A 57,671-nucleotide genomic window follows, 5' to 3' on the forward strand; every position below is an offset into this window, starting at 1 on the left:
ACAAGTGGACTTTTAATCTTGCCTACTTCCCTTTATCTGAACCAAGGGGCACCAATGACCCAAAATTTGGTGCATATTCAAGCGCAAGGTATTCCTATGATGTGGTGCCCATAGAGGGCAATAATAACATCGAAAGGAACCAAATCAACCTTAGAACCACCTATCAACTTCACGGTACCGAGTTAGGTATTTCGGTACAACAAATGGAAATTTATAACCAATCTTCCAAAAACAAAGGACATCAGTGGGCTACTGCCTTGCATGCAGAATGGGCCAAATCCAAATGGAACCTAAAATCTGAAATCATATACTATCATTATACCAACGTTGAAAATGATGCAGGTGCTGACCTGAGTAGCGTCCAAATGGGTGCCTATGGATTCGGGACATATGACGTGGCATCAGAAGCCTTACTTTATGTCATAGGAATAGCTTATGATATCCCAGTAAAATGGGGCCCCATATCAAACATACAAGTATATAATGATTACAGCTATGTTCAAAAAGCAGGAAAAACCCTAATAAACGGAATGCAACAGCAATTTCAGGACACCCAACAAAATGTACTTGGGGCCTTAATCTCGGCTGGTAAGATTTACACTTACTTTGACTTTGCATCAGGCTATAACCACCCTTGGATCAGTGACTCTTTTGGGGGAAATGCTTTGGGTGCAGGACGTGGTGTAAGTTACCAAGAGCCAATTTCAGATAATAACCCGATAGACCGTTCCCCATACTGGAACACACGAATCAATATTAATCTAGGCTATTACTTCTAAAAGCATAATTATGAACAATAAATATTTTGATGTACATGCACCTGTATTCTGGCCTGCCACTGTTCTGATCATTGCCTTTATCGCCATAACGATCATTGTGGGGGAACCAATGGAAAATATTTTCGACCAAATTCAGGTTTTCATTACAGACAAAACCGGCTGGCTCTTTATCATTTCAGTAAATGCTTTTATCGTATTTTGCTTCTATCTTGGATTCAGCAAATTTGGCAACATTAAACTTGGAGGTAAAAATGCAGAAACGGAATTCTCGACCTCCGCTTGGTTTGCTATGTTATTCAGCGCAGGGATGGGAATTGGCCTACTTTTTTGGGGCGTGGCCGAACCAGTTTCCCATTACTCAAAGCCTCCATATGGAGAGCCATTTTCAGTAGCTTCTGCAGAAAGGGCCATGAACCTTACTTTCCTTCATTGGGGTTTCCATGCTTGGGCGATTTATGCTATCGTAGCTTTGGCATTGGCCTTTTTTACTTACAACAGAAAATTACCCTTGACCATACGTTCGATATTCTATCCAATCTTGGGAGATAGAATTCATGGATGGATAGGTGACGTCATCGATGTCATGGCAGTCTTGGCAACTCTATTTGGCTTAGCCACGTCCTTGGGCTTTGGTGTTCAACAAGTCAATGGGGGATTATCCTATCTATTTGGAATCCCTGTATCTACTACAATCCAAGTTTTACTCATTACGGGCATTACCATTGTGGCTACATTCTCTGTCTTTTCTGGAATTGATAAAGGGGTGAAATTTTTAAGTGAATGGAATGTTAGGATTGCTGCCATCATGCTGATTTTTGTTTTGATTGTTGGACCTACCCTTTTTATTTTCAGAAGCCTGATACAAAACTTAGGAAACTACATCAACCAAATCATACAAGTCTCCACATGGACAGAAGCATATCGCGACAATGGATGGCAAGGTTCCTGGACTATCTTTTACTGGGCCTGGTGGGTTTCATGGTCACCTTTTGTTGGGATGTTCATCGCCCGGGTTTCAAGAGGAAGAACCATTAGGGAATTTATCTTTGGCGTTCTATTAGTACCTGCCTTGCTCACTTTTGTATGGTTAACTGCTATGGGAGGAAGCGCTATTTTCATGGACATGCAAAATGAAGGACATCAACTTGCCAAAGACATTGTAGCTGACGAATCTACTGCCCTATTTGTATTTCTGCATGAATTTCCATTGAGAACTATTGGATCAGCCGTGGGAGTGCTGTTGGTGATCAGTTTTTTCGTCACCTCCTCAGACTCGGGCTCATTGGTTATTGATAGCATTACGGCCGGTGGAAAGTTAGACGCCCCAGTTGGTCAAAGGATATTTTGGGCCATTTCAGAAGGGGCTGTAGCCGCGGTCCTACTAATAGGAGGTGGGCTTTCAGCCTTGCAAACAGCAGCCATAACCACAGGCCTTCCATTTCTAGTGGTTTTACTCATCATGATGTATAGCCTGTACAAAGGCCTGCAAAATGAATACGCTAGAAATGAAGCACTTAAAAAAGACCTAGATAAAAAATCCTACGAAAAAAATCTAGCACAAATAGTGCAAAAGAACATTCAAAAAAATAAGTCGAAATGAAAAAAATAAGACATATCGCCTTGTGTCTGGACCTCACGGAGATGGACAACTTGCTGCTTTCTTATGTAAAGCGATTAGATGATTATTTTGAATTTGATTCACTCACCTTGCTTCACTTAATAGAAATCGAAGAGCTACCTTCTGAAATCAATTCTATAGTTCCTGAATTAGGAAAATCGATAGAAGAAGTTATCCAAAACGAGCTATCCGAAAAAGCCGAAACTTATTTTGGCAAAGACAATGAAAACATCAGGTTCCATATTCATCAAGGAGGAGACGTAGAAACATTTGCTTCATATATGGACAAAGAAGATTTTGGACTTGTGATCTTAGGAAAAAAAAGCGCCTATTTAGGCTCTGGAATATTGAGTGGAAAAATCGTCAGACTGATTAACTGTAATACGTTATTTGTTCCGGAAATCACGAATCCAAACTTTGAAAACGTAGTGATTACCTTGGACTTCAGCTCATATTCGGACAAAGTCATTAATATTGGACTTAATTTGAAAAATATAATCAATAGTTCTCTTCACCCAGTACACGTCATCAAATCAGGTGTTCAATATTTCCCCTACATCAAAAACTTCAACAAATATGCTCAAGAATTGGAAAACGAAGCTAAAAAGCAATACAAGCGTTTTCAAAAAAAGCATCATCTTTCAGAAGAAATCACCTTATTAAAAGATAGCGACTTACACATCAGCAAATTAATTTATAATTATGCTGTTCGAGAATCTGCTAACTTAATCATTGCAGGCAACAAAGGGAAAAAGGATGAAGGTGACCTATTGATTGGAAGTATAGCCGAACAATTGATTGCTCATGACAAAAACCTCCCTGTGCTTATTGTGAAATAATTCCAACAAAAATCCCCAGCTAAAAAGCCGGGGATGCCATCAAAATTTATTCTTCTAAAGTATTATAGCTATCGACTTGCTCCATTACCCAATCTTTGTATTTTTGGAGACGGTAATCTAGCCACTTTTGCCTGTATTTTTTTGATTCCTCAATTAAAAAAGTGAATCTCTCCATGGCCTTACTTTTGGTCAGGGCGTCGTATAAATCTTCCTGAAAAGATTTATTTTCCACAAACTGCTCTGTAAACTGATCCATGACCAACGATTCTTGAGCAGGCTCCATTTTCACGAATTCCGCAAAATTCATTGGATCAGAATCTATCTCATCCAACAAATCTTCCTCCTCAGGTGTAAGATCTTCATTAAAATTATCCTCTTCATCTGGAAGATGATGAATAATTTTTTTGTCTTCTTGGTAATAACAAACCTTGCCTTTAAGTAAATAACCGGCTATTGTAACAATTTCTTTTTCAGATAGGGTAAGCATTGCTTTGTTTATATAATCAAAATCTATTGAAAAATAAGGAACCCTTTATAAAAATCAAATAACCTCCTTTTAAATAAAAAAAATAATGTGAAAATCAGTCAAAAAAACCTTCATTACCCCTTCACTTTTTCGGCTTTCTTTACGATTCGCCGAATCACCTCATCCAGCTCAACACAAGAACTGCTGATCAACTCAACGGCTTCATCTTCTTTCATCAGTTGAAGCCCATGTTCCTGGAGTAAATTACATACAGCCATTAATCTAGCCAAAGGAGCCCTTACTTCATGAGACTGCATCCAGGTAATTTCACACAACTCTGTGTTTTGCCTTTCTATTTTATCTATGTAAGACCTGATGTGTGTAATATCCTGCATCGCTCCTACCATCCGGTAAGGCTTGCCATTCACATCTTTAATTAAGTACCCTTTATCCAAAACATAAGCATACTCTCCACATCTCTTCTGGAAACGGTACTCTTGCTCCCATCGTACATCCGACTGTCTTTCAACAAAATCTTTTATAAAAGAAACAATTTTTTCCCTATCATCTGGGTGCAACCTCTTTTCCCAATGATCGATTGAGCTTACCCCTCCACTCAGTTTGTGGCCAAATAAATGCGAATAACTATCTCCCCAATAAACCACTCCACCTTCTATATCCCATTCCCAAATTGCCTCATTGGAAGCTTTGGAAACATATTTGAATCTTTTGTTAATAATATCAATAGTTTCATTGGCATGGATCAACTCAGTAATATCATTTAAATGAATGATTAGACCATGATTCTTACTTCCTTCTTGAATGATATGGGCTGTGACCATTACATACTTTATTTGTCCCCTCATTGCCTTAAATGAAAACTTAAAATTATTCACCCGTTCGCCTAGTCGTGCTTTCTCCACCACCTCTATATAGAACTTTTGATAATCACTTTCTGAGTAAAATACCTCTCTCATATTTGGAAAATTATCCAATCTCCCAAAAGGGAACATCTGATGTGAAGCAGGATTGGCATAAATTACTTCATCCTCAATGGACAAGACCATAACCCCATGATTTAAGCTTTTGAGTATCTTCTTTGAGTCCAAAGACCTTGTAACATCAAACAACTTATACTTCCCCAAAGCCAGTATGGAACTGAAAGTAAAAATCGATAGTAAAAAAGAAGTCATAGGAATTTCTTTTAAGCCCAAAGAAGGCAGCATTACTTGTGTTACCCCACCAATGATTAATGGTGCCAATCCTCCTAATGCTAAAACCTTATATTGCTTTCGCTTATTAGCAGAACCTTCCTTATTGAATGAAGAAACCACTAGTATACTTAAACCTAGAAAAGATTGGAAAAAAATCCATATCCGCTGAACCAAATCCGTGGTATTTGGCCTGACATTGACAACATAACCCCAAAAGCCTTGGTAACTTACTTCAAATGTCGTAGGGTCAGCCTGATGAAAAACATAGAATACTATACTAGGTCCATATACAATAAGATAACTGACTCGATGGTTAAATAATTTTTTTTCTGTGAGGATACAAACAAAATGAAACAATAAAGAACTGATCATCATCCATCCAATACTGAAAAGTTCAAACACAAATCTGGCCGAACTTTCACTTATTCCTACTCTAAGTAAAAAATCTTGAGACTGCCAAAAAATCAAAGCAAGGATAAACATGGAAAACACATTGGTCTCGCGGCGCTTGGGCATCCAAAACAGGATGTAAGCCAAAATCCCCACATTGAAAAACACTGGTAAAGCCCCAATAGTTACATACATCCAATTTATACCCTGAAACATAATCGCTATATGAAAATTAAAAAACTGTAATAGCCAAACATATATCAACTCCAATTTAGCTATACAATACAATTAACTTAGTTCAAAAAGCAAATCTCACACAATTCAAGCTGACAATCTGAATAAGTCAGATTTATGTCATCAACCAACATTCTTTTGCCACCTACAATCTCTTAATTGATTTGGTTTCCATAAAATTCAGTCTAATCGATGAAACCAAAAAATCACAAATAAAAAAAGGATACCATTTGGTACCCTTCGTAGTAGCGGGAACTGGACTATTCAAAAACACTGGTAAACAGAATATTATAAAAAAAGGGGGACAAATAGGAGGACAGGTTCATTTTGGTTTTATAGCGCTAAATTTATTTGAATCATATTATTCTATAGTGGCTCTAATTGCCAAATAAGCTCATTTCTCGATTCGAATTTTTGAATGGTCTTTTTTCTTTTTGATGTAAAAAGCATAAAATCGACCTACTTGAAGATGGACAAATTTTTGAAAACGAACCTTTGATTTAGAATTGAATTCATTTGCATGTTTTTGAATATTATCTCCACCTCGTAAAATTCGTACGGTACGAGGGGTACGAGCCGTACGAAGTGTACGAATTCTGAACTATCTTTTCCATGCAATTTAAACACTCATTTTTTCTTGCTTGCCATCCAGTTCGTAGGGCTGGACCAGTACCTCAACAGGTAAGTTGGAGTAGCTGGAAAGAATTCTGACATTTTCGACGGTAAACGGTCTTTTCCTGTTCAACACCAAGCTGACAATAGTTTTACTGCCTATCGCCGGAATCAGATGCTTGTCTTTTAAGCCTTTTCACTCCATTGTTTCTTTTATGGCCTAAATAGGTTGAGGTAAGGCAATAAGGTGCTTTTCCTTCTATTATTTTCGATGAGGGTAACCAAAAATTCTGCCTCCATCCCTTCTGCACTGTCTGGATCTGACTCAAAGATTTGGGAAAGTCTAGCAAGGGATTCTTTATATTCCTGTTCAATCGTAATGATCTTTTCCCACTTCATGATTTTAAGTTAATTTTCGATTTTAAAACTGATCTACTGTATTCGCATCCACCTTATCGTACTCGGAGTGTGTGCCTTCCTGCTTATTAATTTTCCAGTATGTTCATCAATTTCTGGTTCAAGTATAATTTTTCCTTTCCTACTCTGACAGATTTCAGGAAGCCTTCTTCTTCCAATGCGCTGAGATAATTTCCAACTGTTTTTGGTGTTCCTAAATCAATGTCAATTAGGTTTTGCCTTTTGGTATATGGCAGCTTAAAAATGACCTCAACCAAATCCTTAGAATATACTTTCGGAAGCTTTTCTATAATTACACCATCAAATGACATAAGATCAACCAAATGATTTTATGTCACTAATAACTCCGGTTCTACTTTACTATTAATACAGGTATCTAGCTTCAGAATTCCGAAGACTTTAGCCATGGATCTAAGATCACTAGCATCTTTAAGAAGAATCAGTTTTTTCATAAACGACAATCCCCCATATATTAAAAACATTTACTTTCAGGGCTAACGATTGAAAGCCTATTGTAGCTTAGAAATAGTTTTATGGAATTGTAATTTTGAAAGGTAATTAATTGTATTTTTCGATACGTTAGTCAGAATTAACAAACAACCTAGAAGTCTAATTAAAATTGATCCTTGCTAAGATTCAAATAATCTTTCAATGCTTAAATAACGGGTTCTCCTTTTGACTCTTTGATCATCAATCTTAATCCATCCACTTCCATATCTTCCAACACTATGATATGCTTATGTCCAATAGAGCTTCCAGTATAGATTTCTTTCCATTTCCCATTGACTTTCCCTTCCAATACAAAAGCCCGGATGCGTTCGCCAAAACGAATATCTTCCTGCAGTACAACATGATTGATCACTTCACCCGTTTCCAGTTTTAGCATAAGTTTTTTTCCGGTACCGGATGTTTCGGCAATTGGTGAAGCATATATTCTTTTTACCTCATCACCAAATTCCTTCATTCGATTGGCATCTTTTACAGGAACCAGTCCATTATCATCAGGAGTAATTCCCAAAATCAAAGTACTGTTGTGACCAACACTGTTTTCATACATATTCATCAAATTCTCCAAAGGGAAAATATGGTCCTCATCTCCAGGTTCCCAATACCTTCCATTTCTTCCATCTTATCCCCTTAATACCATTTTATTTCTAACTTTAACTATTTTCTCCAAAAAAAGTCAATAAATGCTTAAGGTACTTCCTTGAATTAGCATTCCCAGTTTAGAATTATAGATTCCTTTTGGTTAAAACAGTAATTTCACATTCGGATCAACTCTTCTAATTGGACTTGAAACGCTTTAATTTTCTCAGGGTATTGGTCGGCCAAATTATTCTTTTCATTGGGGTCATTTGACAAGTCAAAAAGAGAAAAACTCCATGAACCATCTTTTGATGATCGATGCGGAATAAATTTCCAGTTTCCGTCTCTCAAAGCGTATTGTCCAGAGTAGGTATGGTGCACCATTCGTTTTCTCGAGGACTTAATGTTGTTGTTTTTCAATAAGGGCAAAAAGCTTATTCCATCTCCTGTTGCTATAGGCACTTGAAAAATATCTGCTACTGTCGCATAAATATCCATTATGCTAACCAATCCATCATTGGTAGAGTTTTCTGGCACAACATTAGGCCATCTCACAATAAAGGGTACTCTATGTCCTCCTTCCAAAAGTGAGGCTTTGAACCCATTTAGATTGCCACAGGATTGATGTCCATAATCATTACCATCATCACTGGTAGGAGTTCCTCCGTTGTCACTAGAAACAATCAACAATGTATTATCCGTTATGCCCAATGCATCCAATTTTTCCATAATTTGTCCAAGGGCCCAGTCAAATTCATAAACCATATCTCCTCTTTCCCCTGCCTGGCTTTTTCCTTTGGCAAAATCAGCAGGAGTACAAGGTCGATGGGGTGCCACTGTAGGAAGATATAAGAAAAAAGGCTTTCCTAGCGCTGTATTTTCTTCAATAAATTGAAGTGATTTTTTTGTAAGTGTAGGTCCTATCTCCGTATCATCCCATCCTTCAATCATCCAGCCCTCATGTACTTCACTAGCCGAAATCTCTTCTTTGGACGGCTGACCCTTTTCTCTCCATATTGTTGGCAAACCATATGTATATCTGTTTTCTATGAAAACATGGGGCTCCATATTATGTCCTCCTCCTGAACCAAAAAAATAATCAAAACCTAAATCATTTGGGCCACCGTATGAAGGATTCATAAAATTCACATCACGTGTACCTTTCAATCCTTTCTCATGCCAATCTTTAGCTTCAACATATTCAAATCCCTGATTTTTAAAGAAATTTATTCCTAGATGCCATTTACCTACTACCGCTGTAGCATAGCCCTGATCTTTGAGCATATCAGCAATGGTCACTTCAGATTTATCAATCAAGGGATCATTAAAAGTAGACCAAAGGACCTCCCGTTTCAAATCAGATCTCCAAGCATACTTCCCTGTGATAAAACTGTATCGAGATGGAGTACAAACTGAAGATGCAGCATGGGCATCTGTAAATACCATTCCTTCTTTAGCCAAACGATTCATATTGGGAGTTGGAATCTTTGAATCTGGATTATAACATTGTGGATCACCATAACCCATATCATCAGCCATAATGAAAATTACATTAGGCCTAGTCGAATGTTGAGCCATAACCTGAAAGCCAAGTAAGAACAGGACAATTTGTATCTTCAGTATTTTGGATTTTATCCTCATGTTTACATTCGTTTTGATTTAATAATCCGACAACCCTACTACTACAGAAGTATTGTTTGTTGTAACTGATTCTCCTTAATGATATATCCAAAACTGATTATCAGAATAATACCGGTAATCTTTGACCAAGCCACTGTAAGATTAAAACACTAATAATGAATCAGTTGACACCTATACCAAAAAGATCATATGAATACGCTTTTAACCTTTACGGGAAAAATAGCGAATATACATATTCCAAAATATCAGTAAGCTAATTTAATTTCTTCAACATGCTAATATAATTCTTACTTCAATTTTCTAATTTGTTTCCCAAGTTAAAAAATTGAGGCAATAAACTGTATATAGGCCGATCTTCGAGGTATTCTTTTGCATGAACTTATGCAAACAAAGTGCTTGGGAAAATATATAATAATGATGTGAAAATATTTTCATATACAATTTTCTATATCAAACTGCCTTCATTCTATCCAACAAAACGTAAATCATTATCCGATTTCCCCATTGATTGTCTGGATTGGACAGCTCCACTTCAAGTTCCAATTCCAACGTACCAGTCTCGGACTTGGAGAATTCCCCTAAATCCAAAACCGAATTATCCCCAGTTTTGATAAAAGATATAATGGGATTACCACTTTCTCTAAGCTTCCCATAGTCTCGTTCTGTTCTCAATTCAATGGATAAACTATCAAGATTTCTCAATACCTCTCCACTTTTTGAAATTTTGACATGCTTGATTTTAACATCTGCATAGGTCAACCCCGAATTTGAAGACTCATATGCCCTGGCTACCCTCAATTGATAGACTTGGTCAGTACTTGAAATGAACTTACTTAAATCAATCCTTATGGTTTTTGTCTGAGGTGTAAATTCGAGATTGTCATAAATATACCCACCTAACATTACCTTGTCTCTAATTCTTTTATAATCCCCGTACTTGGCCATCAGCTTCTGTTTGGTAGGATACTTTGAAAGCTCGCTGTTTTCAAAAACATTATCAAATTCACCTTCCAAGATCGTTCTGGTAACAGCTGTAATTTCCGAATCATTTTGTTTATAAAAAGGATGTAATTCCCTTGGGTCCTCCTTTAGATTATATAATCTCCCATCGTAATACAGTTTATACTCCTTGTCCCTTATATAAGTGGACAGAGGATGAAAGAAAGTCGAAAAAATATAAGGTTTGCCTACTCTTTCTTCTTGATCAAGAACAGGCAGTAGGGATACGCCATCCAATTTTTTATTTACCTCTGATAAGTCATATCCGGCCAAATCTGCCAACGTCGGATAAAAATCAGTAAAATCCACAAGCTCATCAGATGTTTGCCTTTTACCATCATATTTCACTAGCAACGGGACATGTACACCGTCATGACTTGCGGTACCTTTTCCACCATAGATCACCTCACCATTACTCATGTGATGTTCTAATGTTTTACTTCCATTATCGGTGGTATAGATGATTATCGTGTTTTCATAAAGTCCATTTTCTTTGAGTTTTTGGACCACGTTTCCAATCATCTTGTCAGCATATGTCACCATATCCTCAAAGTTTTGCTGCCAGTCAGTGGAACTGGGATCTTCGCTATCCGGAGTTGGCTCAAAAGGATTGTGTGCCAAGGACATAGGATAATATATAAAAAAAGGCTGGTCTTGGTTTTTCTCAATAAAATCCAATGTCCTTTCATTAAATCGATCAGGTGCATAATCGGCAACAAATGGCCCACCATTTTCTTCCAAAGGGCAATTGTAAAAATACCTTTTAAAAAACTCAGCATACGAAAGCTCCCCGGGGCTGCCATTGAACAAGCAGAATTCGTCAAAGCCAAGCTGATCAGGAGTCTTGCTGAGGTGCCATTTTCCAAATGCCGCGGTTGCATAACCTGCAGCTTTCATCATCTTTCCCAATGGAGGCAGCTCAAGTTCAAAACTGCCCCACCCAGTATAGTTACGATAATTATACTGTCCAGTAATTAATTTAACCCTTGTGGGCACGCAAAGTGGTTGGGAATCGCAATTAACAAAATCGGTGCTTTCATGCGCCAATGCATCCAAATTGGGAGTATGAAAGTTCAAAACCTCCTTATATCCCAAGGTCTCATAACCCATATCATCTCCTAGGATAAAAATAATATTTGGTTTTGATGATCTGGCATTTCCCTGATCTTCAGCTGCCGAGTCCCAACAACTCAATATAAAAATTCCAGCAAATATGAAGTACTTGATCATCTTTATGCTTTTTGAATGGATCTTTCACGAATCATCACACAACAATTCCTCTTAAAACAGGCTTCCAGTTTCATCTTAATATACTGAAAGTGCTTGAATAATGGGTTCTCCTTTTGACTCTTTGATCATCAATCTTAATCCATCCACTTCCATCTCTTCCAATACTATGATATGCTTATGTCCAATAGAGCTTCCAGTATAGATTTCCTTCCATTTCCCATTGACTTTCCCTTCCAATACAAAAGCCCGGATGCGTTCGCCAAAACGAATATCTTCCTGCAGTACAACATGATTGATCACTTCACCCGTTTCCAGTTTTAGCATAAGCTTTTTTCCGGTACCGGATGTTTCGGCAATTGGTGAAGCATATATTCTTTTTACCTCATCACCAAATTCCTTCATTCGATTGGCATCTTTTACAGGAACCAGTCCATTATCATCAGGAGTAATTCCCAAAATCAAAGTACTGTTGTGACCAACACTGTTTTCATACATATTCATCAAATTCTCCAAAGGGAAAATATGGTCCTCATCTCCAGGTTCCCAAAACCATTCATGTCTTCCTTCATATCCCCTTAGGGGAGCGTCACTCATAGCTGGCATATAATAATCCCCATCGGGATCTCCATATTTTATAGGTCTAAAACCTATGGAATCCCCTCTGTTGGCAAACCATGAAGGTGCATGATATGTTCCCCAACAAGGATATGGAACGGTCCCCGATTCACTTCCTCCCCATCGGATATCAGCCCTTTCCAGATTATGATAGAAAATGGCATTGGGTTGGTTCCTTTCCACTATCCCCTGGACATCAGGCCCACCCTGCTTGGGACCATGGGCACCACCATCAAACCAAATAATTGCCAAATCCCCATACTTGGAAGTAAGCTCTTCTACCATACCCTCGCACATCCTATTATAATGTTCTTGCCTGTTTTTAGAAAATCCACCTTCTCCCTGAACTTTAAAATCATGGATTCCATAAAAGGAATTCCAGCGTATACCTATATAAATCCCTGGTTCAATCCCATATTTACGACAGGATTCAACAAAGTCCCCAACTATGTCCCCTTTACCATCACGCCACTTTAGTGCCTTTAGACTATACGGGTTGACATCACTTTGATAGATAGCAAATCCTGTCTCATGGGTCGCCGTTAGAATGGCTATTTTAGCCCCCATGTCCTTGGCAGATTTCACCCATTGATCTGTATCCAATTGTTCCGGGTTGAAAATATTGTAATCAGCAACAGGGGTAATCCTGTTTTCTCGTTGCACATATTTTTTCCCATCAAACACATGTAGGTCATAATGAAAGACAGCAACCAACTCGGCATTCTGCCATGCCAATTGAGCCGGTGTGGGAAGGGGCACTGTACTCTCAGAAACTTCTTGAGCAGAAACTGAGAAAATAATACAATACATCAATCCTAATAACAACCTAATTTTCATTTTGTTAAGCTTGTTCATTTAAAAACCAATTTCTATATAAAATATTCAATATCTAAAAAAGGGGAAAAGTTAAACTTCCCCCTTTTCTTATAAGACTTCTATTAAATCAATTACCAATCAGTATTTTGACTGAAATTTGGATTAAGCTCCAACTCTCTCAGAGGAAGAGGGAATAAGTATTGTCTTGGGGCTTCAAAAGAACGAGCTTCTGAACTTTCGGCTATTATCACACCATTTTCATCCAAATTGATATCAGAACCTGGATCTAAATCAGGGTAATTATCCTGCTGAAATACTGCTCCTAACACACCCATTGGCAGGTCGATCTCAGCTGTTTTCCACCTCATGATGTCGTCATAACGAAATCCCTCGCCAGCCAACTCTACCCTACGTTCTCTTCGTAATTCCTCTAGCATTTCAAGACCATTGGCAGTTACAAATTGATTGCTCAAGGGAGGCATATCAACTCCTGATCTATTTCTCAAAATATTGATGGAATTATCTAATTCTGCATCACTAATACTTCCACTAAGTTCATAAACTGCTTCAGCATAGTTCAGTAAAATTTCAGCATAACGCATCAAAATCACATCAGTATAAACAAAAGTTACTGTCTGTGCCAGTGGGTCTCCAGGCTTTTTAGGCCAATAACCTGTAGCTGTCCTAGTCAAATCCGGCACCAAAGGTTGGCCGTCAAACATGGTACCTGGTTCCCAAATAGTGGCCTTCATTCTCGGATCCCTATTTTCAAATTCGGATGCTAGTGATTCGTACCCCATGAATAAGGAGGATTTTTCAATTGGAAGCCCATCCGAACACAAAAAAGCGTCAGCCAAATATTTAGTCGGTTCCTGGGAAGCATCTATCACATGTCCTCTGCCCCTTGGACTTACACCTGTTTGCTCTTCATCATATCTTATTGAGAACATCACCTCAGAATTATCCTGATTTTCAAAGTAAAAAACCTCTTCCAAAGGACCTTGAAACAAACTATACTCTCCTTCATCAATTACCTCTTTTGCAGCATCTCGAGCAATGGTCAATAAGCTATTTGCATCTCCGTAGCCATGATATTTGGCTCTTGTACCCTCATAAAGGGCTATCCTACTTAAATACCCTAAAACCACTCCCCTAGTTATTCTTCCTACTTCATTTGACATCAGTTCACTTTTTCTAGGCAATTGATCAGCTGCGAAATTGAAATCAGCAATAATTGCTTCTACAACCAAAGACCGATCATCTCTTTCTGGAGTAACATCCGAAAAATCCAAGGTCTTATCTGTATAAGGTATGTCCCCATACCTCTTCATTAGCAATGCATGGTAAAACCCTCTAAAGAACCTCGCTTCTGCAACATACCTATTCGTAACCGATTCACTTAAAACGGAAGTAGCAGCATTTTCAATGAGATCATTTGCCCGACGAATTCTTGTATATGCGCTGGACCAAAATCCTCCATCTGTATTCGAGGCCTGGAACGTTCCGTTACTTACTGAGTTCCTTGCAAAATAATCTATGGACTGTACATCCTCAATAGTACTTAATCCAATTCCTGCATATAGATCATTGGCGGCCAATTTGAAGTCATTCTCGGAGATCCAAAAGGTTTCTGCAGAGATATCATCCAAAGGTGATTTTTCCAATATGCCTTCACAAGCTGTGAATAAAAGGCCTCCAATGACAAATAATATATATATCCTTTTCATCTTATCAGCAGTTTTGATTTAAAATGTGAAATTAAGACCCAGTGAGAAATTACGGTTCAGTGGATAAGATTGACCATTCTGTGATGTCACTTCAGGGTCAAACAAAATCAAATTGGTTTTTTCCCAAAGGTTCTCCCCACTAAAATAAACACGGGCGTTGGACACCCCTATCTTACTCAACAACCCATCAGGAAGAGAGTAGCCCAATTGCAGATTCTTCAACCTTATATAAGAAGCATTCTGCACCCAATAATCAGAAAACTGATAATTCAGACCTCCTTGAAAAGGTCTAGGATATTTAGCGTCGGTATTTTCAGCTGTCCAATAATCTGTAAGCTCTGCAAATGCCCAGTTATCCCAAGGGTTTCTAAATGGGCCAACGGCATCTGCATTAATGTAGTAGTTCCTTTTACCGACCCCTTGGAAGAATACGGAAAAGTCGAAGCCCTTCCATTCTGCCCCAAGGTTAATCCCATAAAGCTTCCGAGGAGTTGTTGTTCCTATAAATTCTACGTCATTTGGCTGGGTAATTTTACCATCGCCATCTATATCTATATATTTGAGATCTCCGGGAGCAACATTATTGTTCAAAGTAGCACTATTGTCTACTTCTTCTTGAGTCTGAAATAATCCGTCCGTCCTGTAGGCAAAGATAGAATTCACTGGAAACCCTTGAATATTTCTTATGCCACTGCCTACATTAACAAACTCTTGATTTAGGTCAACAATTTTGTCCTTTTGATCTGAAAAATTAAAACCTATATGATACCTAAGTCCAATAGATTGAATTTGATCCCTCCATCTTAGATCAATTTCATATCCCTTTGTTTCCAATTCACCATTATTGCTTGTCGGAACAGAAATACCAATAATAGACGGTATCTCAACTCCAATCAACATATCTTCATTTCGCTTGATATAATAGTTAAATTCAGTAGTCAATCTATTATCCCAAAATCCCATATCCAAACCGATATTGGTGGACTTGACAGTTTCCCAAGTCCTCTGTTGAGAAGGCAGTCTTGGGTTCCATGCCTGCTGACCTAAGCCTCCAGGAAAAGGAATCCCTCCATTCGAAATAGTGTATACCGGAATATGATCATATAATCCAATCCCAGACTGATTTCCTGTTTCACCATACGACGCCCGAAGTTTCAAATTCGAAAAGATCCGTTGAGACCCCATAAACGACTCATTATCAATACGCCAAGCCATCATAACAGAAGGGAAAGTCCCCCATTTGTTCAAATCGGAAAACCTACTGGATCCATCTCTTCTAAAAGTTCCCTCGAGGATATAACGGTCGTCATAATTATAGTTAACACGACCAAAATAGGACAACAAACCCCATTCTCCAGCACTCCATGAATTGGTAGAACTTTCCTGATCACCCAAATTCAAAGCAGGCAGCTCGTTTCCTAAAATATTCAAACGTTGTGTAGAAGTTTCCTCAGAATAATTTTCCTCTGCTGAAATCCCCACCATACCGCTGAAAGTATGTTTATCAACAGTTTTGCTATACCGTGCTATTAGCTGGCTTGTGTAATATCTAAAATAGGAATTACTCAATACTACCCTGTTTGGCTGATTTATCCACCTTGGGATTCCATCAGGGTCAACTACTTCTCCAGCAGTGTTATGTTTATAATATCCTCTTCCAAACATGGTACCTTTGTTCCAACCAACGTTGTAACCCAAGAGACCTTCTAAAGAAAGTCCACTGATGATGTTGTAATTTAAACCAATACGTCCTTCAAACCGATTGTTTTTATTTTCATCAAAACCTGCCTCACGCAACAATTGTAATGTGTTTTGTTGGAAGCGGTACCTTGAGTAATTACCATTTGGATCATAAAGCTCTTGATTTCTTCCTGCCTGAAAAACACTTTGTATAAGACCTCCTTGATTAGATGCCTGTAAACGGTCTCCATTAACAAAACTTATATTAGTATTCAATACCAGTTTATTTGGAATCAAGTCATTACTTAAATTGGTTCTTAGGGTATATCGATCAAAATTATCTGGCCCAAACTCTGAGAAATAGCCATTTTGATCCAACCAACTTAGTGAAACATTATAAGCATTACGCTCTCCTCCACCTTTCACTGACAGGGTATGAGACTGTTGAAAGGATTTATCATAAAAGTATTCAACCCAATCAAAATCCCCTGTAAAGAAAAAGTCTCTGGTATTACTTGCGTTTGGTACCGCAGTGACATTCGGGTCAGCCAAAGCGTCCAATACATATTGAGGATAAAATGCACCTTGCCCAGCATTTGCAGCGGCTAAATTACCATACTCAGCTGAGGCCAATGGTGACATTTGCTCAGGAACAATCGTTGGTGTATTGATGCTGACGTTACCATTATAGCTTACTGATAGGCCTTGATTTTTCTTACCTTTCTTGGTAGTCACCAAGATCACACCTTCAGAAGCCCTAGCTCCATAAATAGACGCTGATGCTCCATCCTTCAGTACTGATATACTCTCAATATCATTTGGGTTAATATTATCCAAAACTCCCGGAATACCGTCAACAATTACAAGGGCTCCTCCTCCGTTTAGTGAAGACTCTCCCCTGATAGTAATATTATAACCTGCCCCTGGCTGTCCTGAAGTGGGCTGGATACTTACACCGGCAATTTGGCCTTGAAGAGCTTGAGAGACATTTGTAACGGGCCTATCCTGTAATGCCTCTCCATCAACTTGAGCTACAGCCCCTGCTACGTTTATCTTTTTCTGCTCACCATATCCAATTACAACCACTTCTTCAAGTCCCTTATAGTCTTCCTCCAAACTAACTTCTATGGCGGATTGATTATTTATGGTTACTTCTTGAGGCTTATAACCAACAAAAGAAATTACCAAAACCGCACCTTCATCAGGTACCTCAATTGAGAAATTACCATCTATATCGGTAACAGTTCCCCTGGTAGAGTTCTTTACCAATACCGTTGCACCAGGAATGGGCTGCCCATCGGAACTTGAAATGACTGTTCCATTTACAGTAAATTCCCTAATAGCATATTCAATTATTTTCTTCTTTGATGAAGCCTTGGTTACACTGATATTATTGTTAACCTGTTTAAACCTGAGTTTTTTCTCCTTGGCTATTTCGATCAAAACATCTTCAACACTTTGCTCCTTCTTCACAAGACTAATTCTTTCTGATAAGAACGGATCATTCTTATCATACACGAACACAAAAGGGGTCTTCAATTCCAGCTCCCCAAATAGATCAACAAGCTTCTTGTTATCAAAGCCAACATTGACACTTACTTCTTTCATGCTTTTGACACTTTGGGCATTGGAATCCGTGGCCCATAGCATATTTACAAATAACACCTGCATGAACAGCCCAATTATAGAATAGGTAAATCCCATGAGCAATAGTTTTAGTACTCTTTTTTTCATATTTTTGAATGGTTTTATTGTTTTAAGAAAGGCAATTGAACTTCTTATTTACCGTATTGATTGGCAGATCAATACGGTATTTTTTTCATAGGCTAGGTCGTTTTTTCAATTAAACATCAATATCAATTTCTTGTCATCCAGTTCATATTTAAAATCCTTATTATAGGAAACCGCATCCAGGATATTCGATAAATATTCATTTTTGAAAGTTCCCTTTAGGTTCCAGTTTTGATCAGGAACTCCCTTGATTTCTACGCTTACACCATACCACCTGCTAATTTCATTTACAAAACCTGAAAGGTCCGTTCCATCGAAAATCAATTCCCCATTTCTCCATAAAGTAGCCTTATCAAATGTATTTGCATCATTTTCTTTGCTGAACTCATGAAATGCATTTAGAGATTTAAGATAGGTCAGGCCTTTCCCGGGTGTTAGGGAAAGCTCTTTCTCATAACCCTTCTTATGATTTTTTACTTTGACAGCCCCTTCCAATAGTGCCACGCTTGATCTATCATTTCCTTTAAAAGCATGAACATTGAACTCTGTGCCCAATACTTCCACCTCCAGGTCTTCAACTTTTACTACAAAAGGTCTACTTGTGTCAGTTACTATATCAAAAAATGCTTCACCCTCAAGTGTCACAAACCTACCAGAGTCCGAAAAATGCTCCGGGTAAGAAAGTTTGCTTTCTGCATTGAGCCAAACTTTGGAACCATCCGGTAACTGAAATTGAGACTTTTGTCCTCTTGGGTTTGATTTGTGGACCTTAGTAAGTGAAATAGGTTGAATTGCTTCCTCATGCTTATTGAAAAATACGATGGACAAGACCAAAATTGCTACCAAAGAAGCGGCTACACCATAACTTGTCCTCCTAATATCCCAGCTTCCTTTTCTTCTCTTGGCCCCTTCGCTTAAATATTGTTCCCAAATTTTGATTTTTTGATCCTCATGATTGATCAGCTTATTGTCCTCGAGGTCAGTACGCCAAAAAGCCTGAAGTTTTTCAAACTCATATTGGTTTCTATGATCCTTTTTCACCCAGTCGTACACAGCCTTCTTTTCAGAAGAAGAGGCACTTCCTTGAAAAAATCTGATTAATAAAATTTCTATATCTTGGTTCTTGTCCATGAAGTCATAATATCTCGATCAATATTAAAGACAACAGTTCGCAATAAAACCCGTAATGAAAATTTAATTATTTTTACTTTTTCAGAAAAAAAATTAAGAATAGAACAACAAGCACAAAAAAATATCCTTTTCTATATGTCCCTATACTAAAGAAACAATGACAGAAACCGTTGGTTTGAAACTAAAATCCTTCCTTGATATTCATCATAAAATTGTTGGAGGGTACCCCTCAAATCCGTAATGGCCAGTTTCAAGTGCACTTCAACCGTCCTCTCTGATATTTCTAATATCTCTGCCACCTCTTTGTAGGACAAATTCTCATCTTTTACCATTTTGAAAACCAACCTTCTTTTGGGTGGTAAGTTTGCAATCACCCGGTTGAGTTCCCTTTTTAAATCCCCATTGATCATCTTCTTTTCAGGGTCTGAAACATCGGGGATAAGATAATCCTGTATATCATCAATACTTATTTTTCCTTTTTCCCTCGAGGAAGCCTTAATCGAATTCAAGGCCCGATTTTTTACCATTTTGAAAAGATACCCTTCAAAGTTCTGAATTTGGAGCAAGCCTTCCCTTTTCTGAAGTAATTTTAAAATCACCTCGGAAACTAACTCTTCTGCCTGTTGGTAATTGGGTAAAAACAATAAAGCTAAATTGAGAAGTCTTGTGTGATAGTGGTCAAAGAAAACCGAAAAAGCCTTCTCATCATTTTTTTCTACTATCTTTTTTAAAATATGGTTAAGCTTTATTGGGTTCATTGTATTTCAGGAATAAGCTTTGAGAGGAAAAGGTTGAATAATTCTATAGTAAGGTAATTCAATCCAAAACTAAATATAGACCATTTGACCTAAAAAACAAATTTATTCTAGAATACTTTCATAAATCCAAACATGTGATGCCACGCCTATTTCTTGGACACAGTACCGAAGAGAATCTTGCTTTCAATTTTTATTCGGACATTTTCGGAAAACTTCGCTATATCAATCATTTAGTCCAACACTTGGTTTACTATTTTCAATTAAAATTATATCAACTATTTCATAACATAACCGTGGGCTTATAGTGAACGGCCGTCTACCCGACTACCAGCTGGCAATCCTATCAATTCGTAATTGGTACTTCTTCCTCCTGCTGCTTCCTTTTGCAGGATTCCTTTCCCAATAAGGTCGTTAATATCCCTAACTGCTGAATCTTTAGAGCACTTTGCAATCTTTGCCCATTTGGACGAGGTTAATTTCCCGTCAAATCCATCCACTAGCCTATTCAACAATTTTCTTTGTCGGTCATTTATTGCAGTATCTATGTGCTTCCGCCAAAAATCTGCTTTGAACAGAACTTTTGAAAGTATTAAATCCGTGGACCTTAAAGCGTTGATCAAACAGTTTAAAAACCAAACAATCCAATCAGTTATATCCAAATTCCCCTTTTGCGTTTTTTCCAATATCTCATAATACTGTTTTCTTTCCAAACGGATCTGGGCAGACATACTGTAAAAACGTTGGTTACTTTTGTCGGCTTGCGCTAGTAGCATATCGGTCAATGCCCTTGTTATTCTTCCATTTCCATCTTCAAAAGGGTGGATTGTTACAAACCATAAATGGGCGATTGCTGCTTTAATTACCAAGTCAATTTTACTATTGTTGAACCAATTTAGAAATCGGGTCATTTCTTTTTCAACCAGATTGAAATCAGGTGCTTGAAAATGAACCTTTTCTTTCCCCATTGCCCCGGAAACTACCTGCATAGGCCCAGTAGTATCTTTTCTCCAATCTGCTAAGTTAATTTTGTACATCCCACTTCTTCCTGTTGGAAACAATGCAGCATGCCAGTCAAAAAGCCTGTCAACTGTTAATGGGTCAAAGCATCTTTGGGTAGCGTCAAGCATCATTTCAACTACTCCTTCTACACTTCTGTCAGCATCCACTGCTCTTGCTACTTCCATTCCCAATCTACGTGCAATTGATGAACGCACTTGGTCAGGGTTAAGGAATTCGCCTTCTATCTCCGATGATTTTATTACATCAAGGGTCAATGTATCAAGTAGGGCCTCATTTCTCAAATCGAAACCTAATGTTTCCATTTTTCCAATAAGCCTACCCTGTAAATTTCTTGCCTCACTTAACAGATCCAAGAAGTCATTACCGTTCCAGGTAAATTCTGGCCAATTATCTTTTTGATGTATAAAAGCTTTCATTCAATGTATTATTTGCAACGAAAACAACCTTTATTCGACGCAAATCAAAATTAATCGTTGCTTATTTTGCTTCAAATAGTACCCTTATTCGTTGCACGGTTGTCTGTTTTGCTTTTGACTAACGCTTTTCTCAAGTAGTTTTAAATATATTGATTGGTACATTGTAGCGCAGTATTTTGAAATATCATTTCCACCTCGTAAAATTCGTACGGTACGAGAGATACGAGCCATACGAGGCGTACGAATTTAGGAGTACTTCTATTTAGGGCATCGTCATCAATCCGCTTCTTCTCTCCAAGGTTTCGGTTTAAAAATACTGATTTCTAATTTCTTTACAGGATCCACTTTATCCGGTTATCTAGAGTCAAAAAGCAAAGTTAAGCTGGAAAAAGCATCATTGCTGATTATCGCATCCCTACTTTGATTTTGGAGAAGCTCATTGGACTGCAAAAAGAAAAACAGCACCGAGCGAAACCCGATGCTGTCAAATTTATCCTTATCAACTATAACGTTTTCTAGGATCAATGACCACTTTTAGCGGACATATCATTCATAATCTTATCCATCATACCACTGAAATCCAAACTCTTTGCCCGCTGTACAGGAGGGTATTCCTCCATTGAGGTTTTGAATTCATTCAAATTCATCATGATAAAATCGTTGACAAACTGCTTTGACTGAATTGCCCAGGTTTGCTGATCCGTATTGTCATAAGATTCAAACGGATCCATCCGCAAGTTGAACATCAAAGGGAATTTGTATTTGGTATATGCTCCATAATAGTTTTCAGTAGCTTGGAAATTCACCTTCCAATTGCCCATTCGGATCGCCATTAAATCCGACTCGTAAAAATAAAGCATGTTGTTACGGTTACTTTTGTTGGAATCCCCCAGCCAATATGCCAAGTTATCAACCCCGTCGATGTATTGCTTTTTCTCCTGAGCTACTTTTTCTGCCACATTGTTAACTCCTGCAGCCGAAGCCAAGGTGGTAAACAAATCCATGTGACTTTGTATACCATTCAGGTATTGTCCAGCAGGGATATGGTTCTTCCACATAACCATGGTCGGCACACGTAGCCCACCTTCAAAAGTGGTCATTTTATCCCCTCTAAATGGTGTCACTCCACCATGAAAAGTAGCCTCATGCTCCGGACCATTATCAGTGGTATAAACTACGATCGTATTTTCCAGCAAGCCGTTCTTCTCCATATAATCCAACAATTCGCCCACCATCGCATCGTGCTCGATGACTCCGCTGCCATACATATCATCACCTGTAGTAAACTCCTTTGCCAAGTAGCGAGACTCGTCGCTCAAATGGGTGTGCATGTGCATCCGAACCGGATTTAACCATACGAAAAAAGGTTTTCCATCTTCCTTCGCTTCACTCATAAATTCCTCCGTTCTACCGAAAAATTCCTGATCAATGGTTTTCATCCATTCGATAGTGAATTTTTCATCACTCAGGATTTTTTGTTTTCCGATCACACCAAACCTTTCGTCTGTCGTATTGTCAAAGGCGTCAGTCGCAACCGAATGAATGATTCCTCTTGGCCCCCATTTTTTATGGTATTCCGGATCTGTTGGATAGTCGGAATCAGCATACTCTTCAGATACGTTTTGGTGATATAAGTTTCCGTAAAACACATCGAATCCATGTACTGTTGGGAGATTTTCGTTTTGATCACCCAGATGGTTTTTACCGAATTGTGCGGTGGCGTATCCTTGCCCTTTTAGAACCTCTGCAAGAGTTGGCGACTCGGCTTTCAGGCCAAGCGCATCACCAGGCCGTCCCACAGTAGTCATTCCACTGCGAATAGGATATTGTCCTGTAATAAATGCTACCCTACCTGCCGTACAAGATGGTTGCGCATAATGATCAGTAAAAATGATACCTTCTCTACCGATCCTGTCCAGATTGGGCGTTGTGTATCCCATGGTGCCCAATCCATAGGCACTTACATTTTGCCAGCCCATATCATCGGACATAATGACTAGAATGTTTGGCTTATCCTGGGCATAAGACATAGTCCCAAAGACTACCAATAAAACCGTTGAAATAATTGATCACACCATATTTTTTTATGTTTTGTTTAATATGTTACACCTCTAAAAATATTCATTTATAGCAGATCCCCTCCATTTTTTAATCAGGTTTTCAATCCGCTAGATTTATCTCCCTTGGACGCTACGATTGAATTACAATGGTCTTAACAGGCCAAAGTTTAATGTTTTACTTTTCTCTTTGACTGAATAGGTATTCTATCAAAACGCATCGTACCAATTGATGATCATCTGTAAGATAAAAAGTATTTAGTTATTTTACATCAAAATAAGGCACGCAATGCTTGCTCAGCTCAATTTCAATAAATAACTTGTCCAATAGGAGGGTGTAAGGAAGCCTTTTTCAGATGTTTCAGCAGAAAATAGATACGAAAAACCTTCCTTAATTGGAAGGCAGAAAAGGGAAAACGATTTTGGGACTTCTACAAATTCCACTTGCGATTTTGTTCATTTTTAAACAAGCCCATCTACTGGATTTTGAATCGTAAATCAGTGAATATAAAAGTAAGGTTAAAAGGAATTTTTACCAAAGCACAACAATATGAAACGATTAATTTCAGGAATTGCTATAGCACTGAGCATTAGCAGCCTCTATGCCCAAGAAAAGATCAGTGTTTTTGATATGACTGTGGTAGAGCGAGAAAATTTTGAACCGATCACACCGTATCCAGAACAGGAAAAGATCGCTGATCAGAAGTTGGAAGACCTGGAAAAACGAATTGGCAAAAAGCCGAATGTCCTGATTTTCCTCGTCGATGATCTAGGCTGGGGAGATATCGGTGTGAATGGAGGAGGCGTCGCAGTAGGAGCTCCCACCCCTCATACCGACCGACTGGCGATGGAAGGGAAGCGGTTTACCTCTTTCTATTCCACTCCTACCTGCACCTCATCCAGAGCTGCCCTGATGACCGGCCGCATTCCTCAACGGAGTGGTCTCATTCGGCCGCTTTTGAGCGGAGACAAGGTAAAAACCAATCCTTGGGAAATCGAAATGTCACAAGCCAAACTCCTGAGTCAGGTAGGCTACAAAACAGCACTCATGGGCAAATGGCATATCGGTGAAGCAGAAGGAATGCTACCCCACGAAGTAGGATTTGACTATTATTTTGGCCTCCCTTCCGTACAATCCGACTACACGCAGTTTCTGATGGACAGGCGCTATAGTGACATGATCAATAATAAAGAAATCCACGATCTTGCTTTTCAATTGCAACCCGAGGGCTTGATCAAAGGCAAAAAAGGCGGCACACGCGAGGTAGGCTTTCCAATCAAAACCATCAGCGACGTTCGTAAAATAGACGAAGTACTCAAAAACGAATCTATCAAATTCATTCAGGAAAATACAGGTGGCGATCATCCCTTCTTTTTGATCCACTCTTTCACCGCAATCCACAACGATACCTATAGTGGGGAAGCCTACATAGGAAAGAGCCCTGCGGCAATGCCGGTGAAAGACGCCATCGTGGAAATGGATGATATTGTAGGTGAAATCATGGCTGTACTGGAAGAATCTGGTGAGCTTGAGAACACACTCGTAATTTTCACATCTGACAATGGAGCAAACGAAGACGCATTGCCGGACGGTGGCTATCATCCATGGAAAGGCGGAAAAGGAAATACCTGGGAAGGGGGCGTTAGAGTACCGATGATTGCCTACTGGAAAGGAATGATAGAGCCAGGTCAGGCCACCAATGGCATTATCGACCTCACTGATCTGTACATGACCGTTTTGAAAATCGGTGGAAACCTGCAAACAAAACTTCCCGACAATCTATACTACGATGGAATCGACCAGACCTCTTACCTATTGGCCGAAAATGGCGAATCCAAAAGACAGGCCGAATTCATTTGGAACAGGTCTGACATGTGTGCTGTACGCTGGAGAGACTACAAGATTCATTTCAAAATCTTTGATGTCAAACAAGCCGGACGAAACATCGATGCTTCGTTTGTAGGCGACATAGGAACCGCTCCCTGGGTGTACAACTTAAATGTCGATCCCAAAGAAATGGCCAGCCAAGGCCACTTGTATTTCGAATGGGGACTGCCTGCCGTGATGGCTTTTAGAGCAAGACACTTGGCAACCATGGTCAAATATCCCAATACAGACCTCGGGCTGGGATTGTAGCTTGATTGCCAAAATCAGCAACAGCAGTAGCGGAATCAAAAGACTGCCATCAGTCATCCGTCTCTTGATCCGCTATTACTTATTATTTTTGAGCAAACAAACCTTCCTATAGCCCAAAAGAAGCATTAACCCTGTGGCAAACCGTCCAATGAAGCACAACCATCGCCAGGTTATCTCCTATCCACTTACGATTCCTACCGAATGGTACCTGACCCTGCAAGCCAGAAACTTAGGCACCATAGACAAGGAGACTTTTACTTTTTATTCCGACATTGGCTTGGGTCAATTAAGGTACCAGGAGTTTCAAAAAGGTTTTTGGGCTCAACAAATGGATTTTACCCTCAAAGAGCCTTTGCCCCTGATCCAAACCGCCAGTAAATTCAACGAGCTATTTATCATCAATTTTTATTTGAGCAATGCCTCGATCAGGCAATATTCCGGGGAAACGCTTTTTGAATTCAACTTTGACAATATCAGCGTGATGCTCAGTTCATCCTCCGCCATTTGCCACTACAACATTCCGGCTGACGAGGATGTGAAAATCATACAAATCGGATTCACCAGGGAGTGGCTGTTAGCCAATGCCTTTGACAATGATTCATCGGAGCTAAAGAGTTTGTTCACGGACGATCAGCCGATTTACATAGCAGAGAATCTAGACTATCAGTTCAAGTACTTGGTAAGCGAGATGGATTTGGCCAGCGCTAACCGTCTCTTTCTGTTTTCCAGCGCCCTGCATTTGCTCAACACTTTGTTTTCCAAGCTGGAGCATCGGCAGCTCAACCAATCACATCACTCCAAGATCCACCACGAAGATTTGGAAAAGCTCCTTGAAATCAGAGCTGCTATGGATGAGAACCCGCTGGAGCCCATTAGTCTGGATGCACTTGCAATACAATCAGAGATGAGTCTGACCAAGTTTAAACGGAGTTTTAAACAGGTTTTTGGTGTGACTCCCTACCAATATCATTTGAAAAACAAATTGGCAATTGCCATGGATCGCCTGCATCAGCACTACTCGGTCTCCGAGGTGGCTTTCCTGATCGGCTACACGAACCTGAGTCATTTTGCCAAATCATTCAAAAACCAGTATGGCAAACTCCCCAGTGAGGTACAAAAAGAGGCATGATAATAAAATACCTGAGCCCAACTTATTGAAAGTCAGACCCAGGCAAATACTCGTGTTTAGCAGGATACTGCTTATCCCTGAGGTACAAATGCTTTGGCCATAATAACAGTATTGTCCTTGCTCGAATTGATTCTAAAAGGACGAACCGCAGTGTATTCCGGACCATTAAAGCATTCCATGGCGCGCTCATAGCTAGGGAATTTGATGATGGCATGCATCATTTTCTTTTCACCCTCGATGGCGATTGCATCCATATCCGAGACCAGCAGTTCCCCGTCGTATTGCTGCAGGATTTCCCAAACTGCGGGTGGGTATTTTTGAAATGTCTCAAAATCCACGATGTCATAGCTGATGATAAAATATACTTCCATTTCTTTCTTTATTATTTTGATTAAATTTCATTCAATAAGGCCATAGCCGATACGATTCCCAGCTCGTTTGCTGCTTTGGGGCCATCTCCCGTAATTAGTTTTCGGTCGATCATCACTTTGCCATTCATGATTTTGTTCACCACCTTAATGTCCAGCGCCCTTAGTTTTTCGCCAAAAAACCAGGGCATACTTCCCGGTAAATATCCGGTGGGAGGCAAAAGCTTATCCATCCCATCAGGACAGGCAGATATCGCATACCCACTGTAGGGTGAACTGGCTCCGGTGGACAGGAATGCCGAGGGTCCGTGACAGATGCTGATCATATGCTTATCCTGTGAAGAGCACCAGTTCACCACCTGGCTCACCGCATCGCTAAACGGCAAATCTGCAATCACTCCATGCCCACCAGGAAAATAGACCGCCACGTAGGGGCTATTTTCATCGAGGTGGTCGACAAGCTGACGGAGATCAAGAGGTTGGGCGAGTTTGGGCTTATAGGCTTCAAATAGCTCCATCACCGCCGAATCCTCGGTCGGCAATGCCCACCGCTCGAGCTGCAGGGGAGCACCGGTAGGCGTAGCAATGTCCAGGCTATATCCTGCCGCCTGCCAATGCAGCATCGGCACAAAGAGCTCCACGGGATGATTACCCGTCTGAAACATCTTGCCGTTTTCCATTTTGAGCAGCTCTGTTTCGGTACCGACAATCAAAATCCTTTTGGAATGATCTTGATTTTTGGTACCAAAGTCCACGCTGGCGTAGTCGGTCTTTTTTTCCACTGCGAGTTTCAGCGCCAGCTTGGACGGAGAGTAGGTGTTGTCTCCCTCTTTTTGGGGAGTGACACCTACGATTTGTTTTATGCAATCCATAATCAATAATTCAGAAAGGGATTAAATACTGTCGACCACTTCTTCAAGTGCCCGTCGGGATTTGGGGACGACCTCAAGGCGGTTGTAGTCGTCTTCCGCAGCAAACCCGACAGACATCGCGATAAGAGGCTTGTATTCGGTCAGGTTGAGAATCTGCGCAAAGTCATCGGAAGAGATCCCTTCCATAGGCGTGGCATCCAATCCCAATGCAGCGCATCCCGCCAGACCCATCCCTAGGGAAATATACAGCTGTCTAGAAAACCACACCTTCAGCTCCGCCTCAGGCATACTCGCTCTGCCTTGGTTGTACCAATCCCGCAGCGCTTCGGGCAATTCTTTGTCTACTACTTTTTGAAAAGCATCGAGATCTTCTGCAACGCTGAACACAACTAGCAAGTCTGCTTGCTTGATCTTTGACTCGTTGAAAGAAGACGCTTCCGCAAGTCTGGACTTTACCGCTTCGTCCTGGATAAAAGTAAATTTCCAAGGCTGAATATTGATCGAGGAAGGTGAAAGGCGTAGAATTTCCTTGAGCGCCTCTACCTTTTCGGATGGAATCGGTTTGCTTTGGTATTTTTTGGTCGAATACCTATTCTGAGCTAAGTGCAATGCATTCATAATGTTATAGATCAAATCAAAATTCTATTATGATGCAAAATTACCTACTTATTCCTTGTCACCGTTAGTCGAAAAAGACCAAGGAATGACGGAAAAAGGTTTTCTTCTATAGAGATTCTCCCCTGCAGAATGACAGGATTGGATTCTCAGACCGATTACCAGCAGCCACCTTCAAACCGTAATAATATAACCTTCTGTTAAAGTGAAAATTGAAATGAGCGCTTTCGAAAAGGCATGAAATAAAAACACCTATGATGGCTACCCATATCCAATTAATCTTCATGAGCATCCCCCAATTATCAGGACACACTTTGAGCTAAACTTAAACCCTACAATAGCTGACGGTTGACCTCTATTCTTTCAAAAAGCTCCGCGCTTCATTTCAGTAAATCCAAATCCATTTGAATGATTTCGATACGATCTCTTTGACTTTCACAACCTACCAAGCGCTTGTACATCACCTATACCTCTCAAAAATTGAGTGATAATACAGTTCTAAAAGGAGGACAAAAAAGGGACGATAAGGGGGACAAATAGGAGGACAGGTTCATTTTGGTTTTATAGCGCTAAATTTATTTGAATCGTATCTTTTAAAATCAGCTCTAATTACCATATAAGCTCATTTTTCGATTTGAATTTTTGAATGGTCTTTTTTTTTGATGTAAAAAGCAGAAAATCGACCTACTTGAAGATGGACAAATTTTTGAAAACGAACCTTTGATTTAGAATTGAATTCATTTGCTTGTTTTTGGATATTATTTCCACCTCGTGGAATTCGTACGGTACGAGGGGTACGAATTCTGAACTATCTATTCCATGGAATTTTAACACTCATTTTTCTTGCTTGCCATCCAGTTCGTACTGCTGGACCAGTACCTCAACTGGTAAGTTTAAGTAGCTGGAAAGATTTCTGACCATTTCGATGGTAAGCGGTCTTTTCCTGTTCAACGCCAAGCTGACAATAGTTTTACTGCCTATTTCTCCATTTAAAATATTCTCAACGAAGCTTGCCGATAGTTTCCATTCCAAAAAAATCAAAAAGGGAATGGTGCAAACGAAATAAGGCAGTTTGCTCCCGCAACACTATTATTTGATGGGGTGTCAAGGCCCAAAAAAGAGTGATTCTATTAGGAAGGATTTTGATTTTCCTTCCTTTGAATAAATAAGCAATCCCTTCTTCAGGGAAAAAGTTGATTTCAATTTCATTATGGCGATCTGGTCTATGCATCAGATTGGGCATCCACATTTCACAGGAAAAGCCATAAGGTTTAAAAACACTTCTTATTTCATCAAAACGTTTCATCATCTAGGAATTCGATAGATTATTAAGATAATATGGGTAGTTTTTATCCAAATGCGAGAATAAATTTACATCCAATCTTTTCAATAACCCCAAGCAAGATGATTTGCAATAAAAGTATTTTACTAGCCTTTGTAGGAATATTCATTTTTTTTGGAAGCTCCAGCTGCCAAGCACAACTGAATGAATCTGCCAAACCTAGAGTAATCGTCAGTTCGGACATTGGCGGAACAGATCCTGATGATTTCCAATCGATGATACATTTAATGATGTATTCAGACCTTTTTCAGCTGGAAGGATTGGTTTCATCACCTTTCGGTGATGGAACCAAAAAGGACTTTTTAGATATGATTGATATCTACGAAAAAGATTACAAACAGCTCCTACCCAATGCCCCAGAACTCCCAACTCCAAAGTCACTGAGGGAGATAACCAAACAAGGGCAAAAAGATGCAGCACCGTTTAAAGGACACACCACTCCAACAGAAGGTTCGGAATGGATAATCGCCTGCGCCAAGAAGAAAAGTGATCAACCCCTTTGGATAATGGTTTGGGGTGGAATAGAGGATCTTGCTCAAGCCTTACACGATGCTCCTGAGATCAAAGAGAGTATCAGAGTTTATTGGATCGGAGGCCCTAATAAAAAATGGAGTATCAATGCCTATTCTTATATAGCAGAGCATCACCCTGACCTTTGGATGATCGAGGCAAATGCAACGTATAGAGGCTGGTTTATGGACAATGATTCCCCGAATGACCTGAAAGGAAATGCTTATTATGAAAATTACATTCAGGGACGCGGTGAATTGGGAAAGGATTTCATCAAGTATTATGATGGCAACATTAAAATGGGCGATACGCCTTCGCTTGCTTATCTGATGAATGGAGATCCTAATAATCCTACCGGAGAAAGTTGGGGTGGAAGTTTTGAAAAGATCCACCGTAGCTCCAGAAATGTATTCAAGGGTGGAAGTTCCCTTCAGGATACTGTGGCTGCATATGCGACGGTGGAATGGAGATTTATAGGACCGGAAATAAGTGTCCCCGAAGATTCTGTAGTTTTCCAGATAGAAGTCCAGAATCAGACTTGGCCGGGCTACTACATGGGAGATGGAGTTTATGGAGTAAGATATTCTTCAAAAAAACCGGAACAAGGATCTTATAAAACCAGTAGTTCCATCGCCGAATTGGATGGACTGGAAGGTTCCTATATCAGTACGGTTCCATGGCCGGGAAAAGCAACGGCAGATGATTATCAACTTGGACCTAACTGGTACAGTGATAGGCAAAATCCAGCACTTTTTATCGAAGATCAGCAAGGGGCAAAAACCATCTCAAAATACAGAAAGGAGTTCTTGATGGACTGGGCGGAGCGATGGAAATGGTTGGAAAAGTGATAGGGACAATCTAAAGTATTTAGCCTACACCTTAACTATGGAAAAAACCTATTTGATGGTAGTCTTGATAATAATTATCTTTCCCCAAGCACCCTCATTGTTCTAATACCCCATTTATCTAAACCCAGTTGACCAACTATCATCATTTAGCCTTTCAGACTAATCCTCTGCCGAAGGTGGGAAACCTCCTAAAACTGACCTAATTCAATTTTAAGTCAATTCAACGTTTATTTTCCTCGTACAGATTACCCTGATTATTTCCGAAGGCACACTTAAACGGCCTGCACTTGTTTAAAAAGTCTCTTCTTGTGATTTATTCCCCAATCTTTCAATGCATAGATTATCGGGTTTAACGTATCTGCATATGGTGTCAGTTTATACGAGATTTTTACAGGATAATCGTCAATGACAATTCTTTTGATCAACTGATGTTCTTCTAAATCCTTCAGCTCTTTGGCCAAAACCTTTGGCATCAATCCATCAATACTATCCTATATATCCGTAAATCTTTCATTCCCAAAACCTAGGGAAATAATGATTTGCAATTTCCATTTGCCATTGATCACCTCTAAGGTATCGCGCACGGGTTTCACCGTATCCAGACAATTTTTATATCCTTTTTTTACTGCCATCTCTTCAAGATTCACACTTTCCTTAAATTTGCAACAGCAATTCAATAGGAGACTAAATATTGCTGTCCTACCGCTTTTACAAAATGGAAAACAATAGATGGGACAAATATTGAGTATCGCATTGATTATTAAGGATATAAACCAGTATTTAGAGGATTTTGCTTACCCTAAATTTGAACACAAACTCAAGAGATTCGCACACACTTTTGCTCCTGAGGTTATAGTACTTTGCGAAGTAATAACTCATCTTTCATTTTCATATCATTCAATGAATTGGTTCTTGATTATAGCAATTTCAATTTGCTCCTTATTATTAGTTTTTTTAGGCTTTAGGACTACCGGAATAGGTGCATACTCTTGGCTGGTAGCAGCAATACTTATTGGCCTAATCCTGATGTATCCTTTGGTATGGTATGGAGTACTGCCAGAGCTGCCCGATAAAATACTCAGAGCCATTGTTCATTTTGATATGGGAATGGTGGGTTTGATCATCACTTTCATTTTAGTGCGAGATCTGGTATTTCTCCCTCTACATGCCATAAAAGTGGATTGGGCGCATTGGGGCTTTTCAAAATCGGGCACCTTTCTTATGTTCATTATATCTTTTGCATTGCTTTCCATAGGCAATTGGAGGGCGCAGCGCGGCCCGGAATTAGTACAAGTCTCCATCCCAATCGGAAACCTCCCTTCTTCGTTAGAAAATTATAAAATCCTGCAATTAAGTGATCTCCACACTGGGCCTGGTATTAATGCCGCTTACGTAGATAATGTAATTGACATGGCCCTGAGGCAGGAAGCCGACATTGTTGTTTTGACTGGTGATATTGCAGATGGTAATTTTGAAAAATATAAGGATTCCTTGAAGCCACTATCTAAACTTACTGCAAAAACACAGGTATTGTATGTTGTAGGGAATCATGAGTACCTAAAAGACAGTGATCAATGGCTTGATTATTTTAGGAGTCTTGGTATTCAGGTGCTACTTAATGACCATTGGGTCATGTCGAGTAGAGAAAATCCCATCCTCTTTGCAGGAATTATAGACCCAGAGGTAAAAGAAGTAGACCCTACTAGTGGTCCTGATCTACAAAAAGCACTGTATGGAAGTCCGGATGCAGATCTTAAAATATTGCTCGCACATCAACCCAACATTGCTGAAGAAGCTTCGCAATATTTTGATTTACAACTATCAGGGCATACTCACGCAGGACAATTCTTCCCAGGGAATATTCTTATAAAACTTTTTCAACCTTTCGCGAAAGGGCTTAACAAATGTAACAATATGTGGGTATATACGAACTCCGGAACCGGTTATTGGGGACCTCCATTTAGATTGGGCACCACTTCAGAAATCACCTTACTCAAATTGATAAAACAATAGCTGAAAGGGATTTGCATACAAACCCAAGAGATTTGAACACTTTCAAAAGTGTTTCATTTCTGAATTTTGCTTCAAATTAAAAATGACAATTAATGAAAAATGTAAAATTAGGATCTCAAGGATTGGTAGTGCCACAAGTGGGGCTTGGATGCATGGGTATGACTCAATTTGCCGGTCACGATGTGTATAAGTCAGCAGACCAAGAGGAAGCAATACTAACAATTCACAGAGCGTTGGAATTAGGAGGGAACTTCCTGGATACGGCTGACCAATACGGTCCCGGAGACAATGAGCGCCTTATAGGAAAAGCGGTTCAGGGAAAAAGGGACCAATACATTATAGCAACAAAGTTTGGCTATGAAATAGATGACAAGGGTGAATTAACCTGGAAGAAAAATGCAACTCCCGAATATGTGCGCAAGGCTGTAGAACGCTCCTTAAAAAACCTGAATACAGATTATATTGATTTGTATTATCTGCACCGTTTAGACCCTAATGTCCCTATTGAAGATACCATCGGGGCAATGGCAGAATTGGTACAAGAAGGCAAAGTGAAATATTTAGGTCTGAGTGAAGTTGGTGTTAATACAATTAATAGAGCGCACAGCATACACCCCATTTCTGCTCTTCAGACCGAATATTCTTTATTTGAAAGAACGGTTGAAGAAGCAGGTATTTTAAAAGCCTTAGAGGAGATGGAAATTGGTTTTGTACCTTATTCCCCTTTAGGAAGGGGCTTTATTTCCGGGGACATTAAAAGTCCATCAGACTTAAAAGAAGGTGATTGGCGTTTGAATATCCCACGTTTCCAGGGAGAACAGTTTCAAAAAAATCTAGACCTGGTAAAGGAAATTGGAATACTAGCGAATGAAAAACAGGTGACCACTGCGCAACTGGCTTTGGCCTGGGTGTTTTCCAAAGGCTATGTACCAATTCCGGGAACAGCTAAAAGAAAACATTTAGAGAAAAATATTGAAGCCACAGATATTACATTAAGTACCGAGGATATTGAGCGTTTAGAAAGTATTGTACCTCTGGGTTTGGACACAGGTGCACGCTATGATGCTCATGGAATGGAAAGTATTGATCAATGATAATAATAGCTGAAGGGGAATGGCGTAAGGCCGTTTCATTTCTTAATTTTAATATATGAAATGAGCATAAACTTAGAACCCCTAAATATACCAACCGAAAGATGAATAAGTTTATCGCGAATTCCATGTGACCATTGGAAATAAACTAACACACATGAAAAAGATAGCTACTCCTGTGCATGTCAAAACCGTTTCAGAGGCGCACCGTATTCTTGAAATAGCATCTCCAAAACATCCATTGGTAAGTGTCATTGATCTGAGTATGCTCAACCAAACTAACCCTGCAGTACCAGGAAGTTTTGTAAATGATTTTTATTCCGTTTTTATTAAAAAAGACTTTACGGGAAAATTACGGTATGGCCAACAAAACTATGACTTTGACCATGGCGTGATGATGTTTTGCGCGCCCCAACAACTCATTTCAGTGCAGGATGCAGGGAAAAATAAGCCTAACGGCTGGTGGTTACTTTTTCATCCGGATTTTCTTCAGACCTATCCATTGGCCAGCCGCATAAAAGAGTTCGGTTTTTTTAATTATGAAATGCATGAAGCCCTTCACTTGTCAGAAGACGAAGAAAGAGTAATTGAAGGTATTCTGAACAATATTGAGAAAGAGTATAGCTCCTCCATTGATAATTTTAGCCAGGATGTCATTATTTCCCATATTGAGTTGCTTTTAAATTATTCCAACCGTTTTTATAACAGACAGTTCATCACCCGAAAATCAGCAAACAGTGGTTTGCTAAGCAAACTTGAACAACTACTAAACCACTATTTTGAAAATGATTTACCTATTTTGAAAGGTCTTCCTACAGTTGGTTTCCTATCAAACGAGTTAAACGTTTCACCTAATTATCTGAGTGATATGCTGAGGGTAACCACGGGACAAACCACCCAGTACTACATTCACCAAAAGGTAATTGAAAAAGCAAAAATAATATTGTCTACCAGCAACTTGACCGCCTCAGAAGTAGCTTATCAGCTGGGGTTTGATTATCCACAATCCTTTAGCAAATTATTCAAAGCGAAAACAAATATGTCACCCATTGAATACAAGAAATCATTGAATTAAAAGGAAGTTCTTTTATTAGGATTTAAGGTTTTCTAAAGTCATAGCATTCCGATTTTGATTTCTTGTTCGATTCAAATGCGTTCACAAAAACAGGAGAAATTAAGTGAAAAGAAGACAAATTGACCCACTGGGAAAAATTGGGATAGATTAATACCATAACCCACATACCCTCTTATAAACAAAAAAAAGGATACTATTTCTAGTATCCTTTGAAGTAACGGGAACAGCGCTTCAAACTGCTATTGACTTTCAATAATTTATGAGAAAAGAGGGACAAAAAGGGGGACAGATTCATTTTGCATTTACTTTTTTAAATTTATTTGAATTGAACCATTTGAACTGTTTTGAATCAAATTTCTCCTCCGTACCATTCGTACGATACGAGCCGTACGAGGTGTACGAATTTCAGAACTATCTTTTCCATGGAATTTAAACACTCATTTTTTCTTGCTTGCCATCCAGTTCGTACGGCTGGACCAGTACCTCAACTGATATGTTTAAGTAGCTGGAAAGATTTCTGACCATTTCGATGGTAAGCGGTCTTTTCCTGTTCAATACCAAGCTGACAATATTCTTACTTCCTATCGCTGGAATCAGATCCTTGTCTTTTAAGCCTTTTCCCTCCATCGTTTCTTTGATGGCCTCAATAGGTTGAGGTAAGGCAATAAGGTGCTTTTCCTTCTATTATTTTTCGATGAGGGTAACCAAAAATTCTGCCTCCATCCCTTCTGCACTGTCTGGATCTGACTCAAAGATTTGGGAAAGTCTAGCAAGGGATTCTTTATATTCCTGTTCAGTCGTAATGATCTTTTCCCACATCATGATTTTAAGTTAATTTTCGATTTTAAAACTGATCTACTGTATTCGCATCCACCTTATCGTACTCGGAGTGTGTGCCTTCCTGCTTATTAATTTTCCAGTATGTTCATCAATTTCTGGTTCAAGTATAATTTTTCCTTTCCTACTCTGACAGATTTCAGGAAGCCTTCTTCTTCCAATGCGCTAAGATAATTTCCAACTGTTTTTGGTGTTCCTAAATCAATGTCAATTAGGTTTTGCCTTTTGGTATATGGCAGCTTAAAAATGACCTCAACCAAATCCTTAGAATATACTTTCGGAAGCTTTTCTTTAATTTCTTGTCCAGTAATTTCCATAAGTCGAATTATTGATTCCAGCCTATCCAACCCTTTTATCGCTGTTGTTTCTACCATGTCCAGCATGTAGATTATGAATTTGGACCAGTCATTTTTTTCTGTTACGGCCCTTAATCCTTTATAATATTGGTCTTTATGGTCAATAATGTATTCACTTAGGAATAAAGCAGGAATATCAAGTAATTGCTCCAGTTTTAATTGAAGTAAAAGTAGGATACGACCAGTTCTGCCATTACCATCCGAAAAAGGGTGAATGGCTTCAAATTGGTAATGGGATATAGCCATTTTTATCAGCGGGTCTATCGAGTCGTTTTCATTAATGAAAGTTTCGAGATTAGCCATTTTTTCCCGTATTACTTGTTCTCCTGAAGGAGGTGTGTAAGTTACCTCACCTTTGGTGTTGGATAGAGTAGTGCCAGGTGTAGTTCTAATACCTGCAGTATTTTGCTTAATACATTGAACCAGTTCTACACAAAGGTTTGTGGTTATGAAAGGTTTTTTCTCGAGCTTTTTAAACCCAAGCCAAATAGCTTCTTTATAGCTAATTACTTCCTTAGTAGCTGGGTTATTGAATTTTTTGTCTGCCACTACGGCTTGATACAAGTCGTCATTTGTTGTTATTATGTTCTCAATTTCAGAACTAGCTTTTGCTTCTTGTAAGTGAAGGGTGTCAAGAAATAGACTAGGATTAGGAAGGTTTCTTATGGCACCATTTAGTTGAGCTAATGCTCTACTGGCCTTAATGGTTTTAGTTAGTACCTCTTTGGTTTCCAAATCTGCTCTAGGCGGAAGTAGAGGTAGGTTGTTATAAGGTTGAGATTTATTGAAGTCGTTCATAACGAGAGTAACTTTTACACTTGAGCTTTTTTCGAAGGTAAAAATACTAAATATTTACTCTTGTTTTGATATAAAAGGTAAGTTTTACGCTCGTTTTTGGCATATAAACCGACTGCTTAATAGAAGCGGCATGAATCGAGGGGCAATATTCTATCCCGCAGACTTGAGGGACACGGTTCTGTGAGAGATTTAAGAGTGAGATTCCCCTTCACCTACCCGACTACCAGCTGGCATTCCTATCAATTCGTAATTAGTGCTTCTTCCTCCTGCTGCTTCCTTTCTCAATAAGGTCGTTAATATCCCTGACTGCTGAATCTTTGGAGCACTTTGCAATCTTTGCCCATTTGGACGAGGTTAATTTCCCGTCAAAACCATCCATCAGCTTATTCAATAATTTCCTTTGTCTGCCATTTAATGCAGTGTACATATGCTTTTGCCAAAAAGCAGCTTTGAACAGGACTTTTGAAAGTATCAAATCCGTGGATTTTAAGGCAATGATCAAACAGTTTAAAAACCAAACCATCCAATCAGTTATATCCAAATTCCCCTTTTGCATTTTTTCCAATATCTCATAATACTGTTTTCTTTCCAACCGGACCTGAGCAGACATACTGTAAAAACGTTGGTTACTTTTGTCAGCTTGCGCCAGGAGCATATCGGTCAATGCTCTTGTTATCCTTCCATTTCCATCTTCAAAAGGGTGGATGGTTACAAACCATAAATGGGCGATTGCTGCTTTAATTACCAAGTCAATTTTACTGTTGTTGAACCAATCTAGAAATACAGGATTGTTTCCCAATTTTACACTGGAACTTTGCACATCAATTAGTCACTTCACCTCAACGATGATTCTTCTGTAACTGGTTAATTTTGGTGAGCCATTATCAGTCACTTCGCAGAGGATATGGGTGGTCTTGCCGGAGGAATCACTTGGAAGATCAATTTTAATATGATTGGAGTCGCTATTCTGGATCTTTATCTCATCTTTATAAGTACCTGCCTCAGGGATAATCCACCATTTGAAACTCAGCTCATCGCCTTCTGGATCGTAAGATCTGGATGCATCTAACTTTATAGTTTGGCGTTTCTTTGCCTTCACTCTTAGCAACTCTATGCCCTCCATTTTATTTATTACCACAATTGGGTTGCGGTTTCCTTTCCCTTCACTTGCCCAGTCCATTCTGGCAACGAAATTGTTATAGATTGCAGGGTAGAAGTAGCTTTCGTATTTCCTGGATATTTCAGCTTCCGGTGTTTGAAAGTTAGTAAAAGCTTTTGTTTCCTGATCTTCACTAATTCCCTTTTCGAAATATCCTCCCCAACCTACTTGGGAAGGAACCATTGGGTCGTTCAAACCATTTGGCATCAGATGTAAAAAAGCAGGTGTATCACCTTCTACGCCGTATTTATATTTGGGATAGACTTTACCCAGATTTCCATGAGTCTGTATATCCACTTCATATTTTTCCCAATTACTTTTACCTGTTCCATTCTGATATTTCCAGGCAGATTCATCCCAGATAAATAGTAAATCATCAGAAAACTCCCTTCTCATCCATTGGTGTGAGCTAATCGCAAAATCAGTTTTTTGATCTCTATCCTGATCGGTGATCGCATAGGTTGGGATTTTTTGAAGAAATGTCCTCAGTTCTGATTCTGATCTTGTTTGCTGCACTTTCCAGATAGCTTGGGCTAAGGTATTTCCTCCACCCCAAACGGTAATCCAAAGAGGGCGCTGATCCGACTCATCTGCAAGCTCGATGATCAATTCACTTCCTTCCGAATTGTTGTCTGCTCCAATAAATTGCTGACCTCGGTTTTTGCTGCCAAATACAGTAATGCTTCGCAAATAGTCCGGACTTGGCCAGTAACCTATGCTTTGATTTGATTCATCGGCAAGAAAGCCTTGTTGATTTGATCGTTTCATCAAGTTTGGAAGGTCCTTTTCATAAGCGTCTATTGCATCATGAATCAAGTCCATGAAATCATCTCGAGTTTTATCGAGACTCCAACCTGTAGTGAAAATCAGTCCCTCGATTTCATATAAATCTGCGTGGACAAACAATCTGACCAAAGATTCACTATCATCGGTTTCCCAAGTGGAAACATCCGTCAATACAACAATTCTCGGCTTTGGTATAGCTTTCTTTTGATCTTGCTGGGCAAAAGCACAGCAGGAAATAATAGACGCAAGGAAAAGAGCGGGAATTGATTTTTTCATTAAACAAAAGGTATGACTCAAGGAGCTAAGGAGAATTATAAATAATTTTGGGTTAGATTTAGAAGGTCGGGATTTTTTACTTGATTGAATTCAAATAATTTTCCAACATGGTATAACCTTCTTTAATAAGATTTCTATCTGCACCATCGGTAGGATTAAGACCATTCTCCAATTCCCATTCATCTGGCATTCCATCATGATCGGAGTCTTTAGGAGCTGGTAAACTCTTGAGTTCAGGCCATCCACCTACATCGTTTTGGGAATCAATGATTCCTGATTTTTTTGAAGGATCGATCAATGAGTGATCCTTTCTGTAAGTTCCTCCTTCATATGTTGTAGATCCTCCTTTTGTCTCGTTGACTATCCTGATATCCACTTCATCTCGTTTTGGCAGGATAGCGCCGGCGTTTGCTAATACCAATTCAAAAGCTTCTTCGGCCTTTTGTTGGTTTATGGGCATGGCATCCCACGGTTTATTTAGCTTCACAAATTTCAAGTTTTCTTCCCCTCCTTGAGGCTGCACTCCGCCTTCCCAATTGTTGGCAGTCACTTTCTCATTGCCTATCATGACATTCTCAGCAATATACCATTTTCCAAAATCACTCGTAGTATCCCGCATATTAGGGTTTACAAGTCTATATCGAACTTCTCCCTTCTCGGTAGCGGGTCCTGGTTTATAGTAGTTTGCGACCATATTGATCGTCGAAAATGCGAACTTCGGATTATTTACTTGTTGGTTTTCTCCTCCATAAGTGCTGTTGTATCCCCAATTATAGACCACATTATTTCTATAATCTGTAAAGCCAGAACCTGACGCCATTCTTGGGTTTCGGCTACCATGATGAGCGAAAAGATTATGGTGATAGCTACCGTAGTTGGATCCCCAAATTCCACCAAAACCATGAGCTCCTTTGATATGATTGGAGTCATGCATGCTCTCCGAAATTATACACCATTGTACAGTAATACTGTCGCAATGGTATATGGACATGGTTTCATCCACACTCCAGCTTGCAGAAATATGATCTAAAATAATGTGTTTGGTATATCTACTTGAAACAGCATCTGTGTCCTCTCCAGATTCGTTACCGAGTCTTACTCTTATAAACCGAATGATCACATGATCAGCATCGATCATCAGAGGAAATTTTTTGAGGCAAACCCCATCTCCAGGAGCTGTTTGACCAGCTATGGTGATATAGGGATTTTTGATTCGAAGTGGGCTTTCTAATTCGATGGTTCCTGAAACTTTGAATACAACAGTTCTAGCCCCTTTTGCTTCCACAGCAGCTCTCAAACTCCCTTCCCCATTATCATTCAAATTGGTGACTTCATAAACCGCTCCTCCACGGCCACCTTTGGAAAATTTCCCATAGCCTTCAGCTGTGGGAAAGGCAATTTGTTGGCAAATAGCTGATGTGTACATAATCAGGTTCAAAATGCCTATAAATAAGATTCTTTGCATATTTTGGGAGTATTATTATTTCTTTGAATTTTAATAGATTAAAATTATTTATCGAGCCATTTCCACCTTTCTGCCCAATCCATTAAAAACTCATTTCTATATTTTGAGATGGTCTTGGCGCCTTGCTGATCTTCGATAAAAAGAGTTTCATCTACTTTGTCACTATACCAATTTGCACCTAATCGGTAATCATCTGGTGAAGCATTTCCCGGCCAAGGAAAGGTGCTGATGTAATTTCCTTCCAAACCGTCCAATTCAGAGATAGCGCTACTGGATTTATAATACCCTTTTTCGGGTTTTTTAGACGAATATTTAATCCCATAAATACCATCACCCAAATAATATCCTGGCCAAGTCTGATTTTGAATCTCCATTTCGAACACAACTGAATCCTCGGGGACCTCAAGTTCAGGCCCTTCAAATCTCCACTCAATAGTTCCATAGGCCGCCACCTTATCTTCTAATGAACTTCCTCTTAGAAATACATTTCTTGAACTGCGATTGATCTTTTCAAAACTTCCACCCCAGCTTTCTCCGGTAGGTTCGTTTGGGTCACCGTTCATAAGATAAACCAGTGAAGGAGTGTCGCCCATTTTGATATTTCCATCATAATACTTGATAAAATCCTGGCCCATGGCTCCTCGACCATCAATGTAGTTTTTGTAAAAGGCGTCTCCTTTTAGATCCTCTGGCGAATCCTCATCCATAAACCATCCTCTGTAGGTGGAATTTGCCTCTATCATCCAAAGGTCAGGATGATGTTCAGCTATATAGGAATAGGCATTGATACTCCACTTTTTATTGGGGCCGCCTATCCAATACACTCTGATATTTTCTTTGATTTCGGGAGCATCATGAAGTGCCTGTGCAAGATCTTCAATCCCTCCCCAAACAAGTACCCATAGCGGTTGCTCACTTTCTTTCTTGGCACATTTTATAATCCATTCTGAACCTTCCGTAGGAGTGGTATAGCCTCTAAAAGGAGCGGCATCTTTTCCGCCTTGCTTGGTAATGGATCTTAGGGATATTGGAGTTGGAAATTCTGGAGCATGCCTTAAAAGTCGATTGTAATCTATTTCATATAGATCGATCATATCTTGAAAATCCTTGGTGCTGCCTTCTCCATAAGGTGATGAAATCAAGCCTTCGATCTGGAATTGATCTGCATACATCAATAGATGAATCATCGATTGAAAATCATCGGGATCCGTTCCTCCTATATCTGAGCTGATCAATACCCTTGGCCTAAGAACTTTTTTCTCATGTTCCTTGCAGCCAAATAAGAAAGCAAAAAACAGGACCCCTATTAAACCTGATATACTTTGACTTTTCAACTTCATTCTTTGGATTTACCTATTGACCCTTTGGTTAATATTTTAACATAACTCATGAAATGTAAATTTATTCTCGTATTTACAGAAAAACTACCTACATTTCTGTATAAACCTATCAAAATCCTAGATGATAAATACTTTTGATGAAAGACGAAATGAGTTTAAACCTTATGGATTGACTTGTGAGCTATGGTCTCCAAGCATAATGAGAAAGCCTGATAGACACAATGAAATTGAAATAAACTATTTCCCGGAAGTTGGCATTACTTATCTTATTCAAGGAAATAAAGTAGTTGTTCCACCTAAAAAACTGACTGTTTTTTGGGGGCTTATTCCCCATCAAATTATTGATTTCAATAATGATAAGCCATATTACGTCTGCACGGTACCATTCTCACTTTTTTTGGAATGGAAGCTTTCTGTTCCTTTTGTGGATAAGCTGCTTAAAGGTGACGTGCTATTTGAAGCTTCTGAGGAGCGTTCGAAGTACGATGAGTATCTTTTCAAAAACTGGCTGGCAGATATCAATGTAAATGAAGCCGCAGAAGTTGCGTTGCTCGAAATACATGCAAGATTGAGAAGAATGTCTATAGGCAATTACTCTTCTGAAAAAAAGGAATACCCATCACTTCAATACAATGAAATCAGTCAGGTAGAACGGATTGCTATTTTTATTGCTCAAAATTATTCGGATCCTATCAAAGTATCTTCAATTGGTCAGGCTGTGGGTTTGAATCCTGACCACGCTAATTCGATTTTCAAGAGGACATTTGGAAGTACGCTAAGCGAATACATCACAGAGGAAAGAATCTCTCATGCGCAGAGGAAGTTGGTAGCGACAGACAAAAGCATCACAGATATCGCGTTTGATTGTGGTTTCAATTCTATCAGTCGCTTTAATGCAGCTTTTCTGAAAATCAATGGGTGTACACCAAGAGAATTTAGGAAGAGGTATTTGTTGAACAGATAACAATAAATCTTCCAATTAAAGAAAAAAGTAAGATGGGGACAAATAGATGAACAGGTTCATTTTGCTTTTATAGCGCTAAATTTATTTGAATCGTATAATTCAAAAGGGGCTCACATTACCAAGCAAGCCCGTTATTCAATTCAAATTTTTAAATGATCTTTTTTCTTTTTGATGTAAAAAGCAGAAAATCGACCTATTTACATATGTACAAATTTTAGAAAACGAACCTTTGATTTATTATTGAATTCTTTTGCATGTTTCTGAATATCATTTCCACCTCGTAAAATTCGTACGGTACGAGTTATACGAATCCTGCAATGATTTCTATAGAAAATTTTAGTATGCATTTTTTCTTGGTTACCATACAGTTCCTAATAGAGGCCATAATGGTCCACAGGGTTTGAGCTTTGTAAAGCTAAAGAGTTCCCACATATTGTAAAAGGGCTGAAATCAGGAAAAGGTGATTGACACTGCACACCCTGCGTCATAGCTTTGCTGTCCACTAATTGGAAAACTGTACGGACATACGATATATCCAGACACTTCTGGGTCACAATAGCCCAAAGACAACCATGCTTTATACCCACGTGAGTGAAAATAAGTTGCAAAAAATAAGCAGCCCTTTTGCGGGCAAAACTGTCAATCCAACCAGAAGTTTCAAGCAGCGAAGCCTAAGAACCTTCTGAAAACCCCGTCATGAAAAGATTCATAAAAGACAAATGCCCATAGCAGCGCCCGGCTTAGTTCAACTATGTTTTAACCGTAATTTTGATAGTCTTAAGAAAATAGTTTATTTTTTGCCTAGATTGCGTTTAAAACTCTTTACGTTTGCCGCATACCAGCACTATTAACATTGCCCATCAAATGAATCGACTGATAATAATCTTTCTATCGCCAATAATTTTTTCGTGTTGCAATAGTGACCCGTCCATTGGATCAGAAGTGAAACCACGTGTAATTGTCACTTCAGATGGTGAAATAGACGATGAATGTTCGTTAGTTCGGTTTTTACTTTATACGAACGAATGGGACGTAGAAGGCATCATTACTTCAAGCTCTCAATATCATTGGCAAGGTCATAGATGGGCAGGGAATGATTGGGCAGTTCCCTACCTGGATGCTTACGAAAAAGTTTACCCTAACCTCCTTGAGCACGACAAAGATTATCCATCCCCTGATTATCTCAAATCTGTCACTTTGCTGGGTAATGTAGCAAATGAAGGTGAGATGGATTCCATTACACCCGGCTCTCAGCATATTGTCAATGTATTGCTGGACGAATCAGATGACCGCCCTGTTTGGGTTCAGGCATGGGGTGGTTCCAATACCATTGCACGAGCATTGAAGACCATAGAAGAAGATTACCCTGATAAAATGGAAATTGTAGCTAATAAACTCCGATTGTTTTTGATATGGGAGCAAGATTCGACCTACCAGTCTTACATTCGTCCACATTGGGGGAAATACAATATTCCTACAATCATCAGTGACCAATTTTGGGCTATTGCCTACCAATGGGACAAAGTTATGCCCGAGGATAAAATCGATTACTTCAAAGTGGACTGGATGAAAACGAATATTCTGGAAGGACATGGCCCACTTTGCTCATTATATCAGGCCTATCAGGGCGGCAATGATAACGAAGGCTGGGGAGCGGGTAACCCAAAGCAGAAAGGCTCTTTTCGATCGGAAGGTGATTCACCCGCCTTCTTACACACTATCCCAACCGGATTGCGCAATATGGAATCTCCTGTTTTTGGTGGGTGGGGCGGCAGATATGTACATGTCAGGGAAAATACCTGGCTAGATCCCGTTCCTTTTGACGATTATGAATATCCCGAAGGCAGATGGTACACCAAATCAGCCTGGGGAAGAAATTACATGAGGTCTGTTTACCCGGAAAATCAGGATCAGATGAACGTGTATTTTAAACCCATGACACGTTGGGCAGATGCTATACAAAATGACTTTGCTGCGCGTGCCGACTGGTGTGTTAAAAGTTTCAAAGATGCCAATCATCAACCAGTGGTACAGCTTAACCATAAGGTTGATCTGGTAGCCTACCCCGGTGATGATGTAAGACTCAATGCTGAAGGCAGCTATGACCCGGATGACGATAAATTATATTGTAAATGGTGGCAATATGAGGAGGCTGATACTTATGAGGGGATTGTGAAAATTGATCAACCGGAAAGTTTTAACACGAATTTTACAATTCCTGCTGATGCTAATCAAGGTGAAACCATTCATATCATCTGTGAAGTTCGAGACAATGGCACCCCTAACCTGACGCGATACAAGAGAGTGATAATAACCGTAAAATAGGATGTAGAATATTTAAAAAACCCAATTATGAAAAATCTGCTATTCCCCATGGCGCTACTGATCGTTTCGTGTGCATATGCCCTTCAGCTCGCATTCCCTACAACCGAAGGTTATGGGAAATTCGCCAAGGGAGGAAGAGGAGGTACCGTTCATTAAGTTACCAACCTTAGGGACAATGGAAAAGGCAGCCTAAGGCTACTGTAGATGCCGAAGGCCCACTAACGGTTGTTTTAAGGTCTCTTGAAACATAGAGCTGGAGAGCCCGATAAGTATCAAAAATCCCTACATTACAATTGCTGGACAGACTGCCCCGGGGATGGGATTTGCTTAAAAAAACATCCGTTACAAATAAATAATGACCATGTGATCATTAGATATATCCGGGTGCGTCCAGGTGATTTGTCAGGCAATGACTATGATGCAGTTTCCGGTCGGTATTTCAAACATGCAATTATCAATCTTGTTTCTGCCAGCTGGAGTATCGATGAGTGTATGTCCATCTATCATTGTGACAGTATCACCGTGCAGTGGAGTATGATTACCGAAAGTCTGAGTGGCTCAAACCACGTAAAAGGTTCTCATGGGTTCGGCGGTATATGGGTCTCCAACTATGGTACTTACCATCACAATTTACTTGCACATACACTGGAAGGCTCCTACCATAAACTGCTCAAAAAGCTCGAAAAAACCCATGTGCTCATCTTGGACGACTTTGGCCTGGCCCCGATGGATGGACAGGCCATGATGGCCCTAATGGACATCATGGAAGACCGCTATGAGAAAAGCTCAACGATCATTGCATCACAGATACCGGTCAGTCAATGGCATGGAACCATTGGTGATGACAGCATTGCAGATGCCGTGCTCGACAGGCTCGTATACTCCTCACATAAGATAGAAATGGAAGGAGAATCCATGAGAAGCAAAAAGAAGTTGGACAATTAAATTTTAACCCTATTATTGCATTTGGAAAATGGCCCAATGATTCCCGGAATCCGTGACCCAGTATGCGCCGGTGCCCCCCCTGTTAAGCGCTCGGACATCACCTATACCTTCCAAAAATTGAGTAACAATACAGTTCTAAAAGGGGGACAAAAAAGGGGACGATAAGGGGGACAAATTTGAGTCATTTGAAACCAATTGGAATTGAATTGAATCAAATTTATTATACAAACTACATCAGGAACCCTATAAAACACAAAAAGTTGAACACAAAGGTTCAACTAATTGTTTAGTAGCGGGAACTGGACTCGAACCAGTGACCTTCGGGTTATGAGCCCGACGAGCTACCAACTGCTCCATCCCGCGATATATCTTTATATTATTTATATCTTTTATCTAAATTAAAGGCGAAGATAGCGTTTCTGACCCCCTGTTTCCTTTATTGTGATACAAAGGTACGTAGATATTATGAAAAATCAAGTACCTTTGTAAAAAATTATTCATATGACCGAAAAAACACACAAGGCTGGTTTCGTTAATATCATCGGAAAACCCAATGTCGGCAAGTCTACATTAATGAATGCCCTTGTAGGTGAGCGACTTTCAATTATTTCATCCAAAGCCCAAACAACAAGGCATCGGATTTTGGGATTGATGAACGATGAGAATTATCAAATCGTTTTTTCGGATACCCCTGGTATGCTCAAACCAAAATACGAGCTGCACAAGAGTATGATGAGCTTTGTAAACCTTTCTCTGGAGGATGCCGATGTCATTGTTTTTGTGACGGACTTATTTGAAACAGAAGATGAGATCCAAGAAGTTATTGAAAAAATGAATGCTTCAGGGGTCCCGATCTTGCTAGTGATAAATAAGATTGATCTATCCAAAGACAATAAACTGGAAGAGACTACCCATTACTGGACAGAAAGAATCAAAGCGGATACTGTCATCCCGATTTCTGCCACCGAAAATTTCAATATCGAAAGGATATTACAGGAAATCCTTGACCGACTTCCTGTTCATCCCCCATATTATGATAAAGAGGAACTAACCGACAGACCTGAGCGTTTCTTCGCTTCCGAGATCATCCGGGAAAAGATTTTCACCAATTATAAAAAGGAAATCCCCTATAGTACAGAAGTGGCTATCGACCAATTTATCGAAGAAGATAAAATCATCAGAATCAGGGCATTGATTTTCGTCGAACGATCTAGCCAAAAAGGCATTATTATTGGCGAAAAGGGAAAAGCACTTAAAAAAGTAGGTACAGAAGCGAGAGAAGCGCTCGAAACCTTCTTTAATAAAAAAGTTTTTCTCGAAACCCACGTCAAGGTGGAAGATGATTGGAGAAAAAATAAAAATAAATTACGAAAATTTGGTTACGACCAATAAATATAAAGCACAAAGAGAATGTCTAACATCGTAGCAATAGTAGGAAGACCCAATGTGGGTAAATCCACCTTTTTCAACCGACTGGTAGAGGAAAGAAAGGCCATTGAAGATAATGTCAGTGGGGTAACAAGGGACCGCCATTATGGCCATGCCCAGTGGGGGGGGAAATTCTTCTCAGTCATTGACACTGGTGGGTACGTTACGGGTTCTGATGATGTATTCGAAGCAGAAATCCGGAAACAAGTTAACCTAGCTTTGGAAGAAGCATCTGTTATACTCTTTGTGGTGGACTGTGTAGATGGCCTTACCGACCTGGACAAGGAATTTGCTAATGAACTTCGCAGTTCCAAAAAGCCGATCTACATTGTAGCCAACAAAGCCGATACCCAAGAAAGAGCTTTTATGGCCAATGAGTTCTATGAACTGGGCATTGGCCATGATCAGGTATTTCCTATTGCAGCTGTAAGTGGAAGCGGTACAGGTGACCTTTTAGATGTATTGATCCAAAACTTTGACGATGAAGGAATCGAAGACCCCGATGCAGGAATTCCTAAAATTGCGATTCTTGGAAGACCCAATGTAGGGAAATCCTCCTTCCTCAATGCCTTACTTGGAACCGAAAGAACCATCGTGACCGATGAAGCAGGTACTACCAGAGACACTATAAACTCACACTACACACTTTTCGGAAAGAACTTTATCATCTCGGATACTGCTGGGATCCGTAAAAAATCAAGAGTAAAGGAAGACATTGAGTTTTATTCCGTCATGCGTTCTTTACGCACATTGGAAGACTCTGATGTAATCATTATTATGGTCGATGCCACAAGAGGTTTAGAAGCTCAAGATGTCAATCTAATTTCATTGGCCATCAAAAATAACAAGGGATTGATGATCATGGTCAACAAATGGGACCTTATCGAAAAAGACCATAAGACCATGGACAAGTTTAAAGAAAATATGATGGAAAAATTGGGTGAAAATAAATGGATCCCGATCATATTTACTTCTATGCTCACCAAGCAGCGAATTTTCCAAGCCATCGAGTTGGCGGTACAGGTTTACGAAAACAAAACCAAGAAGATTTCCACTTCTAAATTAAACGATCAAATCCTACCAGAGATCGAAAGATATCCGCCACCAGCATGGAAAGGAAAGTACATCAAGATCAAATATATTACCCAATTGCCAACTAAAAATCCGGTGTTTGCTTTCTTCTGCAATTTGCCCCAATACCTGAAAGCTCCCTACACCAGATACCTGGAAAACAGAATAAGAGAACACTTTGATTTTCAAGGAGTTCCGATCAAAATTACTTATAAGAAAAAATAAAAAATATTTTTGATCAAATTGCTTGAATATTTGATAAGCGGTATTACATTTGCGTGCTTATTTTAAGAATCAAACACATGAAAAAAGTATTTGTTTTGTTCGCCCTAGCTGGTCTGGTAATGACCACATCTTGCGGCAAAAAAGAAGTTGAACAAACTGAAGAAATCATCGAAAACCAAGTTGAAGAGACTGAGGAGATCATCGATGATTCAGTGGAAGAACTTGATGAAACAGTTGAAGACACTGTAGACTCAGTGGAAGTAACTGTGGAGGAGGTAACCGAAGAAGTTAACGGTTAATCCAATTACATTTGATTGAAATTTTATGGGGAGCACTGAGCAATCGGTGCTCTTTTTTTATTTTATTAGTACTGGAATGGAAAAGGATGTCAAATTGGAAATATTGCAAATCTTCAAGCAGCAGGTTCCTGAAAATGCAGTTCAATACTGTTGGGACTTGTGGCATGAAGACCCTTTTCATTTCAAAATCAGCAATTCCCGAAAAACCAAGCTAGGTGACTTCAGGTACAGGACAGACCAAGAAATTCAAAAGATCACCATAAACCACGACCTGAATATCTACCAATTTCTCATTACCTATATCCATGAGGTGGCCCACCATCGAACTTTTCAAAAATATGGACTGAAGACCAAGCCACATGGAATAGAATGGAAAAAAACCTTTCAGCAATTGCTCTCACCTCTTTTGTCAGATTTGATATTCCCAAAGGACATCTTGCTTCCGCTAAAAAGGCATATGCAAAACCCTAAAGCCTCTTCAGGGGCGGACTTTTGGTTGAGCAAGGAATTACGGAAATATGATTCCTTTCGACATAAAGCCATCTATCTTGATGAAATCAAGATTGGAAGTCACTTTGAAATAAAAGGTCGACAATTCAAAAAAGTACAACCCAGAAGAACTAGGGTATTGTGCGAGGAAATCCCCAGTGGAAAACGCTACTTAATCTCTGGTCATGCTGAGGTAAAGCCCATCTGAGATTCAACTTAATTAACGCCCACCCACATACTGTGAAATATTTGATAGTTAACAGTTGACAGTATGGATTTAAAAAGCTTACCACTTACAACAGCAGTTTAATCCTTTCGACTTTATTTTGCCATTTAACCTCCAGGATAACCAGCCCAGAACCAAAACCACTTAAAAGCTGATTCACCTTAACATTTAATTCATCTATTGAGGTTGCAGTAAGCACATTGGCTTGTATCAAAGAATTATAAGCAGTAAGTTCAATTAACCCGTCTTCGAACTTACCAGCGTTCACCAAAGAAAGCTTCACTGGGTTACCTTTCGCTGGATTTGGATAAGCACGCCAAGTATTTTTGGAATTCATGGTCGCGGGAACATCCACAGCAACAGTTTTACTAAAACTACTCCCTCCCTTTTCACCGATTTGCTTAACCCTATAGTATAATCTTTCACCAGAAAAAGAGAGCTGGTCATCAACAAAAGCATGCGAACCATTAACATCTGGCAAAACAGAACCCATTAATTCAAAAGAATCAACCCCTCCGATAGATCGGTAAACCTCATAGCTAGCAATATTTTCAATACCAGAAACCTTCCAAATTATTTCTATTTGATGATCACTTGAAATATAACTTGCATTAACATATTCCCATGAGACGGGAAGTACTACAGCACAGTTATTTGCATCGGTTGCAGATTGATAGCAAGAATAATCTAATATAGAAAAACTACCTATATCCCCATCTCTTATACCATCAACAATGAAGGTAGCATAATCCGACATTTGTACAGGATTCGTTGAATTTATATCTAGTATACCAGTTACAGTCGCTGTTGTATTACCACTCATTCTCAGCAATCCTCCACCTGACATAACCATATCCCCACCAACTGAAATATCTGCCTCATCGGCCATATCTAACGTACCATTTCCCAAAGTGAACATTTCTCCTACATTGATAGCTGAATTATTTGTAGCGTTTAGAATCCCTCCAGAATCAAATTTCAATGACTTAGTAATTAGATCTCCTTTCAAATTTAAAGTAGTACTACTATGGATTGTTGCACTATTAATAACTATGAGTTTAGATCCTTCCTCAACATTAACTACTGCACTATTTGACTCTAGCACTAGATCTCTCACAACTACGGTACTGTTTCCAGAAATATTAAGGACTCCTGCTCTATTGACCAACAAACTTCCATTAGTTACATCTAAATACCCACCATTTGTCACATTTATAACTACATTTTTGGGATCAGGTAAACTTGACCCATTAACATCAAACTTTAAATCTCCTGAAAAAGTTAATTTTCCCAATGGGCCAGAAACGGTTAGGCTTTTAAAATATCCTCCCCCAAACGATGTAGACAAATCGAAGTTAACATTATGATCAACATAAACATCTACCTGACAATCCGGCCAATAAGTACTGGTTTGAGGATACGTATTCAAGTTTCCACAACCATTAGGGTTAGTTCTTGTCCATATAGATGAATTACTCCAATTCCCATCTTGATTTGAGGTAAAGGTTTGCCCACTCACTTTTTCTCGGAAGAAAAGTAAAGCAAGTAATATTAGTAACCATTTGAGCCTAAAAGGAAAGGCACAATAACTACGAAACAAACCTAACATAAATCTATAAATCGATAAAACTAAGAGATGGGTGAATCCGCTTAGCTTGGGGTGATCATTCTTTTCATAACAGGGCACCGCTTTTGATTACATATTAATCGACTTAAACCACAAAACAGTGTCATTTAAAGACAAATGTAACAAAACTCATTCCTTAAGAAAGAGTTTCCTGTATTTTTTTTAATTAATTCATAATTTATTTTTTGTCGATCAAATACATTATTAAGTATTTAATTTTTAATCAAATTACAATTCATGTATAATTTTCTTACAGAAATTTTGATTTGTTTTGATTTGAAGAACCAATCCTTTCATATTTAAAAAATTTACTACAAACAAGTAGATACCATAACATGCTCACTTCAATAGCACTTTTAGATATTCTACTTTTCCCCCCCATTCAATTTCTATAAGCACTAAACCACTCTGGTACCCTAAAAGCATTTCGACTAACTTTTCATTTAACTCCCAAACGCCCCCAGCCGTAAATTGCTCAGACATATTAAAGCTACTAATGACTCTAATGTTGATCTCACCTCCGCTATAGACATCTCCATCCATTAAACCAATTCGAATATCTTTGGCCTTGCCTGGATTGGGATAAACTTTCCATGCTCCCTTCTGCTCTGGTAAATCAGGAATATTCAAAGCGACCGTTTGACTATAAGAAAAGCTACCATCAAGGCCTACTTCTTTCACTCTATAATACAGCCTTTGGCCAAAAAGTGGAAGCTTATGATCCTCAACCTTATACTCAGATGGCCTATCTGACCATCCCACCGCAGGTACTTCATATAATTTCACGAAACTGGACACACCATTCTCTGAACGTTCCACTTCAAAATGACTACTCTCCCATTCCTTTGAAGTACTCCAGTGTAATGTAGCTTTCCTATCAGTGTTAGAATACGTAACCTTGAATTTATCCCACTGAACAGGTAAGACGGACAAAGTAAATGATAAGCGAACATAACCATCCGCGCCATCTCCAGCCCTGGCTGCATAGCCAGCCCCACCACCTGATCCAGTATTGGCGGCACCAGAAGAGGCTTCTATAAATATAAATGGACTTGCATTGCCTCCTAAACCTGTAGAACCACCATTACCAGGAACCAAGCCCATCCCCCCTCCTACCGCACCAAAAAGGCCTCCGGATAATGGAGGATTATACCCACCTCCTCCATTCCCTCCAATTGCAGTTGGAATAAAATCTAGTAAATAATAAAATAAGCCATTCACACCCTCCCCATGAGCACCTCCTCCACCTCCTCCAGCGTCATAATCGTTATCTTCACCGTTTCCACCAGGAAAACCTGCCCCACTTTCCCCTCCTGACCCTGCCAAACCTCCTTCGCCTCCCTTACCTCCTGCTGCCGAAATAAAACCAAAGCTTGAACTTCCGCCATTTCCACCATCGGCATTTCCAGAAGGCCCACCAACTCCGCCAGCACCCACTTTGACAGTAAAAGTCATTCCGGGACTTAGCACCGCACTACTTTCTATAACTTGACCTCCGCCACCACCACCAGCACTTGGACTAAGAATATCTCCTCTACCTCCTCCTCCACCTGCTCCTACCACCAAAATCACTGCGTCCACGTGGTCATCATAACCTGGTAAACTTGGCATGGTAAAACTCCAATCACCTGGACAAGTAAACTCCACGGTATAGGTATAACTTCCAGTCACCTCACCTGCATCTGGAACTGAAGGAAGTGGAGGATTCACACACTGGCCCCAGCAAATGCTGATAAGCATTTTATAAAAAACAACCGCATATACCGGCAGTTTAATTGCTCTCAATGACAAAAACCTCAACAATATAATCCTTGAATAAAATGTACTTAAAATGTGTGTGGAAGGAGGGTAATTTACGCTAAAAGACGGACAAGCTTCAAATATGGTTTATACCCTGAACGAGCTGTAGGCCGTTCTTATAAAATAACTCAAAAAGCATTGTCAGTCGGCACTTTCTTAATTTTATCTCAATCATTTTCCAATTTGATTTACAAGTGAATAATGAATAAAAACAATCAATTATTATAAAAAACATGGTAATTAACTCCCTTAAAATAGTCAAAAATACGCACAAACAAAGGCCATAAACAATCAAAAACCACTGTATTTTAATCGGTCAAATACCTATTAATTTTTGCCATAACTAAAATGTATCTACCAATCAAAAATCCGTTTTAAAAAACATTAAAGATCTAGTTCATATAAAATATCATCGATTTTTTTCTACAAGTCTGGAATTAAACAGGAAGGATGTATGTGAGAATATACTGATTTCTATCTGCTGTCATTTCAATCTCTCATTTCTATTAGGCCGAATCTGTATATCCGCTATCTCACCAGTACATTCAACCCTTCAAAACAAATGGTCCATATTAATGAATGTAACATTTTTAACATTGACTCTTTAACCCGTATTTAACCCCTAGTTAAGCCGTGTTTATCCCGTGTTTATCCCGTGTTTCTCTTATCAGTGATTCAGGCTTGTCTACACCTTAAGTCCTGGAAAAACTTGGGTACATCCCTTTCAATGTTTTGGTTATAAGAACCTTGGGAATCCTTCTATCCCTCATCGCGATAAGCCAATATTTTTCCAACTATTAAGGAGCTGAATGGCTGATTTGATTTTTCGAATTGTTGGGGGATCAGATAGCTCAGATAAGATTTTCTTTCTTGCCACATATTTCGACCAACACATAGGTTGCTATCCTACTTGGGTCAAATTGTAGCACAGGGCTTTAATAAATGCATACTGAAGAACAGCTACATTGTAAATGCTTGAGTTGATCCATTTAATAGGTTAAACAAATGATTCACGTGTAAAGAAACATTTATACTAATAGGTATATCCGCAACTGTACCAGAAAAGATTAAAAGCGAATGGAAACGATCGTTTTGTTTGATTGAGGTATCCACTGCTTCAGGATTCAGTTCTATCTGGCAGTTAAACAGGCTTCCGACCACTTAAGCAAAGGATGTATGGTTACTGGCATCATAGCGGATAATGAGATGGCCGAATATAGATCCAGACCTGCCTTGTCATCAGATAGGTAAACACAACCAAAAAAAATATTTTACTTCCAATGTAGGAATCAAATTACCCTAGGAAATATTAATCATATGAAGCCACCTGAATGAGTGGCTTCTGCTCATTTGAGCTGGCTAGGTATTAAATCGAAAAAATCACTTCAATTAAAACTAAATCACCGTTTCAATAACTTAATTCGCTCTACTTGATCACCCCAAAATATCTCTAGCACAGCAACTCCCCTAGAAAATTCATTTAGAAGCTGACCAGCCCGCAAGCTCAATTGCTCTACTCCATTTACCTCAAATTGTTCAGAGCTTCCCTGAACTCCGATCAACCTAAACTGAATGGTCTCTCCCTGATAATTACTGTTGTTCTCCAAGCCTACCTTTATAATATCCCCAGTGGAAGAAGGATTGGGATACAGCTTCCATACACCTGAAACATACACAGCATCCGGTACTTTAATCGCCATTACATCGGTATAAGAATATTTCCCAGTCAAATCCACTTGTTTGATCCTGTAATAAACATTTCCTCCATTTAAAGGTAAAGTCAAATCATTAAACTTATATTGGACTGTTTGATCAGACCAACCTACAGCAGAAACCTCACCTACCTTTTCAAATCTTAAAACATCTCCCACTGACCTTTCTATCTCGAAATGACTGTTCTCCCACTCTTTATGTACTGCCCATTCAATAGCAGCACTTTTATTTTCCTTGATATATTCAGTTGACCATCCTGCCCAATCAACAGGCAAAACTGCCAATACCCTTAACCCAAAATTAGCATTGACTACTGAGGTATTATTTAAACTGAAAGTCTCCAAAACACCATCATTACCTAATAAGTTTACCCCAACAGCGGTGCCTAATTGCTCACCACTATTTTCCCAATTCTCTGGTAAAGATGGCTCTGGACTATCCTCACCCTCTTCCGCATCAACTGTGGACAAAACCACCTTATAACTTCCATCTGGAACCCTCTCAATAGTATAAGTTCCATCTGACTGAACAGAAGCACTCGCAACCACTTTATTGTCCCCATCAATGATCAATGCATAAAGTCCCACTGCTGTAGTAGGTGATCCACTCACCAAGTTATCATCCAGGCCATTTTCATCATTGTAAACATTACCCTGAAAGGTTAAATATCGATAGCCATCTCCCTCATTTACTTCTGTGTAATAAGATGCTGCCCAAGTATTAATAGTATTATTTTGACTAAAGCCATTATCCCCATCCGCATGCCATATGTGGGAAGTCCCTGCTTCTCCAGTAACATTAAGAACGGTCGAAACGGCACTTAATGCATCCCCATCATCCAGACCCACAAATCCTGTTTCCCCATCTCTAGGAATAAGTGAATCATCCCAATAAATATCATTATCCTCAATATTTCCAGGCCTAACATTGGTAATAGTTATTCCTAAACTTTGCTCCATATCATACACTGGAAAGTGAACAGGTGAAAAAATTACTGCCGCAAATACCTCGATCTCTGATCCACTGACGATAACATTTCCATTGGCATCCTTTCCATCCCAATATATTTCATACTTTCCAGGTGCATCATAACTCTCACTCATCACAATATCCACACCCGTATCATACACTCCATTACCATTCAAGTCAATAAGCACATCCACAATACCGGGCAAACTGATCGAGATATCCACCCATGCCTCGCCTCCTTGACCAACGCCATCTTTCTCTTGATAGTCGATCACCAAACTAGCATTGGGAGTTTCAGTAGTAGGCCAAAATTCTTGATCTGGATCATTAACAAAAAGGGGATATTGGTAATTTGAAGAGGTACCACGAATGGACTTCCTGTTATCTACGTGATTTCCTTGATCATTTCTTGGCCCATCTTGATTGGCAAAAAAATTCACAAAACCAGCATTGGAATTAGAAAATTTAGCATGCTTTACAAAACACTCATTTCCACTTCCTCCAAAAGTATCATCTACAGGCACAAAAAAACCAAAGTCACTATGCAATGCTTTATCATTGGCTGCGCCAGCAGTTTCTGGCACATCACTAATGATGCTCCAATATTTACAATATACTCTACCTGGCTTCACTTCATTGCTAGAATTAGCAACTGTAATATCCCAAAAACTAATTGGAAGACCATCAGTTAGAGAATTCCCATCTGAATTTGAAATTTCAACCCAAAAAGCCCTATCCTCTCCTGTGTTGTTGGTAAATGAGTAGGCATCATAACCTCCCGAGCCCACAATTGCATTAGGACCATTGGCCGCAGCTATCGCATTTACGGGTCTACCTGTAATTCCTCCGGTGGAATGGGCATCATATGTATGGTCATCTGCCAACCTCCTGGCTAAACCACTTGTTCCATCTGGGAAAAACCCCACATCGGTATCATCATAATACCAACGAACTCGAATATTGTTACTGTTATTGTAATATGTATACCAACTACTGGAAGAAAAGACATAACTCGTAACTTTTCTAAATCCCCAATGGACCGTTTCTCCAGCTTTCACATAAACATATAGCCTATGATCAGGGTTATAGCCAGTCGA

Annotated in this window: 48 protein-coding genes, 1 tRNA gene and 1 pseudogene (2 of these 50 running past the window's edge); 17 read left to right on the forward strand and 33 right to left on the reverse strand. The window is 39.4% G+C overall.

What is annotated here, in order from left to right:
• The 3 genes in view from IFO69_RS06955 to IFO69_RS06965 are tightly spaced (at most 10 nt apart) and all read left to right on the forward strand, a layout consistent with a single transcriptional unit that may run on beyond the window.
• On the forward strand, nt 1–779 hold the 3' portion of the coding sequence (locus IFO69_RS06955; RefSeq protein ID WP_317173433.1) for a porin. 547 nt of this gene lie to the left of the window's left edge; the window shows 779 of its 1,326 coding nt (coding positions 548–1,326); the start codon falls outside the window, past its left edge; the stop codon is at nt 777–779.
• 10 nt (nt 780–789) lie between these two features.
• On the forward strand, nt 790–2,379 hold the full coding sequence (locus tag IFO69_RS06960) for a BCCT family transporter (RefSeq protein ID WP_192009349.1): 1,590 nt from the start codon (nt 790–792) through the stop codon (nt 2,377–2,379).
• Nucleotides 2,376–3,236, forward strand: a complete 861-nt coding sequence (locus IFO69_RS06965) for a universal stress protein (RefSeq protein ID WP_192009350.1) — start codon at nt 2,376–2,378, stop codon at nt 3,234–3,236. Before IFO69_RS06960 ends, IFO69_RS06965 begins: the two co-directional genes overlap by 4 nt.
• A gap of 46 nt (nt 3,237–3,282) precedes the next feature.
• Here the strand turns inward: IFO69_RS06965 and IFO69_RS06970 are convergent, their stop codons facing one another.
• From IFO69_RS06970 to IFO69_RS07035, 15 genes are all read right to left on the reverse strand, one after another.
• Nucleotides 3,283–3,723: a UPF0158 family protein gene (locus tag IFO69_RS06970; RefSeq protein ID WP_192009351.1), complete on the reverse strand. Its 441-nt coding sequence runs from the start codon at nt 3,721–3,723 to the stop codon at nt 3,283–3,285.
• 113 nt (nt 3,724–3,836) lie between these two features.
• Complete coding sequence (locus IFO69_RS06975) at nt 3,837–5,522, reverse strand: PAS domain-containing protein (protein WP_192009352.1); 1,686 nt, start codon at nt 5,520–5,522, stop codon at nt 3,837–3,839.
• 637 nt (nt 5,523–6,159) lie between these two features.
• On the reverse strand, nt 6,160–6,288 hold the full coding sequence (locus tag IFO69_RS21690) for a hypothetical protein (RefSeq protein WP_262891611.1): 129 nt from the start codon (nt 6,286–6,288) through the stop codon (nt 6,160–6,162).
• A 77-nt stretch (nt 6,289–6,365) separates the two neighbouring features.
• Nucleotides 6,366–6,551: a hypothetical protein gene (locus IFO69_RS21605; RefSeq protein ID WP_225444034.1), complete on the reverse strand. Its 186-nt coding sequence runs from the start codon at nt 6,549–6,551 to the stop codon at nt 6,366–6,368.
• 86 nt (nt 6,552–6,637) lie between these two features.
• Complete coding sequence (locus tag IFO69_RS06985) at nt 6,638–6,880, reverse strand: hypothetical protein (RefSeq protein ID WP_225444035.1); 243 nt, start codon at nt 6,878–6,880, stop codon at nt 6,638–6,640.
• A 344-nt stretch (nt 6,881–7,224) separates the two neighbouring features.
• Nucleotides 7,225–7,626 carry a hypothetical protein gene (locus IFO69_RS06990; RefSeq protein ID WP_192009353.1) on the reverse strand — a complete coding sequence of 134 codons (402 nt, stop codon included), beginning with the start codon at nt 7,624–7,626 and terminating at the stop codon, nt 7,225–7,227.
• Between the two features lie 206 nt (nt 7,627–7,832).
• Nucleotides 7,833–9,296: a sulfatase family protein gene (locus tag IFO69_RS06995; protein WP_192009354.1), complete on the reverse strand. Its 1,464-nt coding sequence runs from the start codon at nt 9,294–9,296 to the stop codon at nt 7,833–7,835.
• A gap of 450 nt (nt 9,297–9,746) precedes the next feature.
• Nucleotides 9,747–11,525: a sulfatase-like hydrolase/transferase gene (locus IFO69_RS07000; protein WP_192009355.1), complete on the reverse strand. Its 1,779-nt coding sequence runs from the start codon at nt 11,523–11,525 to the stop codon at nt 9,747–9,749.
• Between the two features lie 75 nt (nt 11,526–11,600).
• On the reverse strand, nt 11,601–12,977 hold the full coding sequence (locus tag IFO69_RS07005) for an alpha-L-fucosidase (protein WP_192009356.1): 1,377 nt from the start codon (nt 12,975–12,977) through the stop codon (nt 11,601–11,603).
• A gap of 110 nt (nt 12,978–13,087) precedes the next feature.
• Nucleotides 13,088–14,683, reverse strand: coding sequence for a RagB/SusD family nutrient uptake outer membrane protein (locus IFO69_RS07010; RefSeq protein WP_192009357.1), 1,596 nt, complete (start codon nt 14,681–14,683; stop codon nt 13,088–13,090).
• Nucleotides 14,684–14,701: 18 nt separating this feature from the next.
• Nucleotides 14,702–18,097 (reverse strand): SusC/RagA family TonB-linked outer membrane protein, encoded by a 3,396-nt coding sequence (locus IFO69_RS07015; protein ID WP_192009358.1) that lies wholly within the window; start codon nt 18,095–18,097, stop codon nt 14,702–14,704.
• A gap of 105 nt (nt 18,098–18,202) precedes the next feature.
• Nucleotides 18,203–19,225 (reverse strand): FecR family protein, encoded by a 1,023-nt coding sequence (locus IFO69_RS07020; protein ID WP_192009359.1) that lies wholly within the window; start codon nt 19,223–19,225, stop codon nt 18,203–18,205.
• A gap of 146 nt (nt 19,226–19,371) precedes the next feature.
• Nucleotides 19,372–19,983: an RNA polymerase sigma factor gene (locus tag IFO69_RS07025; protein WP_192009360.1), complete on the reverse strand. Its 612-nt coding sequence runs from the start codon at nt 19,981–19,983 to the stop codon at nt 19,372–19,374.
• Between the two features lie 299 nt (nt 19,984–20,282).
• Nucleotides 20,283–21,419, reverse strand: a complete 1,137-nt coding sequence (locus tag IFO69_RS07030; protein ID WP_192009361.1) for a Fic family protein — start codon at nt 21,417–21,419, stop codon at nt 20,283–20,285.
• A gap of 521 nt (nt 21,420–21,940) precedes the next feature.
• Nucleotides 21,941–23,449 (reverse strand): arylsulfatase, encoded by a 1,509-nt coding sequence (locus IFO69_RS07035; protein WP_192009362.1) that lies wholly within the window; start codon nt 23,447–23,449, stop codon nt 21,941–21,943.
• Between the two features lie 577 nt (nt 23,450–24,026).
• Here IFO69_RS07035 and IFO69_RS07040 point away from each other — a divergent pair.
• On the forward strand, nt 24,027–25,613 hold the full coding sequence (locus tag IFO69_RS07040) for a sulfatase-like hydrolase/transferase (protein ID WP_192009363.1): 1,587 nt from the start codon (nt 24,027–24,029) through the stop codon (nt 25,611–25,613).
• A gap of 148 nt (nt 25,614–25,761) precedes the next feature.
• Nucleotides 25,762–26,742 (forward strand): helix-turn-helix domain-containing protein, encoded by a 981-nt coding sequence (locus IFO69_RS07045; RefSeq protein WP_192009364.1) that lies wholly within the window; start codon nt 25,762–25,764, stop codon nt 26,740–26,742.
• 71 nt (nt 26,743–26,813) lie between these two features.
• Here IFO69_RS07045 and IFO69_RS07050 read toward each other — a convergent pair whose 3' ends face one another.
• From IFO69_RS07050 to IFO69_RS07065, 5 genes are all read right to left on the reverse strand, one after another.
• The gene (locus IFO69_RS07050) at nt 26,814–27,113 is read right to left on the reverse strand and encodes a DUF1330 domain-containing protein (protein WP_192009365.1); all 300 of its coding nucleotides are present in this window, start codon (nt 27,111–27,113) and stop codon (nt 26,814–26,816) included.
• 20 nt (nt 27,114–27,133) lie between these two features.
• Complete coding sequence (locus IFO69_RS07055; protein WP_192009366.1) at nt 27,134–27,982, reverse strand: type 1 glutamine amidotransferase family protein; 849 nt, start codon at nt 27,980–27,982, stop codon at nt 27,134–27,136.
• A gap of 21 nt (nt 27,983–28,003) precedes the next feature.
• The gene (locus IFO69_RS07060) at nt 28,004–28,600 is read right to left on the reverse strand and encodes a nitroreductase family protein (protein ID WP_192009367.1); all 597 of its coding nucleotides are present in this window, start codon (nt 28,598–28,600) and stop codon (nt 28,004–28,006) included.
• 831 nt (nt 28,601–29,431) lie between these two features.
• Nucleotides 29,432–29,554 (reverse strand): hypothetical protein, encoded by a 123-nt coding sequence (locus tag IFO69_RS21695; protein WP_262891612.1) that lies wholly within the window; start codon nt 29,552–29,554, stop codon nt 29,432–29,434.
• 43 nt (nt 29,555–29,597) lie between these two features.
• Entirely contained in the window at nt 29,598–29,906 is a 309-nt protein-coding gene (locus IFO69_RS07065) for a cupin domain-containing protein (protein ID WP_192009368.1), read from the reverse strand.
• A 95-nt stretch (nt 29,907–30,001) separates the two neighbouring features.
• On the opposite strand from IFO69_RS07065, the gene IFO69_RS07070 reads away from it, so the two are divergent.
• Entirely contained in the window at nt 30,002–31,297 is a 1,296-nt protein-coding gene (locus IFO69_RS07070; RefSeq protein WP_192009369.1) for a nucleoside hydrolase-like domain-containing protein, read from the forward strand.
• 272 nt (nt 31,298–31,569) lie between these two features.
• Here the strand turns inward: IFO69_RS07070 and IFO69_RS21785 are convergent, their stop codons facing one another.
• Both IFO69_RS21785 and IFO69_RS21790 read right to left on the reverse strand, forming a co-directional pair.
• A complete protein-coding gene (locus IFO69_RS21785) occupies nt 31,570–31,770 on the reverse strand; it encodes a winged helix-turn-helix transcriptional regulator (RefSeq protein WP_317173434.1) in 201 nt (66 codons plus the stop codon).
• Nucleotides 31,771–31,788: 18 nt separating this feature from the next.
• Nucleotides 31,789–31,929 (reverse strand): winged helix-turn-helix transcriptional regulator, encoded by a 141-nt coding sequence (locus IFO69_RS21790; RefSeq protein ID WP_317173435.1) that lies wholly within the window; start codon nt 31,927–31,929, stop codon nt 31,789–31,791.
• 394 nt (nt 31,930–32,323) lie between these two features.
• Here IFO69_RS21790 and IFO69_RS07080 point away from each other — a divergent pair, with 394 nt between their 5' ends.
• The 3 genes from IFO69_RS07080 (at nt 32,324) to IFO69_RS07090 (ending at nt 35,476) form a co-directional block, all read left to right on the forward strand.
• A complete protein-coding gene (locus IFO69_RS07080; RefSeq protein WP_192009370.1) occupies nt 32,324–33,310 on the forward strand; it encodes a metallophosphoesterase in 987 nt (328 codons plus the stop codon).
• Between the two features lie 92 nt (nt 33,311–33,402).
• Entirely contained in the window at nt 33,403–34,404 is a 1,002-nt protein-coding gene (locus IFO69_RS07085) for an aldo/keto reductase (RefSeq protein ID WP_192009371.1), read from the forward strand.
• A 154-nt stretch (nt 34,405–34,558) separates the two neighbouring features.
• Nucleotides 34,559–35,476 carry a helix-turn-helix domain-containing protein gene (locus IFO69_RS07090; protein WP_192009372.1) on the forward strand — a complete coding sequence of 306 codons (918 nt, stop codon included), beginning with the start codon at nt 34,559–34,561 and terminating at the stop codon, nt 35,474–35,476.
• Nucleotides 35,477–35,905: 429 nt separating this feature from the next.
• On the opposite strand, the gene IFO69_RS21610 is transcribed toward IFO69_RS07090, so the two are convergent.
• From IFO69_RS21610 to IFO69_RS07120, 7 genes and pseudogenes are all read right to left on the reverse strand, one after another.
• Complete coding sequence (locus IFO69_RS21610) at nt 35,906–36,103, reverse strand: helix-turn-helix domain-containing protein (RefSeq protein ID WP_225444036.1); 198 nt, start codon at nt 36,101–36,103, stop codon at nt 35,906–35,908.
• 57 nt (nt 36,104–36,160) lie between these two features.
• The gene (locus IFO69_RS21615; RefSeq protein WP_225444037.1) at nt 36,161–36,298 is read right to left on the reverse strand and encodes a hypothetical protein; all 138 of its coding nucleotides are present in this window, start codon (nt 36,296–36,298) and stop codon (nt 36,161–36,163) included.
• 86 nt (nt 36,299–36,384) lie between these two features.
• Nucleotides 36,385–37,467 carry a Fic family protein gene (locus IFO69_RS07100; RefSeq protein ID WP_192009373.1) on the reverse strand — a complete coding sequence of 361 codons (1,083 nt, stop codon included), beginning with the start codon at nt 37,465–37,467 and terminating at the stop codon, nt 36,385–36,387.
• Nucleotides 37,468–37,656: 189 nt separating this feature from the next.
• Nucleotides 37,657–38,248, reverse strand: a pseudogene (locus IFO69_RS07105) (Fic family protein); the annotation flags it as partial.
• 48 nt (nt 38,249–38,296) lie between these two features.
• Nucleotides 38,297–39,688, reverse strand: coding sequence for a DUF1593 domain-containing protein (locus IFO69_RS07110; protein ID WP_192009374.1), 1,392 nt, complete (start codon nt 39,686–39,688; stop codon nt 38,297–38,299).
• A gap of 76 nt (nt 39,689–39,764) precedes the next feature.
• Complete coding sequence (locus tag IFO69_RS07115; RefSeq protein WP_192009375.1) at nt 39,765–41,153, reverse strand: pectate lyase family protein; 1,389 nt, start codon at nt 41,151–41,153, stop codon at nt 39,765–39,767.
• A 44-nt stretch (nt 41,154–41,197) separates the two neighbouring features.
• Nucleotides 41,198–42,493: a nucleoside hydrolase-like domain-containing protein gene (locus tag IFO69_RS07120; RefSeq protein ID WP_192009376.1), complete on the reverse strand. Its 1,296-nt coding sequence runs from the start codon at nt 42,491–42,493 to the stop codon at nt 41,198–41,200.
• A 121-nt stretch (nt 42,494–42,614) separates the two neighbouring features.
• Between IFO69_RS07120 and IFO69_RS07125 the strand changes: the two genes are divergently transcribed.
• From IFO69_RS07125 to IFO69_RS07140, 4 genes are all read left to right on the forward strand, one after another.
• Entirely contained in the window at nt 42,615–43,457 is an 843-nt protein-coding gene (locus IFO69_RS07125; RefSeq protein WP_192009377.1) for a helix-turn-helix domain-containing protein, read from the forward strand.
• Nucleotides 43,458–44,399: 942 nt separating this feature from the next.
• The gene (locus IFO69_RS07130; RefSeq protein ID WP_317173437.1) at nt 44,400–45,782 is read left to right on the forward strand and encodes a DUF1593 domain-containing protein; all 1,383 of its coding nucleotides are present in this window, start codon (nt 44,400–44,402) and stop codon (nt 45,780–45,782) included.
• A gap of 27 nt (nt 45,783–45,809) precedes the next feature.
• Nucleotides 45,810–45,938, forward strand: coding sequence for a hypothetical protein (locus tag IFO69_RS21700; protein ID WP_262891613.1), 129 nt, complete (start codon nt 45,810–45,812; stop codon nt 45,936–45,938).
• A 207-nt stretch (nt 45,939–46,145) separates the two neighbouring features.
• Entirely contained in the window at nt 46,146–46,727 is a 582-nt protein-coding gene (locus tag IFO69_RS07140) for an ATP-binding protein (RefSeq protein ID WP_317173438.1), read from the forward strand.
• Nucleotides 46,728–47,017: 290 nt separating this feature from the next.
• Here IFO69_RS07140 and IFO69_RS07145 read toward each other — a convergent pair.
• Nucleotides 47,018–47,090 (reverse strand) — tRNA-Met (locus IFO69_RS07145).
• Between the two features lie 138 nt (nt 47,091–47,228).
• Between IFO69_RS07145 and era the strand changes: the two genes are divergently transcribed.
• The 4 genes from era to IFO69_RS07165 all read left to right on the forward strand — a co-directional run bounded on the left by era (nt 47,229) and on the right by IFO69_RS07165 (nt 50,447).
• Nucleotides 47,229–48,119 (forward strand): GTPase Era, encoded by an 891-nt coding sequence (era, locus tag IFO69_RS07150; protein ID WP_192009379.1) that lies wholly within the window; start codon nt 47,229–47,231, stop codon nt 48,117–48,119.
• Between the two features lie 18 nt (nt 48,120–48,137).
• Nucleotides 48,138–49,451, forward strand: a complete 1,314-nt coding sequence (gene der, locus IFO69_RS07155; RefSeq protein WP_192009380.1) for a ribosome biogenesis GTPase Der — start codon at nt 48,138–48,140, stop codon at nt 49,449–49,451.
• Between the two features lie 77 nt (nt 49,452–49,528).
• Nucleotides 49,529–49,750, forward strand: a complete 222-nt coding sequence (locus IFO69_RS07160; protein WP_192009381.1) for a hypothetical protein — start codon at nt 49,529–49,531, stop codon at nt 49,748–49,750.
• 76 nt (nt 49,751–49,826) lie between these two features.
• Nucleotides 49,827–50,447, forward strand: a complete 621-nt coding sequence (locus tag IFO69_RS07165) for a SprT-like domain-containing protein (protein ID WP_192009382.1) — start codon at nt 49,827–49,829, stop codon at nt 50,445–50,447.
• 85 nt (nt 50,448–50,532) lie between these two features.
• Here the strand turns inward: IFO69_RS07165 and IFO69_RS07170 are convergent, their stop codons facing one another.
• From IFO69_RS07170 to IFO69_RS07180, 3 genes are all read right to left on the reverse strand, one after another.
• Complete coding sequence (locus IFO69_RS07170; RefSeq protein WP_192009383.1) at nt 50,533–52,074, reverse strand: hypothetical protein; 1,542 nt, start codon at nt 52,072–52,074, stop codon at nt 50,533–50,535.
• A gap of 357 nt (nt 52,075–52,431) precedes the next feature.
• On the reverse strand, nt 52,432–53,832 hold the full coding sequence (locus IFO69_RS07175; protein WP_192009384.1) for a glycine-rich domain-containing protein: 1,401 nt from the start codon (nt 53,830–53,832) through the stop codon (nt 52,432–52,434).
• Between the two features lie 1,460 nt (nt 53,833–55,292).
• On the reverse strand, nt 55,293–57,671 hold the 3' portion of the coding sequence (locus IFO69_RS07180; protein ID WP_192009385.1) for a hypothetical protein. Its footprint extends 177 nt past the window's final position; 2,379 of the gene's 2,556 nt are visible here — the last part of the coding sequence; its start codon lies off the right edge, out of view; it ends in the stop codon at nt 55,293–55,295.

This window comes from Echinicola arenosa, from assembly GCF_014841125.1.
Taxonomy (GTDB): domain Bacteria; phylum Bacteroidota; class Bacteroidia; order Cytophagales; family Cyclobacteriaceae; genus Echinicola; species Echinicola arenosa.

What these genes read in the sequence shown, in the direction of transcription:
- IFO69_RS06960 (WP_192009349.1), top strand. Translation starts at nt 790, where the DNA reads ATGAACAATAAATATTTTGATGTACATGCACCTGTATTCTGGCCTGCC.
- IFO69_RS06965 (WP_192009350.1), top strand. Translation starts at nt 2,376, where the DNA reads ATGAAAAAAATAAGACATATCGCCTTGTGTCTGGACCTCACGGAGATG.
- IFO69_RS06970 (WP_192009351.1), bottom strand. Translation starts at nt 3,723, where the DNA reads ATGCTTACCCTATCTGAAAAAGAAATTGTTACAATAGCCGGTTATTTA.
- IFO69_RS06975 (WP_192009352.1), bottom strand. Translation starts at nt 5,522, where the DNA reads ATGTTTCAGGGTATAAATTGGATGTATGTAACTATTGGGGCTTTACCA.
- IFO69_RS21605 (WP_225444034.1), bottom strand. Translation starts at nt 6,551, where the DNA reads ATGAAGTGGGAAAAGATCATTACGATTGAACAGGAATATAAAGAATCC.
- IFO69_RS06985 (WP_225444035.1), bottom strand. Translation starts at nt 6,880, where the DNA reads ATGTCATTTGATGGTGTAATTATAGAAAAGCTTCCGAAAGTATATTCT.
- IFO69_RS06990 (WP_192009353.1), bottom strand. Translation starts at nt 7,626, where the DNA reads ATGTATGAAAACAGTGTTGGTCACAACAGTACTTTGATTTTGGGAATT.
- IFO69_RS06995 (WP_192009354.1), bottom strand. Translation starts at nt 9,296, where the DNA reads ATGAGGATAAAATCCAAAATACTGAAGATACAAATTGTCCTGTTCTTA.
- IFO69_RS07000 (WP_192009355.1), bottom strand. Translation starts at nt 11,525, where the DNA reads ATGATCAAGTACTTCATATTTGCTGGAATTTTTATATTGAGTTGTTGG.
- IFO69_RS07005 (WP_192009356.1), bottom strand. Translation starts at nt 12,977, where the DNA reads ATGAAAATTAGGTTGTTATTAGGATTGATGTATTGTATTATTTTCTCA.
- IFO69_RS07010 (WP_192009357.1), bottom strand. Translation starts at nt 14,683, where the DNA reads ATGAAAAGGATATATATATTATTTGTCATTGGAGGCCTTTTATTCACA.
- IFO69_RS07015 (WP_192009358.1), bottom strand. Translation starts at nt 18,097, where the DNA reads ATGAAAAAAAGAGTACTAAAACTATTGCTCATGGGATTTACCTATTCT.
- IFO69_RS07020 (WP_192009359.1), bottom strand. Translation starts at nt 19,225, where the DNA reads ATGGACAAGAACCAAGATATAGAAATTTTATTAATCAGATTTTTTCAA.
- IFO69_RS07025 (WP_192009360.1), bottom strand. Translation starts at nt 19,983, where the DNA reads ATGAACCCAATAAAGCTTAACCATATTTTAAAAAAGATAGTAGAAAAA.
- IFO69_RS07030 (WP_192009361.1), bottom strand. Translation starts at nt 21,419, where the DNA reads ATGAAAGCTTTTATACATCAAAAAGATAATTGGCCAGAATTTACCTGG.
- IFO69_RS07035 (WP_192009362.1), bottom strand. Translation starts at nt 23,449, where the DNA reads ATGTCTTATGCCCAGGATAAGCCAAACATTCTAGTCATTATGTCCGAT.
- IFO69_RS07040 (WP_192009363.1), top strand. Translation starts at nt 24,027, where the DNA reads ATGAAACGATTAATTTCAGGAATTGCTATAGCACTGAGCATTAGCAGC.
- IFO69_RS07045 (WP_192009364.1), top strand. Translation starts at nt 25,762, where the DNA reads ATGAAGCACAACCATCGCCAGGTTATCTCCTATCCACTTACGATTCCT.
- IFO69_RS07050 (WP_192009365.1), bottom strand. Translation starts at nt 27,113, where the DNA reads ATGGAAGTATATTTTATCATCAGCTATGACATCGTGGATTTTGAGACA.
- IFO69_RS07055 (WP_192009366.1), bottom strand. Translation starts at nt 27,982, where the DNA reads ATGGATTGCATAAAACAAATCGTAGGTGTCACTCCCCAAAAAGAGGGA.
- IFO69_RS07060 (WP_192009367.1), bottom strand. Translation starts at nt 28,600, where the DNA reads ATGAATGCATTGCACTTAGCTCAGAATAGGTATTCGACCAAAAAATAC.
- IFO69_RS07065 (WP_192009368.1), bottom strand. Translation starts at nt 29,906, where the DNA reads ATGATGAAACGTTTTGATGAAATAAGAAGTGTTTTTAAACCTTATGGC.
- IFO69_RS07070 (WP_192009369.1), top strand. Translation starts at nt 30,002, where the DNA reads ATGATTTGCAATAAAAGTATTTTACTAGCCTTTGTAGGAATATTCATT.
- IFO69_RS21785 (WP_317173434.1), bottom strand. Translation starts at nt 31,770, where the DNA reads ATGCCAAAGGTTTTGGCCAAAGAGCTGAAGGATTTAGAAGAACATCAG.
- IFO69_RS21790 (WP_317173435.1), bottom strand. Translation starts at nt 31,929, where the DNA reads ATGGCAGTAAAAAAAGGATATAAAAATTGTCTGGATACGGTGAAACCC.
- IFO69_RS07080 (WP_192009370.1), top strand. Translation starts at nt 32,324, where the DNA reads ATGTATCCTTTGGTATGGTATGGAGTACTGCCAGAGCTGCCCGATAAA.
- IFO69_RS07085 (WP_192009371.1), top strand. Translation starts at nt 33,403, where the DNA reads ATGAAAAATGTAAAATTAGGATCTCAAGGATTGGTAGTGCCACAAGTG.
- IFO69_RS07090 (WP_192009372.1), top strand. Translation starts at nt 34,559, where the DNA reads ATGAAAAAGATAGCTACTCCTGTGCATGTCAAAACCGTTTCAGAGGCG.
- IFO69_RS21610 (WP_225444036.1), bottom strand. Translation starts at nt 36,103, where the DNA reads ATGGAGGGAAAAGGCTTAAAAGACAAGGATCTGATTCCAGCGATAGGA.
- IFO69_RS21615 (WP_225444037.1), bottom strand. Translation starts at nt 36,298, where the DNA reads ATGATGTGGGAAAAGATCATTACGACTGAACAGGAATATAAAGAATCC.
- IFO69_RS07100 (WP_192009373.1), bottom strand. Translation starts at nt 37,467, where the DNA reads ATGAACGACTTCAATAAATCTCAACCTTATAACAACCTACCTCTACTT.
- IFO69_RS07110 (WP_192009374.1), bottom strand. Translation starts at nt 39,688, where the DNA reads ATGAAAAAATCAATTCCCGCTCTTTTCCTTGCGTCTATTATTTCCTGC.
- IFO69_RS07115 (WP_192009375.1), bottom strand. Translation starts at nt 41,153, where the DNA reads ATGCAAAGAATCTTATTTATAGGCATTTTGAACCTGATTATGTACACA.
- IFO69_RS07120 (WP_192009376.1), bottom strand. Translation starts at nt 42,493, where the DNA reads ATGAAGTTGAAAAGTCAAAGTATATCAGGTTTAATAGGGGTCCTGTTT.
- IFO69_RS07125 (WP_192009377.1), top strand. Translation starts at nt 42,615, where the DNA reads ATGATAAATACTTTTGATGAAAGACGAAATGAGTTTAAACCTTATGGA.
- IFO69_RS21700 (WP_262891613.1), top strand. Translation starts at nt 45,810, where the DNA reads ATGAAAAATCTGCTATTCCCCATGGCGCTACTGATCGTTTCGTGTGCA.
- era (WP_192009379.1), top strand. Translation starts at nt 47,229, where the DNA reads ATGACCGAAAAAACACACAAGGCTGGTTTCGTTAATATCATCGGAAAA.
- der (WP_192009380.1), top strand. Translation starts at nt 48,138, where the DNA reads ATGTCTAACATCGTAGCAATAGTAGGAAGACCCAATGTGGGTAAATCC.
- IFO69_RS07160 (WP_192009381.1), top strand. Translation starts at nt 49,529, where the DNA reads ATGAAAAAAGTATTTGTTTTGTTCGCCCTAGCTGGTCTGGTAATGACC.
- IFO69_RS07165 (WP_192009382.1), top strand. Translation starts at nt 49,827, where the DNA reads ATGGAAAAGGATGTCAAATTGGAAATATTGCAAATCTTCAAGCAGCAG.
- IFO69_RS07170 (WP_192009383.1), bottom strand. Translation starts at nt 52,074, where the DNA reads ATGTTAGGTTTGTTTCGTAGTTATTGTGCCTTTCCTTTTAGGCTCAAA.
- IFO69_RS07175 (WP_192009384.1), bottom strand. Translation starts at nt 53,832, where the DNA reads ATGCTTATCAGCATTTGCTGGGGCCAGTGTGTGAATCCTCCACTTCCT.